Source organism: Mangrovicoccus sp. HB161399 (assembly GCF_013184745.1).
Taxonomy (GTDB): domain Bacteria; phylum Pseudomonadota; class Alphaproteobacteria; order Rhodobacterales; family Rhodobacteraceae; genus Mangrovicoccus.
In genome coordinates this window covers 1-55,395 of the sequence record NZ_JAATVU010000017.1, presented here as the reverse complement: position 1 = coordinate 55,395, position 55,395 = coordinate 1, and the positions used below count along the sequence as shown (strand labels likewise).

The window sequence follows — 55,395 nt, the reverse complement described above, 5'->3', positions numbered from 1 at the left end:
GCCGGTATCGTCGAGATAGCTCAGCGTGTCGCGGCCGATGCCGCCCTGCAGCGTGTCATCGCCCGCGCCGCCCGCGACGATGTCATTTCCGGCATTGCCGGAAATCATGTCGTTGCCGCCCTTGCCGTTGAGCGTGTCGTTGCCCTGACCGGCCAGGAAGACCTCCGCCGCGTCGGTGCCCAGCACCTGGTCGTCCTCGGTTTCCGCGGCGGTGGCCAGCGCCGCGAGGTCCAGCGCCTGCCCCGCCGCCAGATCGCCCGAGGGCCGCGCATAGCTGGCCTGGTCGATCTGCGTCAGCATGAAGCGGGCGAAATAGCCGATGGTGGGGATCGGCGGCAGCTCGTCGCCGCCGAGATGGAACACCGCGAAGACGCTGCGCCCGGAGGCCGGGCCGGCCAGGTCGGCGCCCTCGATCAGCCGCGACAGCACCGTGCTGCGCCGGGTAACGCCGTTGGCGTCCCATTCCAGCGCGAAGACCTCGTCGCTGGAGGACAGGGCATAGCCCGAGATCGACAGGTCGCCGGTGATCGCGGTTCCGGCCGCCAGCGGCGTGGACAGCGCGGCCGACAGGCTCCCCGAGGCGAGGTAGTCATAGCGCAGCGTGGGCGCGCGGCCCTCGAACCAGGTGAAGTCCATGCGGGCATCGGCGACCGACAGGACGGTGTCGGCGACGGTGTCGAAAACGGCAGCGAAACCGGACAGGCTGTAGGTCGTCATCGCATATCCCCGGAACTCGGCACCGGGGATACGCGATCCTGGTTAATGGCGCCTTGTCAGCCGGCCTGGAACTGCTGTTCCAGCCCCATCAGCGCATAGGTGATCTGGGCGGCCGTGAATTCCGAGACCCGGCTGTTTTCCTCCGGCGCCAGCTCGACCACGTCGATGCCGACGATCTGCCGCCCGGCACACAGCCGCTCCAGCAGGTGGATTGCCTGCCAGAAGCCCAGGCCGCCCGGAACCGGCGTGCCGGTGGCGGGCATGACTGCCGGGTCGAGCCCGTCGACATCGAAGCTGACATAGATCTTGCGCGGGAAATCCTCGGGCAGGACCGGGTCCTCGCCGCGCGCAAGCGCCTCGCCGTCGCAATGCACCACGCCCAGCCGCTTGCGCGCCTCGGCTTCCTCGGTGCAGAGCGCGCGCACGCCGTATTGCGCCAGCGCGATGCCGTCCTCCTCGGCCAGCAGCCGCATCACCGAGGCGTGGCTGTGGCGCTCGCCCTGGTAGTCGTGGCGCAGGTCGGCATGGGCGTCGATCTGGACGATGCCGACCGGGCCGTCGCTCGCGGAGACCACGCCGCGCACCGCGCCGTAGCTCAGCGAATGCTCGCCGCCCAGAACCACCGGCACGGCGCCCGCCTCGACGGCGGCGCGGGTGCGCTCGGCAATGCGCTGCATCACCAGGTGCAAGGGCCCGTCGCACGGCACCGGACCCTCGGTCGCGATCCCGGCCATGCAGGGCTCCGCGCCGCGCCAGAGCCGCTCCAGCTCCACCGAGGCATCCAGAATCGCCTGCGGTCCGCCGGCCGTGCCCGAGCCGTAGGACACCGTGCGCTCCAGCGGCACCGGGATCACCCGGAAGCGCGCGGTCGCGGGGTTGAGTTCGTCTGCAGAGAGTTCGCCGTCGAGAAAGGTCATAGCCGCCCCAGGAAGTCCTGATATCCGAAGTCGCGCACCATGGTCAGTGCATCCGTGTCCGAGTTCCACAGCGCGATCGCGGGCAGCGGAACCCCGTTGAAGGTGTTGGTCTTCACCATCGAATAGATCGCCTGGTCGAGGAAGGCGAAGCGGTCGCCGACCTGCCAGGGCGTGCCGGGGCGGTAGTCGCCGATCACGTCGCCCGCAAGGCAGGAAGGACCGCCCAGCCGCACCGGCGCGCCGGTCTCGGCCTCGCCCAGCAGCTTCGGCCGGTAGGGCGCCTCGATCACGTCGGGCATGTGGCAGGTCGCCGAGATGTCGGTGATCGCCAGCGGCATGGAATTTTCGGTGAGGTCGAGGATCTCGCCCACCAGGATGCCGGCATGCAGCGCCACCGCCTCGCCCGGCTCCAGATAGACCTCGATGCCGTATTTCGCGCGGATGCCCTTCACGAATTCGATCAGGCCCGCACGGTCGTAGTCCGGCATGGTGATGTGGTGGCCGCCGCCCAGGTTCAGCCATTTGAGCTGGGGCAGCCAGCCTGCGATCTTCGGCTCCACCGCCGCCCAGGTGCGCTCCAGCGGCTCGAAGCCCTGTTCGCACAGCGTGTGCATGTGCAGGCCCTCGAGCCCCTCCATGTCGGCATCGGTTAGCTGCGACACCGGCGCGCCGAGGCGCGAGCAGGGCGCCGCCGGGTCGTACTTGTCGGTCCAGCCCTCGGAATGCTCGGGGTTGATCCGCAGGCCCGGGCTCGCCGTGCCCTCCGCCACGATGTCCCGGAAGCGGCGGAACTGGCCCGGAGAGTTGAAGATCACGTGGTCCGAGATCTTGGCGATCGCCTTCAGGTCCTCGGCCTTGTAGCCCGCGTTGAATGTCGCGACATGGCCGCCGAAGACCTCGCGGCCGAGCCGCGCCTCGAAGATGCCGCTGGCGGCGGTGCCGGAAAGGTACTTCATCACGACCGGCGCGACGGCGGGCATCGAGAAGGCCTTCAGCGCGGCGAAAATCTGCGCGCCGGAGGCCTCGGCCACCTCGGCGAGGATGCGGCAGTTCCGGGCGATGGCGGCCTCGTCCACCACGAAACAGGGCGACGGCACGCGGCCCAGGTCGAACCGGGCAAAACGCTCGGCGGCGTCGGCTTCGATATCAAGGGGCTCGGTCACGGCGGTCTCCTCAGGTCTCGGGGCACAGATGCGGCCAAGCCCGGCGCAGGGCAAGGGCAAATCCGGGGCCGCCCGAAAATTCGGCAGCCCGCCCGGAATGGCGGCAGCCGGCGGGGCGCGAGCCCGTGCGGCAGGTCGGCGCGACGGCGCGCGCGGCCCGGCTTCGCGCTATCCTGCCCCCGAACCGCCGGCTAGGCTCGCCCGGCAGGCGGCATGCGGGGGGCGATGATCAGGGTCGAGAAAAGCGATGAGCTCCGGGTGCTGGCCCGCGAGCCGGCCGGCCCCGGCCAGCGGCGCGTCCTGCTGTCCTTCACCGGAATCGGCAACCAGATGGGCGGGATGGACGTGCAGGAGCCGGAATTCTTTTCGGCCGGCAATGCCTTCGACAACATTCTGTTCATCAGCGACCTGAAGCGCAGCTGGGGCAACGCGTATGATTTCGCGGCAATGTGCGCCCGGCTCTCCCCCTATCTGGAGGGGCGCGAGATCTACGCGCTCGGCAATTCCATGGGCGGCTTCCTCGCCATCCTCGCGGCCGCGCACCTGCCGGTCGCGGCGGTTGCCGCCTTCGTGCCGCAATTCAGCGTCGCGCCGCATGTCGTCCCGGAAGAGACCCGCTGGCAGGACTATGTCCGCGGCATCGGCGAATGGCGGGTGCCCTCGCTGGAGGGCTGCTTCAACGCCACCACGCGCTACCACGTCTTCTCCGGAAATTCCGAGGAGGAGCGCATCCATTCCGGCCGCTTCCCGGTGCAGCCCAACCTGTTCCACGCCGTGCCGCGCTGGTCCGGCCACACGCTGGCGAAGAAGCTGAAGGACCGCGGCGTGCTGCGCGACGTGATCGCGGAAGCCTGGGAGGGCAGCCTCACCGGCCCGCGCCTGGCGCGGATGGCGGGCTGCCGGGTCGAGATGCTGTCGGGCGGACCTCCCGCGCCAGGCGGCAGGCAGGCGCTGGAAGGCTGAGGCCGCCGGTCAGGCGCCCGCTGTCGCGGCCAGCGCCTCGGCCTCGTTATAGGCCAGTTCCATCGTGGCGACCTGCACGGTCTCGACCAGCGCGGCCATCAGGTCGTCGCGGCTCAGACGTCCCGCCGCATGGTCGGAAATGCACTGTCCCGCGCAGTCCAGCAACGCCTCCAGGTTCATCAGGATCTCGCCGGTCATGCGCCGCTCGCGGATCAGGTGCTCCAGCAGCATGGCCGGGCGCGCCGATGCGCCGAAACCGGCAAATGGAGCCTCCGCACCGTCGAGCTCGGACAGGAGCACCTGGGACAGGGAGGTATGGGGCATGGCTGGCTCCGCAGGTCTGGCGTCGTTTAGGAAAATGATAACCTCTTTTTCCGCAACTGCCACGCCCCCGGCGCGGAAATCCTGCGGCAGGGTTAACGCGCCGCCGGGATTGGCACGCCGCCTGCTTGGACCTATCCGGGACAACCCCGGTCTCCCTGCGGGACCCTGCCAAAGGAAAGGATTCTACCCATGGCCATGGAAATCGTCGCCGATCTCTGCACCTCTTGCGGGGATTGCGAGCCCGTCTGCCCGACCGGCGCCATCATTCCGAAGAAGGGCGTGTTCTTCATCAAGGCCGAAGTCTGCACCGAATGCGAGCCGGATCACGACATGCCGCAATGCCTCAGCGTCTGCATGGAAGACGGCTGCATCATTCCGGCCGAATGAGCCGCGAGGATTGCGGCGGCCCGCGGCTGCGCCAGACCCTCGGCGTGGTCGCGGTCGGCGAGGGCTATGCCGTGCTCGCCGCGGACCGCGCCTCCGGCTGCGCCGCCTGCAGCGCCCGTTCGGGCTGCGGGGCGGGCGCGCTGGCGGAAATGACCGGCGGGCGGCAGATCCTGCGCCTGCCCAACGCGCTGCCTCTGGCGCCCGGCGACCAGGTGGTGGTGTCGATGGAAAGCGGCGCCTTCCTCGGCGCAGCGCTGCGCGCCTACCTGCTGCCGCCGCTCGCGCTCGCGGCCACGGCCGCGGTTTCGGCGGCGGCCGGGCTGCCGGATCTGGCCACGGCCGCGCTCTGCCTGCCCGCCCTGGGGCTGGCGCTGCTGCCGCTCTGGGCGGCCGAGCGCCGCGGCCGTCTCGGCGGCAGCCTGCGGATCGAGGAACGCGTGGCGGACGGGGCGGCATGATCCGCCGCCTCCTCCTTCCGGCGGGGCTGGCGCTCTGCCTGTGCCTCGGCCTGTGGGCCCGGCAGGCGCTAGTGCCGCGGATCCAGAGCGAAACGCTCTATGTCTTCGGCACGCTTGTCGAAGTCGAGATCGAGGGCGTGTCCGACCGCCGGGCCTCGGAAGCCATGGCCGCGCTCGGGCAGCTTTTCCGCCGCCTCCACCGCGACTGGCATGCCTGGCGGCCCGGCGAACTCGGCCGGCTGAACCAGGCCATCGCCCGCGGAGACAGCTTCGAGTCCAGTCCGGGCCTGGCCGCCCTGCTGGCGGAGGGCCAAGAGCTTTCCTCGGAAAGCGGCGGGCTGTTCGATCCCGGCATCGGCGCGATGATCGGGCTCTGGGGTTTCCATGCCGACCTGCCGCCCGAGGGCCCGCCCCCGCCCGACGCCGAGATCGAGGCGCTGGCCGCGCGCCATCCCTCGATCGCCGTCCTGCAGATCGACGGCACCCGGATCAGTTCGCCGAACCCGGCGGTGCAGCTCGATCTCGGCGGGTTCGCCAAGGGCGCGGCGCTCGATCTGGCCGCGGAGGAACTGCGCCGCCGCGGCATCTCCAACGCCGTGCTGAATGCCGGCGGCGACGTCAACGTGCTGGGCCGCAAGGGCGCGCGCCCCTGGCGCGTCGCGATCCGCAGCCCCTTCGACTGGGGCGCGGTCGCCGCGCTCGACGTGCAGCCCGGCGAGATGGTCTATACTTCCGGCAATTACGAGCGCTTCCTCGACCAGGACGGCATCCGCTTCTCGCACATCCTCGACCCGCGCAGCGGCCGTCCGGTGCAGGGCATCGTCTCGGCCACCGTTCTGGCCCGCAACGGCGCGCTGGCCGATGCCGCCGCCACCGCGCTGTCCGTCGCCGGGCCTGCGCACTGGCAGGACACCGCGCGGGCCATGGGCATCGACGCGGCGCTGCTGATCGACGACCGGGGCCGGATCTCCATGACCCCGGCCATGGCCGCCCGCGTGCAGCTGCTGGAACCGGCGCCGGTCGAGATCGCCGGGCTCGGCCCGCAATGACCGCGACAGGCCCTGTCGGATTCCCGACAATTGTCGGGCCGGCCTTGGCCCGGCCCCGCGCTGCCGGGTCTGGCACGCTGCCTGCTCGGGCCACTGCGACCCCGCTTTTCCCACCCGCCGACAAGAGGCTGCCATGACCCCAGTGACCCGCCGCCGCTTCCTGATGCAGACCGGTTCCGCCGCCGCCGCGCTGGCCGCCGGAGGCATCGCCGCCCGCCGCGCCGATGCCGCGCGCATCCTGGTGCTGGGCGCCGGGCCGGCCGGCATTGCCGCCGCTCAGGCCCTGCGCGCTGCCGATCCGCGCCTGTCGGTGACGCTGGTGGAGCGCGATCCAGCGCGCCTGGCCCGCAGTCCCCGCCCGGCAGGCCCCTTCCTGCCCCCTGCCCCCACGGTCGATGCCGCGGATCTGGCGGCGCAGGAGATCGGCCTGCTGGTCGACGACGTCGCCGGCGTGGACTGGCAGGCCGGCCGGCTGGAGCTGTTTAGCGGCCGCCGCGAGGCCTTCGACCGGCTGGTGATGGCGCCCGGCACGGCCCCGGCGGAGGAGCGGATCGAGGGCCATGGCGCCCGCGCCCGCCACGCCTGGCCCGCTGCCTGGGGCAGCGCCGCAGAGGCCCGCCGCCTCGCCGCGCAGATCGCGGCCATGCCCGACGGCGGCCGGCTGGTGCTGCGCCTTCCCGCGGTGCTGGCCCATGACCCCGCGCTGGTCGCGGCGCGCGCGGCCTCACTCGCCGCAATGCTCGCCCGCCAGCACCCCGCGGCCAACCTGACCGTGCTCGACGCGACCCTGGACGGGACCGTCCGGCAGAGCTTTGCAGTCCGTGCGGGCGACGCGCTGGCCGGGCGCACCGACTGGCGCGGCAGCGGCGAAGGCGGCACCGTGCTCTGGACGGATGCGGATGCGGGCGAGATCGGGACCTCCGCCGGGACGCTGCATGCCGATGTGGTGAACTTCCTGCCCGCGCTCGGCGCGGGAACCGCCGCCCGCCTCGCGGGCCTTGCCGATGCCAGCCTCTGGTGTCCGGTGGACGCGGCCGGCCGCTCCGCCCTGCGGGAAGGCGCGGTGGTGATCGGCGATGCCCGCAAGGGCGTCCTGCGCGGGACGGCGTCAGCGGCCGAAGCCGGGCGCAGCGCGGCTGCTGCCATCGCCGCCTGATCTGACCCTTGGACAAGGGCCCGCGCGTCCCCCGGGACGCGCCCGGCCGCTGCGGGCTCGATGCCCGCGGCGGCCGGTCTTTCTCCGGGCAGTCAGAACGCTGCCGGGGCGTCCAGCTCCACCACCTGCCAGGGCAGGCCGTGCTTGTTCAGCATGTCCATGTAGTGGTCGGGATCGAGCTGCTCCATGTTCCACACGCCGGGCTCCTTCCAGTTGCCCAGCAGCACCTGCGCCGCGCCGATCATCGCCGGAACGCCGGTCGTGTAGGCCACGGCCTGGCTGCCGACCTCGGCATAGCATTCCTCGTGGTCGCAGATGTTGTAGATGTAGAAGGTCTTCTCGCCCGACCCGTCCTTCGCCGGACCGGTGGCGATGTCGCCGATGCAGGTCTTGCCGACGGTCTTCGCGCCCAGGTCGCCCGGGTTCGGCAGAACGGTCTTCAGGAACTGCAGCGGGATGATCTCGACGCCGTTGTGCATCACCGGCTCGATCGAGGTCATGCCCACGTTCTCCAGAACGGTGACGTGGTTGATATAGGCGTCGCCGAAGGTCATCCAGAACCGCGCCCGCTCGATCTCGGGGTTGTGGGTCGACAGCGACTCCAGCTCCTCATGATACATCAGGTACATGTTCTTCATCCCCACGCCGGGGAAGTCGAAGGCCACCTTGGTGGTCATCGCCGGGCTCTCGATCCATTCGCCGCCTTCCCAGTGGCGCGCGGGCGCGGTCACTTCGCGGATGTTGATCTCCGGGTTGAAGTTCGTCGCGAAGGGAAGGCCGTTGTCGCCGCCGTTGCAGTCGAGGATGTCGAGCACGCGGATGGCGTCGAGCTTGTGCTTCTTCAGCCAGGTCGCATAGACCGAGGTCACGCCCGGATCGAAGCCCGAACCGAGGATCGCCGTCAGACCCGCGGCCTTGAACTTGTCCTGATAGGCCCATTGCCAGCTGTATTCGAACTTGGCCTCGTCCTCGGGCTCGTAATTCGCCGTATCAAGATAGTTCACCCCGGCCTCGAGGCAGGCATCCATCAGCGCCAGGTCCTGGTAGGGCAGCGCGAGATTCACCACCAGCTCCGCGCCGGTCTGGCGGATCAGCGCGGCGGTCGCCGCCACGTCCATCGCGTCGATGCCGTAGGTCGCGATCTCCGCGCCGGTGCGCGTCTTCACTTCGGCGGCGATGTCGTCGCATTTGGATTTCGTGCGGCTGGCCAGATGGATCTCGGTGAAGATCTCCGGATTCATCGCCATCTTGTGCACGGCGACCGAGCTGACGCCGCCGGCACCGACGACCAGAACCTTGCCCATGTCTTTGTCCTTTCCAGTGAAGTGGATCGTTCCGTCATCGCGCGTTGCCGCGCGAGTTTCAACTTTGCGGTGATGGCACGGCGGCGATGACAGTCCGGTGACAGCGGCCCCCGGACCGCCGCCGCGGGCCCTCACTCGAAATAGGTATAGCCGCCCAGGCTGTCCTTGTAGGCCGCGATCAGCGCCTTGCGCTCGGCCGAGTTCACCGTGCCGCGGGCCACCGCGCGCTCCACCGTCTTGCGGAAGGCGGCGAGGATGTCGCCCGGATCGTATTCGACATAGCTCAGCACCTCGGCGATCGTGTCGCCCTCGGTCTCGTGCTCGATGTTGAACCCGCCGTCGCCGGTCAGGCTGATCGTCACGACATTGGCGTCGCCGAACAGGTTGTGCAGGTCGCCCAGGGTCTCCTGGTAGGCGCCGACGAAGAACACGCCGATATGGTAGGGCTTGTCCTCTTCGAGGTCATGCACCGGCAGGGACTTGTGGATGCCGTCGCCGAGGATGAAGCTGTCGATCTTGCCGTCGCTGTCGCAGGTGATGTCGGTCAGCACCGCGCGGCGCGTCGGCGTCTCGTCGAGCCGCTGCAGCGGCATCACCGGATGCAGCTGGTCGATCGCCCAGACATCGGGCAGCGACTGGAACAGCGAGAAGTTGCAGTGGTAGTAGTCGACGAAGCCTTCCAGCGCCTCCGACAGGGCTTCGCCCGCGCCGTTCTCCTGGATCACGGTATGGATGCGCTTGAGGATGTAGAGGAAGCAGCGCTCGGCGGTGGCGAGCTGGCCGATATCCATCTGGCCGCGGCGGAACAGCGCCCGGATCTCGTCGCGGTAGTAGACCGCGTCGTTGAAGCATTCCTGCAGCCGGCCCGGCTTCACATAGTCCTCGATCGCCACCATGTCATGCAGGAAATGGTGCTCGTTCTCGGTCAGGTCGGGGCGCTGCGGCACGCCGTAGAGCGTCGCGTCGAGCACGTCGAAGATCAGCATGGAGCTCAGCGCCACCACGTAGCGGCCGGATTCCGTCACCAGCGTCGGATGCGGGTGCCCCGCCTCGTCCATCGCGTAGCCGACGGTTTCCACGATCGCGGCGGCGTATTCGTCCACCGTGTAGTTGACCGAGTTCTCGCTGGCGCGCTTCTCCCCGGTATAGTCGACGCCGAGCCCGCCGCCCATGTCGAGGAAGGCCAGCGGCGCGCCGAGCCGGCGCAGCTCCGCGTAGAAGCGGCAGGCCTCGGTCACGGTGCGGCGCACGTCGATCACGTTCGGCACCTGGCTGCCCAGGTGGTTGTGCTGCAGCACAAGGCAGTCGAGGAAGCCGGTCGCCTTCATCCGCTCGACCAGCGTCACGATCTGGTCGGCGCCGATGCCGAAAGACGACCGGTCGCCCGAGGAGGACGCCCATTTGCCGGTGACGACCTGGGTCAGCTTGACCCGCACGCCCAGCATCGGGCGGATGCCCAGGTCTTCCGAGACGCGCTTGACGATCTCGAATTCCTTCAGGCTCTCCAGCACGATCACGGTGCGGAAGCCCAGCCGCAGGCTGAGGATCGCCAGCCGGATGAATTCGTCATCCTTGATGCCGTTGCAGATGATCAGGCTGTCCTGCGCAAGCGGCTGGGCCAGCGCCACGATCAGCTCCGGCTTCGAGCCGGCCTCCAGGCCGTAATTATACTGCCGCCCGCTTTCGACCAGGCGCCCGACCACCTCGGCCTGCTGGTTGACCTTGATCGGGAAGACGCCGCGGTAGTCGCCGCGGTACTCGTTGGCCGCGATCGCGCCCTGGAAGGCCTCGTTCAGGCGGCGCAGGCCGATTTCCAGGAAGGACTCGATCCTCAGCAGGATCGGCGTGGCGATGCCGCGCTCGTTCAGCCCCTCGATGATCGACGGCAGCGAGACCGGAACCGACTGGCCCTCAGGCGCCGGATCGGCCACCGCGAGGTCGCCATTGGGCAGGACATGGACCAGCCCCTGGCCCCAGGCGCTGACGCCGTAGAGGTCGGTTGCGGTCGAAGCTGTCTGCTGGTCTTCCATTGGAGACTCCCCGATGCCTGTGAACTTGGCGCACGCCATACTTCATTCTCCTGACAACACAAGGGAAGGTTAAGAGTTTCCGGCAAATCGCCGCCCCGCCGGACCGGCGGATGCGGGCGGGCCAATTGTCCGAATGCCTGGCCGATTTCGTCCCTTCCCGGGGCGGCGTGCAGAAATCGGAGCGGCACGCCCGTCCCCGCGGTCAGCTGCCCCGCTGCAGCACCCGGAGCTGGCATTCGGGCAGCAGCCGCGCCGTGTCCTCCGCCGTGCACAGCCGCGTCGCCGGGGTCATCACCGCCGCGCAGGCCGCCGCGGTGCCGTGATGCAGCGCCTCGGCCAGCGTGCCGCCGCGCGCAAGTTCCAGCACGGCCGCCGCGACGAAGCTGTCTCCCGCGCCGATCTTCGAGACCACCGGCACCCGCGCCGCCTTGCAATAGATGACCTCGCCCGGCGTCGCCAGGACCGAGCCGTCGGCGCCGCAGGCGATGATCACCGCCCCGGCCACGCCGCGCGCCACCAGATCCGCGGCGAAGCTGCCCGCCCCCTGCACGCCGTTGAGCCTTGCCCCCGCGAGCTCGGAGGCCTCCTGGTTGTCGAAGCGAAGGAGCGCGGGAACCGGCCCGCCGTCCGCTGCCCCGGCGATTTCGCGCAGGGCCGGCCCGGACGTGTCGACCACCAGCTTCGCGCCGCCCGGCGCCAGCGCCGCGGCCAGATCAAGGGGAAAGCGGTCGGGAACCCCGGGCGGCTGCGAGCCCGACAGCACCAGCCAGGACCCCGGCCCGGCCAGCGCCGCGCATGCCGCCAGCGCCGCGCCGGTCTCCGCCTCGCCCCAGTCGGGTCCGGGCAGGACGAAGCGGAACTGCAGCCCGGTCTTGCGGTCGGTGACGGCCAGGCTCTGCCGCGTCTCGCCCGGCGCCGCCAGCACCTCGGGTGCGATGCCCTCGGCCCGCAGCAGCTGGGCCAGGGTCTCGCCGGTGGCGCCGCCGAGCGCGACCAGCGGCGTGCTGGTGCCGCCGAGCGTGCGGATCGCGCGGCTGACATTGATGCCGCCGCCGCCCGGATCCTGGCGAGGCGCGGTGCAGCGCAGCTTCGGACCGGGCCGGATGTCGCTGGCCGAAGTCGCAAGATCCAGTGCCGGATTCAGGGTGACGGTGACGATGTCGCTCTGCGCCAAGGCGCGGTCCTCCGATTCAGTCCGATGGGCACGGTCTCCCCAGCGGCTTACCGCGTCGCGCCCGCTCTGGCCAGTGGGCCATCCGGCGCGACGTGCCGCGGACGGAGCAGCAAGGCTGCCATTCCGCCGGTGCCGGCGCGCGGCCGGGTGCCCGGTCCCGCGGGCAAATTCCGCCATTCCGCGTTCCCGGCCGCGGCCGGGACAGTTTGGCCCTTGCCATGCCGCGCCCGGCCCTCTTTCCTGCCGCCAGACCGAAGGAGCACCCGATGTCCGCCCCCCTGCGCATGGCCCTTGCCGCCCTGCTTCTCGCCGCCCCCGCCGCGGCCGACACCGTCACGGTCTTCGCCGCGGCGAGCCTGAAGGACGCGATGGACCGGCTCGCGCCGGCCTTCCGCGCGGCATCGGGGCACGAGCTGTCGGTCTCGCTGGCGGGCTCCTCTGCGCTGGCGCGGCAGATCGAGGCCGGGGCGCCTGCCGACGTCTTCATCTCCGCGAACCTGTCCTGGATGGACCGGCTGGCCGGCAAGGGGATGGTCGATGCGGCGACGCGCTTCGACCTGGCGGGCAACGCGCTGGTGCTGGCCGGTCCCGCGGGCGCGGCGCCGGTCCCTCTGGATGCCTCGCTTGCCGGCAGGCTCGGCGGCGGCAAGCTCGCCATGGCGCTGGTGGAGGCCGTGCCCGCGGGCATCTACGGCAAGGAGGCGCTGACGTCGCTCGGGCTCTGGGACAGCGTGGCGCCCAAGGTCGCGGAGACCGACAACGTGCGCGCCGCGCTGGCGCTGGTTGCCGTGGGGGCCGCGCCGATGGGCATCGTCTATGCGACCGATGCCGCGGCCGAGCCGCGCGTCGGCGTCCTGGCCACCTTCCCCGAAGACAGCCACGCGCCGATCCGCTACCCGGCGGCGCTGGTGGCGGACCGCCCCGGCACGGCCGCGGCCGAATTCCTCGAATTCCTGAAGACGGACGAAGCCGGCAGCGTGCTGGCGGGGCTCGGCTTCGCCCTGCCGGACTGAGCGGCGGATGGGCTGGCTCGGGCCGGAGGAATGGGCAGCGGTCGCGCTGTCGCTGAAGGTCGCCTTCTGGGCGGTGGCGGCAAGCCTGCCGCTGGGCATCGTAACGGCCTATGCGCTGGCGCGCTGGAGCTTTCCCGGCAAGCAGATCCTCAACGGGCTGGTGCATCTGCCGCTGATCCTGCCGCCGGTGGTGACCGGCTATCTCCTGCTGCTGACGCTCGGCCCGCAGGCGCCGCTGGGCGGCGCGCTCGAGTCGATGGGCATCGTCTTCGCCTTCCGCTGGACCGGCGCGGCGCTGGCGGCAGGCGTCATGGCCTTCCCGCTGATGGTCCGCGCGATCCGGCTGTCGGTCGAGGCCGTCGATCCCAAGCTGGAGGAGGCCTCGGCCACGCTCGGCGCGCCGCCTCTGGCGGTCTTCGCCACGGTCACGCTGCCGCTGATCCTGCCGGGCATACTCGCCGGCGCGATCCTCGCCTTCGCCAAAGCGATGGGCGAATTCGGCGCGACCATCACCTTCGTGTCGAACATCCCCGGACAGACCCGCACCCTGCCCTCGGCGATCTACGCCTTCCTGCAGGTGCCGGGCGGCGAGGCCGCGGCGCTGCGGCTGGTCGCGGTCTCGGTCGGGGTCGCGATGGGGGCGCTCCTGCTGTCGGAACTGCTGGGCCGCTGGATCGCCCGGCGGGTGGCGGGCGCATGAGCCTCTCGGTCCGCCTCTCCCACGCCTTCCCGGGCTTCGGTCTCGACATCGCCTTCGATGCCCCGCCCGGGGTCACGGTGCTGTTCGGCCGCTCGGGCTCCGGCAAGTCGACGGTGGTGCGCGCCGTCGCCGGCCTGATGCGCCCCGCGGCCGGGCGGATCGCGCTGGAGGACCGGGTACTCTTCGACAGCGGCGCGCGGATCATGCTGCCGCCGCACCGGCGGCGGCTCGGCGTCGTCTTCCAGGACGCGCGGCTGTTCCCGCATCTGAGCGTGGCGCAGAACCTGCGCTACGGCGCGCGCTTTGCCCCGCAGGGCGGCAGGGACGACACGGCGCGGGTGGTGGAGATGCTGGGGATCGGACCGCTCCTCTCCCGCCGCCCCGGCGCGCTTTCGGGCGGGGAACGGTCCCGCGTCGCGATCGGCCGGGCGCTCCTGTCGCGCCCCGAGATGATTCTGGCCGACGAGCCGCTGGCCGCGCTCGATGCCGCCCGGAAGGCGGAGATCCTGCCCTATTTCGAGCGGCTGCGCGACGAGGCCGGGGTGCCGATCCTCTATGTCAGCCATGCCGCCGAAGAGGTCGCGCGGCTGGCCACCACCGTGGTCGTGCTGGAGGCCGGGCGCACCGTCCGGCAGGGGCCGGCGCTCGAGGTGCTGGGCGATCCCGGCGTGGCGCCGACGGGCGTGCGCGCGGTCGGCGCCGTGCTGGAGGCGGTGGTCCGCGCGCATCACCCCGACGGGCTGAGCGAGCTCGATGCGGGCGGCGTCGCGCTGCACCTGCCGCGCGTGGCGCAGAAGCCGGGCCAGCGGCTGCGGCTGCGCATCGCCGCGCAGGAGGTGATGCTCGCGACCGCCGAACCGCGGGACATCTCGGCGCTGAACGTGCTGCCCGGCCGGGTGGAAGCGGTGCTGCCGGGCCAGGGGCCGGGCGCCATCGTCACGGTGGAAACCCCGGCCGGCAAGCTGCTGGCGCGGGTGACGCGGCGCTCGGCCGGGGCGCTGGGGCTGGCGCCGGGACGTCCGGTCTGGGCGGTGGTCAAGTCGGTCTCGATCGCGCCCGAGGATGTCGGCGCGCCGTCGTGACCTCCCGTCACGGAAGTTTCGCCGGGCCGACATTTTCCCGCCACGCAGGATGGCCAGTCTCCGCCGGACCGAAGGAGAAGCCATGCCGGGACTGAGCGCGAAAAACCTGCATCTGAAGCGCGCCACCGCGACGCTCCGCGGCCTGTCCCTGGAGGTGCCGCCGGGCGGGATCCTCGGGCTGATCGGGCCGGACCCGGCGGAGGCGGCGCTGCTGTTCCGCGTGCTCTGCGGACGGCTGCGCCCCGATGGCGGGCGCATCTTCGCCGGCGGGCGCGACGTGACGGAGCTGCCGCCGCGGCGTCGCGGCATCCGCGTCCTTCCGGGGCGCGCGGCGGAGGCGCGGCGGATGCTGGCGGACCCGCCCGCCGTGCTGCTGCTGGCCGATCCGGCCTGGCCGGGACAGGCCGCGGCGCGCGCCGCCTGCCGGTCGGAGGCGCGCCGGGCAGTGCGCGCGGTTGGCCATGCGCTGGTCTTCGCGACCGACGATCCCGCCGCGGCGCTGGCGCTCGCCGACCGGATCTGCGTGCTGGCCGACGGAAGTATCGTGCAGGAGGGCACGCCCGAGGAGGTCTACCGCACGCCCGCGTCGCGGCTGGTGGCGGAGCTGACCGGGGCGGCGAACCTGATCCCCGGCGAGGTCCTGGGCGAGACCGAACCCGGGCAGTGGATGGTGCGCACGCCGCTGGGCGATCTGGCGGTCGCGGGCAAGGATCCGCAGGCGCGGCACGTCACGCTGCTGTGGCGGCCGGAACAGGGGCTGGAGGGCGAGGGAATCGCCAACACGCTGACGGGCACATTGGCGGGGCGGGTCTTCCACGGGCCGCTGACCGAGCTGGAGCTCGATCTCGGCGGGCTGGCGCAGCGGCTGATGCTGCCGCGCGCCTGCATTGCCGATGGCGCGCCGGTGACCTTCCACGTGCCGCCGGAGGATCTGTGCTTCCTCGATCCGGCGGCCCGAGCGGATCAGTCCTTCCTGGAGTCCTTGCGGTCAAGAAGCTCGGCCTCGGGATGGATCGGGCGGTAGATCTCCACCCGGTCGCCGTCCTTCACCGGCTTGTCGAGCTTGGCGACGGCGCCGAAGATGCCGACCTTGTTGACGTCCAGGTCGATCTCCGGGAACTGCGCCAGCAGTCCCGAACGCTCGATCACGTCGCGCACGGTCGATCCGTCCGGCACCTCGATCTTCATCCAGACCTGCGCCGACTGCTTGGCAAAGGCGACACCGACATTCATGCGTTCTCTCCTTCGGGTTCGGGCTTCAGGACGCCCGCGGCGGTGAAGACCTTCTCGATGCGCGCGTCGAGCGGATCGCCGGCGCGGTCCTTGGCGCGCTTGTCGACGATGCCCTTCAGCGCCAGCAGGAAGCCCAGCATGATGAAGCCGCCGGGCGGCAGGATCAGGATCAGGAAGCCGCCGTAATCCGGGATCAGGGTCTGTTCGAGGAAGCCGAAGGCCGGTCCCAGCAGCACGTCCGCATTGGCGAAGATCGTGCCGGAGCCCAGGATCTCGCGGGCGGCGCCGAGCACGACCAGCGCGACGGTGAAGCCCAGCCCCATCATCAGCCCGTCATAGGCCGATTGCAGCGGCGACTGGCGCGAGGCGAAGGCCTCGGCGCGGCCGAGGATGGCGCAGTTCGTCACGATCAGCGGGATGAAGAGGCCCAGCACCTTGTGCAGGTCGTGCAGCCAGGCATTCAGCGCCATGTCCACCACCGTCACGATGCAGGCGATGATCAGCACGAAGGCCGGGATGCGGATCTCGGGCGTGATCGCGCCCCTGAGCAGCGACACGGCCAGTCCCGACATCGCCAGAACCGCGAGCGTGGCCAGCCCCATGCCGAGCCCGTTCGTCGCCGTCCCCGTCACGGCGAGCAGCGGGCAGAGCGCCAGCAGCTGGCCGAAGACGATGTTGTTGTCCCAGAGCCCGTTCCGGGCGATCTGTCCGTAGACCGACATCAGTTGCCCTCCTTCGGGGTGAGGATTTCGTCCCTGTGGGCGGCGAAGAAATCGAGCCCGCCCTTGACCGCCGCCACCACGGCGCGCGGGGTGATCGTGGCGCCGGAGAACTGGTCGAATTCGCCGCCGTCGCGCTTGACCTTCCAGCGTTCCGGCGAGGGATCGTCCAGCGACTTGCCCTCGAAGCCGTGGATCCAGTCGGATTTCGCGGTCTCGATCTTGTCGCCCAGGCCGGGCGTCTCGGCATGGGCCAGCACGCGCACGCCCAGAAGCTCGCCCGAGGGGTCGAGCCCGATCAGCACCTTGATCGCCCCGCCATAGCCGTAGCCGACCCGCTCGAAGGCGGCGCCGGTGACGGTGCCGGACCGGGTCGCCTGGTAGACGGCGACCGGGACGCCGCCGTCCATCACCTCGATCCTGTCCGAGGCCAGGTCGTTGTCATGGATGCCGTCCGGGATCACCTGCACCAGCGAGGCATTCAGGTCCTCGGTGGCGCGGTCGGCGATCGGTCCGCGGGTCAGCTCGTCGGAAATGGCCAGCACCAGCGCGGTGAAGAGCGCGAAGAGCGCCAGCAGCACGCCATGGGCGGCCGGGGCCTCGCGGAAGGCCGACAGCCTTGCGGTCAGCGCGTTCATGCCTTGTCTCCCTTGATCCCGAGCGGCTTGCCCTTGCGGTCGCGGCCGAAGATGCGCGGACGGATGTAGTGATCGAGCAGCGGCGTGCAGGCGTTCATCAGCAGCACCGCGAAGGCCGCGCCCTCGGGAAAGCTGCCGAAGGTCCGGATCAGCACGATCAGCACGCCGATCGCCGCGCCGTAGATCAGCTGGCCGGTCAGGGTCAGCGGCGAGGTGACGTAATCGGTGGCGATGAAGAAGGCGCAGAGCATCATCGCGCCCGAGCTGAGGTGCCAGGCCGGCGAAGGGAAATGCGACGGGTCCGCCAGCCAGAGCGCGCCGGCCAGCGCCGCCGCCCCGCCCAGCACCGAGACCGGGATGTGCCAGGTGATGACCCGCGTCAGGATCAGCAGGATGCCGCCCGCCAGCAGCAGCAGCGCCGAGGTCTCGCCCATCGAGCCCGCGACGCGCCCGATGAAGAGGTCGTGCAGGCTGAAGGTCTGCGGCATGATCGCGTCGAGCGTCGCGCCGCCGTCGAGCTGCGCGGTGACGAAGCCCAGCGTCGAGGCGCCGGTAAAGGCGTCGATCTGCGGCGCGGCCCCGAAGGTGATGGCCAGCGCCTCGTGGAAGGCGGGTGCACCGGCGGTGCCGGTCGGCTCGGGCAGGACCCAGGTGGTCATCTGGACGGGCAGCGCGATCAGCAGCATGGCGCGGGCGACCATGGCCGGGTTGAACAGGTTCTGTCCCAGCCCGCCGAAGACCTGCTTGGCGATGACGATGGCGATGAAGCTGCCGGCCGCGCCGACCCACCAGGGCGCCCAGGGCGGCAGGGTCATGGCCAGCAGCCAGCCCGAGAGCACCGCCGAGCCGTCGAACAGGAACCGCTCGAGCGGGCGGCGCGCCAGCAGGAGGCAGAGCGCCTCAAAGCCGACCGCGCTGCCGACGGTGACCGCGAAAAGCAGCACCGCGGGCCAGCCGAACTGGTAGAAGCCCATGCCGGTCGCGGGCAGCAGGCAGATCATCACCATGACCATCGTGTTGGTCACTGTCAGGCGCGAATGGGCGTGGGGGCCCGAAACGATGGCGTGTCCGACGGTCATTCCGCAGCCTCCGTGGGTGCATCGGGCGCGGCGGCGGCCGCAGCCTCGGCCTCCCTGCGCTTCTTTTCCTCCGCGGCCTTCTTCTTGGCGGCCTGCGCCGCCTTGTGCTTCTCCATCGCCAGGCGCTTGGCCTCGGCGACGGCCTCCTCGCGGGCCTTGCGGGCCTCGGCGAGGCGCTTGGTCTCTTCCTGCTGGTGCTTCTGGCTCTGCAGCGCCGCCAGCTTGCCCTTGGCGTAGTTGAAGCTCTGCACCAGCGGGATGTTCGACGGGCAGACATAGGAGCAGGAGCCGCAGGCCACGCAATCCATCAGCCCGATATCGACTGCGCCGTCGAGATCTTCGGCGCCGATCCGCGCCTGCAGCTCCAGCGGCGTCAGCCCGCAGGGACAGACCGTGACGCAGCCGGCGCAGCGGATGCAGGGCATCGACTGTTCGGGGCGGGTCTCGGAGCGGTCGAGCGCCAGCACGCCGTTGGTGCCCTTGATCACCGGCACGCGCACCGACTGGATCGGCATGCCCATCATCGGCCCGCCGAGCAGCAGCCGGTCCGGCTCGCCCTTCAGCCCGCCGCAGAAATCGAGGATCTCGCTGACCGGCGTGCCGATCATCACTTCGAGGTTCTTCGGCGCGGTCACGCCGCGGCCCGACACGGTCAGGAAGCGGCTGATCAGCGGCTCGCCATAGCGCACGGCCTTGTGCACGGCATGGGCGGTGGCGGCGTTATGGACGATGACGCCGAGCTCGGCGGTCAGCGCGCGGGCGGGCGTTTCCAGCCCCAGAACGGTGCGTACCAGATGCTTTTCCGACCCCATCGGATAGAGCGTCGGCACCGGCATGACGCTGGCTTCGGGGGCGGCGGCGAAGATGTGGCGGCGCATCTCGGCGATCGCCTTGGGCTTGTTCGACTCGATGGCGACGATGACCTTCGAGACGCCGAGCGCCTTGACCATCATCGCGATGCCGTCGACGACCTCCTCGGGACGCTCGCGCAGCAGCCGGTCGTCGCAGGTCAGGTAGGGTTCGCATTCGGCAGCGTTGATCACCAGCGTGTGCAGGTCGTATTTCCTGCCGAGCCCCAGCTTGACCGCCGCCGGGAAGGTGGCGCCGCCCATGCCGACGATCCCGGCTTCCAGCACGCGGTCGGCGATCTGGTCCGGCGTCGCCTCCTCGGGGCGCAGGCGCGGCAGGCGCGGTCCCCATTCGTCCTTGCCGTCCGGGCGGATGGTGACGGTCATCACCGGCAATCCGCTGGGATGCGGCGCGGCGAACATGCCGACGGCCAGCACCCTGCCGGAGGTCGGCGCATGGACATTGGCGGAGACCGGACCGCGCGCCTTGCCGATCAGCTGGCCCTTCAGCACATGGTCGTCGCGCTTCACCAGCGGCTCGGCCTGGGCGCCGATATGCTGCTGCAGCGGCACGCGCAGGATCGATGGCACCGGCATCTTCTCCACCGCGCTCTCGGCGGTCAGGTACTTGCGGGTCTCGGGATGGATGCCGCCCTTGATGGCGAAGACGCCGGTGGAGCGCTTGAGGGCGTCGAGGGAGAAAAGCTTCATGTCCTTGTCCTCACGCTGCCGGATCGTAGGCGTCGGGTTTCGGCCAGTACCAGTTGCGCAGGCTGCGGGGCTTGCCGCGCAGGATGATCGCCTCGGTCGGGCAGACCTCCACGCAGGCCTCGCAGCCGATGCAGGCATCGTTGACCACGGTGTGGATCTGCTTGGCCGCGCCGATGATGGCGTCGGTCGGGCAGCGCTTGTAGCACTTGGTGCAGCCGGTGCAGTGATCCTCGAAGATGAAGGCGACCAGCGGCTCGCTTTCGGCAAATCCGGCGGCATCCGCTCCGCCGCCGCAGCTGACGCCCATGATGTCGGCCAGCTTCATCGCGGTCTCGCGCCCGCCCGGCGGGCAGAGCGTCACCGGCGCCGATCCGTCGGCCACGGCCTCGGCCGCGCCGCGGCACCCGGGGAAGGAACACTGGCCGCAATTGGTTCCGGGCAGAGCCTGCTCGATCTCGTCGACGATGGGCGGCGTCTCGACATGGAATTTCCGCGCGGCGACGCCGAGCACGACGCCGAGGCCGAGGCCGAGAGCGGACATGGAGGCGATGGCTGCGATCATGGGGGACTCCCTCAGTTGGCGACGAGGCCGGCGAAGCCCATGAAGGCCATGGACAGGAGGCCGGCGGTGACGAAGGCGATGGGCGGCCCCTGGAACGGGCCCGGGATGGCGGTGCGGGCCATGCGCTCGCGCATGCCGGCGAAAATCACCATGACGATGGTGAAGCCCGCCGCCGAGCCGAAGCCGTAGAGCAGCGACTCGGCGAAATCGTGCCGTTCCTGGATGTTCAGCAGCGCCACGCCCAGCACGGCGCAGTTCGTCGTGATCAGCGGCAGGTAGATGCCGAGCGCGCGGTAGAGCGACGGGCTGACCTTGCGGATCACGATCTCGGTGAACTGCACGATGGCGGCGATCACCAGGATGAAGGACAGGATGCGCAGGAATTCCAGACCCAGCGGCTGCAGGAGCGCGGTCTCCACCACCCAGGAGGCAGCGGCGGCCAGCGTCAGCACGAAGGTCGTGGCCAGCCCCATGCCGATCGCGGCATCGAGCTTGCGCGAGACGCCCATGAATGGGCAGAGCCCGAGGAATTTCACCAGGACGACATTGTTCACGAGGGCGGTGCCCAGGAGGATCATCAGATAGGCTTCCATCGGCTCTCCATCGGTGGCGGGGCGAGGTCTGGGGAGGGTAGAGCACGCGCCGTGCCAAGACCGGGCGGAACGCCTGCCGCGCGCGGACTCCCTCTCCCCCGCGGGGGAGAGGGCCGGGGTGAGGGGCATGCGGGCCTCCCGCCTGTAGGATTCCCGACAATTTGTCGGCCCCGGGGACCTCCGGCCCCCACACCCCACCACAGCAAGGCCGCCGCAAGGGCTGGCACGCTGCGTGCTTTGACATCGGGAAGCCCGCAATGCCGCCAGGGAGCCGCCCCGTTGAACACCGTCCAGCCTATCCCGCGTCCCGGTCCCGTCCCGGTCGAGCTGGCCCCGGGCGTGCACTGGGTCGGCGCGCTGGATCCGGGGCTGCGTGTCTTCGACGTGATCCTGCGCACCGCGAACGGCACCAGCTACAATTCCTACGCCGTGCGCGGCAGCGGCGGCGTGGCGGTGATCGACACGGTGAAGGCGGAATTCTCCGATGCCTTCTTCGCCCAGCTCGAGCAGGTCGCGCGCTATGACGAGATCACCGCGCTGGTGCTGAACCACCTGGAGCCCGACCATACCGGCGCGGTGGCCGAACTGCTGCGCCGCGCGCCGCAGGCGAGGATCCATGTCGCCCCGCGCGGGCTCGACATGCTGCGGGCGCTGCTGAAGGACGATTTCGCGGACTACCAGGTGGTCAAGGTCCGCACCGGCGACACGGCCGATCTGGGCGACCGCACCCTGCGCTTCCTGACGACTCCCTATGTCCACTGGCCCGAAACGCAATGCACCTATCTGGAGGAGCAGGAGATCCTGTTCACTTGCGACCTGATGGGCTGCCATTTCTGCGACGAGCGGCTGTTCAACGACGCGGTCGGCGACTTCCGCTTCTCCTTCGAATACTATTTCGACCACATCATGCGGCCCTTCCGGCGCCATGTGTCCGAGGCGCTCGACCTGATCGAGCCGCTCGCCATTTCGGCCATCGCCCCCGCCCATGGCCCGGTGCTGCGCAGCCATCCGCGCGAATACATCACCCATTACCGCCGCCTGCTGACCAAGCGGCTGGCCTCGGAAGTGGCGCAGAAAACCCTGCTGATCTTCTATGTCAGCGCCTATGGCGCCACCTCGCAGATGGCCGCCGCGGTGGCCGAGGGCGCGTCGGAAAACCCGGATGTCCGCGTCTCGCTCTTCGACCTGGCGGTCGGCGAGGTCGCGCCCTTCGTCGACCTGATCGAGGAGGCGGACGGCATCGTGCTGGGCACGCCCACGATCAACGGCGATGCGGTCAAGACCGTCTGGGACCTGCTGGCCTCGCTGGTGGACATCGAGACCAAGGGCAAGCTCGGCGGCGCCTTCGGCAGCTACGGCTGGACCGGCGAGGCCGTCGCCATGGTCGAAAGCCGCCTGCAGGGGCTGAAGATGCGCGTGCCGGTCAAGGGCATCCGCATCAAGCTCCACCCCACCCTGCCCGAACTGGAGGACTGCCGGGACTATGGCCGCCAGCTCTCGGCGCATCTGACCGGAACTGCCGAACCGCGCGAGATCGACTTCGCCTCCCTCTGACCCTGAAAGGAGCCCGCCATGGCCACTGCCAAGCTGACCTTCTCCGATGTCTCGCTCACCGTGAACGTGCCCTCGGGAACCCGCATCATCGAGATCTCGGAAAAGGTGGGCGCCGGCATCACCTATGGCTGCCGCGAGGGAGAATGCGGCACCTGCCTGACCAAGGTGGAATCCGGGGCCGAGAACCTGACCGAGCCCTCCGTGCTGGAACAGCGCGTGCTAAAGGAAAACATGGCCGCCCGCGACGAGCGCCTCGCCTGCCAGTGCCAGGTGCTCGGCGGCGAGATCAAGGTCCGTCCTGCCTGACACCCTCTTCCCCCAAGGAGTTGCGTCCCTTGCCCCGCGTCCTCCCCGGGCGCGGGGCCTTTTCCTGCCGCCCCTCCGCACCGCCGTTGCCGGATCCGCCTCCGCGGTATATCCTTGCGGTATGCCCAGGGAGGATTGCCGCATGGGGGCCGCACCGAAACGCAAGACGTCGCTGACGCTCGACGGCGAGATGCTGGACCGCGCGAAGGCGCTGGGGATCAACGTGTCGGCGGTGGCCGAGGCGGCGCTGGCCCGGGCCGTGGCCGAGGCGCGTCAGGCGCGATGGCTGGAAGAGAACGCCGCCGCTTTCGGCGCACAGTCCGACTGGCATGCGCGCAACGGCCATCCGCTGGCGGAGATCATGGCCGCTCCCGGCCGCGCCTCATGGGAGAGCTGACCCGCTTCGACGTCGCCGAGTGGAACGGCATGTCCATGGTGGTCGTCGAAAGCGACCTGCTGCCGCCCGACCCGGCCATCGTCGTCATTCCGCTGCTGGAGGACTACCCCGCGGTGAAGCACCTGAACCCGGTCCTCAGCCATGGCGGCCGCGATCTGGTCCTCGCCACGCGGCTGATCGCGGCCGTGCGCCGCTCTGCCCTTCGACGCAGCGGCAGCGTCGCCGATCAGGGCGACCTGGTCACGCGCGCCGTCGACATCCTGATGGCCGGCATATAGCCGGGGCGGCCGCCCTGCCCGTCCGGACCGGGTCCGGCGCCCGGCGAATCCGCTCCGGAGGCCCCCGTTTCGGCTCCCGCCGGCAGTTTTGCATTTACATTAATCTTTAAGCGCGATTTTTCCGCACATGCCTGTCCATTGACCAGGGTTTGCGGCGCAATCGACGCATTCCGCCAGCCATGCGCCAATTGTCATGGACAAGACGGAAGCAGACAGGAATACATGAATAATCACGTTAATCAGGGAGCAGCCCAGCCATGACCCCGCCCCGCATCGCCATCATCGGCGCAGGTGCCATCGGATCGGTGCTGGCCGCGCGGCTGTGCGGCGCCGGACTGGACGTCACCCTTGCCGCCCGCGGCGACCGGCTCGCTGCCGTTGCCCGCGACGGCATCCGCCTGACCGACCTGGACGGCGCGCACCATGCAAGCCCCGCCGTCACCGAAAAGCTGGAGGCGCCGGTCAGCGTCGTCTTCCTCTGCGTGAAGGCCGCAGCGCTGGAAGCCGCCATCCGCCAGAACCTCGCCGGCATCGGCCCGCAGACGCGCGTCGTCCCGCTGGTCAACGGCATCCCGTGGTGGTTCTTCGACGATCTCGGCCATGCAGTGGAGGCGGTCGATCCCGGCGGCAAGCTGCTGAACATGGTGCCGTTCGAGCAGATCGTCGGCGCCGTCACGCTGATGACCGCCAGCTTCGAGGGCGATCGGCTGGTCTCGACCATCCCGCATCACCTTGCCCTCGGCCCGACCGTTCCGGACGGTCCGCGCCCCGTGGATTTGGCCGATGCGCTGGACGCGGCCGGGATCGCCATCGACCGCGCCGACTATGTCCGCCCCATCGTCTGGCACAAGCTGGGGCTGAACCTCGCCACCAACCCGCTTTCCGCGCTGACCGGCGAGACGCTGGCCCAGATCGCCGCAAATCCCGCCAGCCTTGCCCGCGCCACCGCCATCGCGCGGGAACTGGAGGCGCTGGCCGCCGCCTGGGGCGCGCGCGTCTCGGTGTCCGAAGGCCTGGGCGCCAAGCTCGCCAAGGCCGGCGATTTCCGCACCTCGATGCTGCAGGACGCCGAGGCTGGCCGTCCGCTGGAGCTGGCCCCGATCGTCCACGCGCCGCTGGAACTGGCAGAGGCGCGCAACATCCCGATGCCCGAAACCCGGCGCCTGCTGGCGGATCTGACCGCCCGCCGCGCCGCCTGACCCGGAGACCCCCATGACCGTCCAGCCGCCCGAGCTGATCAAGGAAAAGACCGAGGCAGAGCTGCGCGCCCAGCTGGCCGATTTCTACCACCTCGTCAGCTATCTCGGCTGGACCGAGCTGATCTTCAACCACATCTCGGTGCGCGTGCCCGGGGAGGGCCATGCCTATCTGGTGAACCCGTTCGGGCTGCATTACGACGAGGTGACGCCCGACAACCTGATCAAGGTCGGCGTCGACGGCCGCAAGATCGAGGACAGCCCCCATGACGCGAACCCGGCGGGCTTCGCGCTGCACGGCGTGATCCACGAGCACCGTGCCGATGTCGGCTGCGTCGCCCATACCCACACCACCCCGATCAGCGCGATCACGCTGAAGGAGGGCGGCTTCGAGCATGACAGCTTCTACGGCGCGCAACTGACCGGACGCGTCGGCTACCACACCTTCGAGGGCATCACGCTCTATGACGAGGAACGCGCGCGGATGCTGGCAAGCCTGGGCGACAAGCACGTGCTGGTCCTGCGGAACCACGGCATTGCCGTCTGCGAGGCGGATATCCCGCGGACCTTCATGCTGCTCTGGACCGTGCAGCGCGCCGCCGAGATCCAGTGCGCGGCGAATGCGCTGCCCGGCGCCAACACGCCGCTGCCGATCGAGACGCAGATGAAATGCGCCAACGACGCCAAGCGGCTGATCGACGGCGCGCGCTTTGCCGAGCTGCTGTTCGACGCGATGGTCCGCAAGATGAAGCGCGACCAGGGCCGCGGCTGATCTGATCGGGCGGGCTTCGCGGCCCGCCTTTTTTGCGGGCGAGCTGCCTCCCAAGCGGCAGGCAGGGCCCGATCCCGAGCGGTCCGGAACGAAGGCCGCCGGGGAAACGGTGCGGCGCGGTTGGAAAAGGCGGAAAGCTCTGCCGTCGGCGCCAGACGACAGTTTTGACGAATGAACAGGGAAACCCGATGATGATCACCCGCCTGGCCGGCACGGCCTTCGCCCTTGCCCTTGCGATCCCCGCGCATGCGGAAACCAAGCTGACCGTCGCGAACTGGCTGCCGCCGTCGCATCCGCTGGTCTCCGAGGTCATCGTGCCGATGACCGAGCAGATTGCCGAAGCAACCGGCGGCAATGTCGCGCCGATGATCCTGCCCGCGCCGCTCGGCCCGCCGCCCGCGCATTTCGACTTCGCGGTCAACGGCGTCGCCGACATCACCTTCGGCGTGCAGGGCTATTCCCCGGGCCGCTTCAAGACCACGAACCTGGCCGAGCTGCCCTTCCTCGGCGACAGCGCAGAGGCCATGTCGGTCGCCTATTGGCGCACCTTCGACGCGATGCTGAGGGACGCGGGCGAATACGACCAGGTCAAGGTTCTGGCGGTCTTCACCCATGGTCCGGGCGAGATCTTCATCCGCGACGGCGACGTCTCCTCGGCGGACGTGCTGACCGGCACCAAGCTGCGCGTCGGCGGCGGCATCGTCCACGAGGTCGCGACCACTTTGGGCGCAGTGCCGGTGGAAGGTCCGTCCTCGAAGGCCTACGAGCTGCTGAGCCAGGGCGTCGCCGACGGCATCCTCTTCCCCTACGAATCCGTCAACTTCTTCGGCCTCATCCCGCAGCTGAAGAAAGGCATCTCGGTGCCCGGCGGCCTCTACAACACGTCCTTCTACATCGTCATGAACAAGGCGAAATGGGACAGCCTTTCCTCTGAAGACCAGGCCGCGATCGACAGCGTGACCGGCGAGGCGCTGGCGCGCATGGCCGGGCAGATGTGGGACCGCGCCGATGCCAAGGGCATCGAGGCGATGAAGGGCAAGCTGGCCGTGACCCCCGCAACCGACGCGCAGATCGACGCCTGGCAGGCGGCACTCCAGCCGGTGATCGACGCCAAGCTGGCCGAGGTTTCCGAGACCGGCGTCGATGCCCAGGCCGCACTCGCCATGTTCCGCGACGAGATCGCCAAGGTCGAAGCGGAATGACCCACAGCCCCGCCGATCCGATGGCGCGGGGGCCCGAGGCGGCGATGTCGCCCGGGCCGGGCCACGCGCTCTGGCCCCGCCGCATCCTGGCGGGGCTCTGCGGCTCCATCCTGCTGGTCATGATGGGACTCACCGTGGTCGACGTGCTCGGCCGCTACCTGTTCAACCATCCGCTGAACGGCGCCACGGAACTGACCGAGCTGCTGCTGGTCTCGGTCATCTTCCTCGGCCTGCCGGCGGTCTGCCTCGATGACGAGCAGGTCACCGTCGACCTGCTGGTTTCCAACCTGCCCGCGCGCGTCCAGCCGTGGCGCAAGGCGGCGCTGGCGCTGGTCTCGGCGGCGGTCCTGTCGGTCGTGGCCTGGCGGCTGTGGCTGCATGGCGACCAGATCGCCGGCTACAACTCGGTGACCAACTCGCTGCGCATCCCGGTCGCGCCCTTCGCCTGGGGCACCGCGATCTGCACGGCGGCCTCGGTGCCCGTCACGCTCTATGTCGCCTTCCGCGACCTCGTCCGCAGCCTCGGGACCTGATCCATGGACTTGCTTGCCTCCTGGCCCGCCGGCATGGGCGTCTTCTTCGTGCTCGTGCTGCTGGGCATGCCCATCGCCTTCGCCCTGACCGCCATCGGCGTCATGGGAACGGCCGCGATCATCGGCTGGACGCCGGCCCTGTCGCTGCTGTCGACCACCTTCTTCGAGCAGGGCCGCGCCTACAACCTGTCGGTGCTGCCGCTCTTCCTGATGATGGGGAATTTCGTCGTCCAGTCGGGCATCGCCCGCGACCTCTATGACGCCGCCCATGCCTGGCTGCGCCACCGCAAGGGCGGGCTGGCCATGGCGACCGTGATCGCCTGCGGCGGCTTCTCCTCGGTCTGCGGCTCGTCGATGGCGACCGCGGCCACCATGTCGAAGATCGCCCTGCCCTCGATGCGCCGCTTCGGCTATCCCGACGACCTCTCCACCGCGTCGATCGCGGCGGGCGGCACCCTCGGCATCCTGATCCCGCCCTCGGTGATCCTCGTCTTCTACGGGATCATGACCCAGCAGGATATCGGCAAGCTGTTCCTCGCGGGCATCATCCCCGGCATCATCGGCGTTCTGGGCTACGCAGCCGCGGTCGCCATCTCGGTGAAGCTCCGCGGCATCGACCTGGCCACCGAGCCGAAGCTGCCGCTGGGCGAGCGGATGCGCGCGCTGAAAGGCACGGCCGGGGCGCTGGTGCTGTTCGTCTTCGTGATGGGCGGCATCTACCTTGGTATCTTCACCCCGACCGAAAGCGCGGGCATGGGCGCGGCGGGCGCGCTGCTGCTGACGCTGCTTTCCGGCAAGTTCACGGTCCGCGGCGCCTTTGCAACGCTGTTCGACACGGCGAAGACGACCGCGATGATGTTCCTCATCCTCTTCGGCGCGCTGACCTTCACCAACTACGTCAACCTCTCGGGGATGACCGCCGACATGCAGGCGCTGGTGACAGTATTCGGCGACGGGCCGCTGGCCGTGATCCTGACGATCCTGGCGATCTATCTGGTGCTCGGCTGCGTGCTGGAGGGCCTGTCGATGATCATGCTGACCGTGCCGATCTTCTACCCGGTGGTGGCTGCGCAGGGCTTCGACCTGATCTGGTTCGGCGTCTTCGTCGTGGTGATCACCGAAATCAGCTACATCACCCCTCCGGTGGGCATGAACGCCTTCGTGCTGCGGTCCGTCGTGAAGGACGTGGAACTGCGCACCATCTTCCGCGGGCTCGGACCATTCGTGGCGATGGACGTGCTGCGCGTTGCGCTGCTGGTCGCCGTCCCCGGGATCGTGCTGCTGCTGCCATCGCAGATGTAGCCTCGCCGCTGCCATCCCTCCGGGGTGGCAGCCCTGTTTACATTGCATGGCCAAAACGCGCCATTTCCGGCAGCCGGAACGTCTTCGTCCTAGCTTCGGCATGCGGGGGTGCAGAAAAAAAGAAGCGCGGTGACCCAGGGAGGAGGAGGGGCCACCGCGCAATTCCAAGACTCAGGGAGGAGGAGGAGCCTTTGGAAACTGGATCGGACGTTGCCGTCCGATGACCCTGATATGCGGGTGCAGGCGCAGAATCGCAAGACATCGTTCGGCACATCCGCCTTGCATTCAGCGCATAGCTGCGGAACCGGTCAGATGCGGCCCAGCTCTTCGCGTTCGCGGTCGAGCATGAGGTTGATCGCCTCGGGGCTGAACGGCTTCATCAGGCTGGGCCCGACCGACAGGTCGCGGGCACGGGCCATCAGGCTGGCGGCCACGACATGGGCGCCATTGACCCCCGTGGCAAAGCGCAGCCGCATCGGCCGGTCGAGCGCGGCAATCGCGGCAAGCGCGCCGTCGCAATGCATGTGGATCAGATCGGCATCGATCAGCAGCAGGATCGGCTCCGGCCCGTCGCAGAGCGCTTCGGTCAGCGCGGCATCGTCGGAATAGACCCAGCAGGACCAGCCGTGGGACTCGCCGAATGCGACAAGGACTTCGGCGATCCCTGCATCGGGCTCGATGATCACCAGATAGGGGCGATCCGCCTTGCAGAGCGTGCCGGACGCCCCCGCGAAATCCTGATCTGGTTTCAGCATGCCCAACGTTTCAGCATTCCCTGCTCCGGGTGCCAATCTTTTGAATTGGTGGCCTCGTGAATATCGAAATTACCACCACTGCCGCCGTAGCGTCAACTTTGTTCGCAACAGGTGCGTTTCAGAAACGTTTCGGAAACTTTCGTGAACGCGACTCGCAACCCCGGGGGCGCGGCCGGCCGGGTCAGCAGAGCCGGTCGAGGGCGGCAGTCAGCGCCTTTTCGTGGATCGGCTTCGACAGGATGGTGTTGCCGCGGAATTCCGGCGGCAGCTGCGCCGCGCCGTAGCCGCTTGCGAAGACCACGATGCCGCCGGCCTCCTGGACGCGGCGGGCGATCTCGAAGCTGGTCTCGCCATGGCCCAGGTTCACGTCGAGTATGGCCAGGCCGATCTCCTTCTTCGACAGGAGCTCCACCGCCGAGCGCAGCGTGAAGGCCGTGGAGACGTCGGCATAGCCGTTCTCCGACAGCATGTCGGCCATGTCGATGGCGACCAGCACCTCGTCGTCGAGGCACAGGACCGGCAGGGTTTTCAGGTCAGACTGGGCTTGGTGCAATCCGTGTGGCATTTTCGTAGGGCATCTCGATAGTGCAGGTAAGTCCTTTGGCATGCCAGTCGAACGCGATCTTCCCCTCCAAAGTTCCCTCGATCATGGCATGAATCAGCGTGGTCCCGAAACCCCGGCCCTCGGGGGGCGTCACCTCGTCCCGGGTGGTCTCGGTCCAGATCAGGCGCAGCATGTCCCCCTCACCCTCGTCGACCCGCATCCAGCGGATGTCGAGATGCTCGCCCTCGGGCGAGAGCGCCCCGTATTTGGCGGCATTGGTGGCCAGCTCGTGCACCGTCAGCCCGATGGCAAGGCTGGCCCGCGCGTTCAGCCGCAGCTCGGGCCCGTGGGTGGAAATCAGCTCGGGCCCGTAGACGTCGTGCAGCTCCGGGCGCAGCAGGTCGGTGATCTTCGTCGACTGCCAGTTCTCCGCCGTCAGCAGCCCGTGGGTGCGCGCCATGGAGTCGATCCGCTCCGACAGGGTGCGCAGCACGAGCTGCGGCTCGCGGGTGTCGCGCTTGGCACGGTTCACCAGCGCCTTGACGTTGGCGAGCATGTTCTTCACCCGGTGCTGCAGCTCCAGCATGATCCGGCGCAGCTGTTCCTCGGTGGCGCGCTGCTCGGTGATGTCGCGCACGTTGCAGCCGATCGCGGTCACCGAGCCGTTGGCCCCGAGCGGATAGAAATCGACGATCCAGGACCGCTCCTCTTCCGGGAAGGCCGGGGTGGAGGCGGAAACCTCGAGCCCGACCACCTGTTCGCCGGTGGCCGCGACATGGTCGAGCGAGTCCAGCACCTCCTCCGGCGCGGAGGGGAAAAGCGCCTGGACGCGGCGGCCGACATGGGCCTCGATCGGCATGCCGTTCAGTTCCGCCAGCTTGGAATTCACCCGCAGGAAGCGGTGGTCGAGATCGAACAGCGCCATGCCGATCGGGCTGGCGCTGTAGAGCTCCTCGACCTCGCGCAGCCGCCTCTGCGCCTCCTCGCGCGAGGCTTCGGCCTCGGAGGCGTAGCGGCGCAGGTCGGTGACATCGACCAAGGTGAAGACCACGCCCCAGGGGTTGCCTGTCTCGTGGCGGCTGGGCGCGATCCGCGCGATCAGGCTGGCGCCGTCCTGGGAGGGCAGCTCCATCTCGTCGAGCTGCCCAGACAGCAGCGCGGCCCGGCAGCCTTCCAGCAGGTCGTCGACCGGGATCAGCGCGGCGATGTCCTCCAGCGGGCGGCCGATATCGGTCTCGGCAAAGCGGAAATAGTCGAGCGCGCGCGGCGTGAAGCGGCGCAGGTTCAGCGCGTCGTCGAGGAAGACGGTGGCCAGCCCGGTGGATTCGACGAAGCCCGAGAGGTCCCCGTTCACCGCGTTGAGCTGGGCGATGTTGGTCTGCAGCTCCTCGTTGATGGTCGACAGCTCCTCGTTCGAGGACTGCAGCTCCTCGTTCATCGACATCATTTCCTCGTTGGAGCTCTTCAGCTCCTCGTTCGAGGTTTCCAGCTCCTCCACCGTCGACCGGATCGTCTGCCGGGCATCGTCGAGCTCGCTTTCAAGCTCCCGCACATAGGCGTCGTCGCGCGCAGCGCTGGCGGTGAGGATCAGCGCCTCGGGATCGCCTGCGCCAAGATTCTCGAAGAGCACGTATTTCTCGCCCGAGGCCAGCCGCTGCGAAGTGAGGCGCAGCCTGCGCACCGAACCGAGGATATCGGCGGTCACCTCGGCCGAAACCGGGCCCGCGCCCTCGTTCTCCTGGTGGTTCAGGATGCGCCGGACCGGGCTGACCAGCGGGTCGATGGCCAGCGAGACGAGGTCGTAGCGCTGGTCGCCCGAGGGCACGCGCAGGTAGTCCTGGGCGCCGGGCGACGCGTAGCTGACCGCATTCGACGGCGTCAGCACGACATAGGGCGGGACATGGCGTTCGAGGATCGCGCGCTCGACCTGCGCCCGCGGCGAGCTTCCGGTCAGCGGCGGGGTCATCTCGCTGCCCATACGCGGCAGCCCGTGCGACAGGCGCCCGAGCGGCAGGTCGAGCGGGCGCGACAGCGCATTGTCGCGCCGGAAGATCCGCACCGAATTGTCGAATTCCTCGAAGCGCTCGGAAACGCCGGTCGGGTTCTCGGACAGCCCGAGCATCAGGAAGCCGCCGGGGCTCAGCGCATAGTGGAACACGCTGGCCGCCACCTTCTGCAGCTTCGGCTCGAAATAGATCGTCAGGTTGCGGCAGGAAATCAGGTCGAGCTTGGAGAAGGGCGGGTCCTTGATCAGGCTCTGGTAGGAGAAGCGCACCATGTTGCGCAGCGTCTTGCCGACCTCGTAGCCGTCCGGCGTCGGCACGAAATATTCCTGCAGGTAGTTCGGGGGAATCTCGTCCATCGCCGACTGCGGATAGACGCCCCGCCGCGCCTGGGCCAGCGCCTCCTCGTCGATGTCGGTGCCGAAGATGACGACCTGCGGATGGGCGTTGACGCGCGACAGCTCCTCGCTCATCAGCATGGCCATAGTGTAGGCCTCCTGCCCCGAAGAGCAGCCCGGCACCCAGATCCGCACCTCCTCGTCGCGGCCGCGGCCCTTGAGGATCTCGGGCAGCACCGCGGTGCGCAGCCGGTCCCAGGCCTCGGGATCGCGGAAGAAGCCGGTGACGTTGATCAGCACGTCATGGATCAGCTTCCGCGCCTCTTCGCGGTCCTGCATCAGCTTCTTGACGTATTCGGCGGGCGATGTGACGCCGAGCACCGACATCCGCAGGCTCAGCCGCCGCATCAGGGTCGAGTGCTTGTAGTGGGTGAAGTCATGCCCGGTGTGGTAGCGGACATGCTTGAAGACCTTGTCGATGAAGTCGCGGTCGCTCTCGATCGCCGGTTCCAGCCCGGACTTGCGGTCGAAGAAATCGGCCAGCGCGTCGACCATTTCCTCGGTGCGCAGGATCAGGTCCACCGCGCCGGTGGCAATGGCGCTCTTCGGCATGCCGTCATAGCGCGACTGCGTGGGGTCCTGCGCGAAGACCAGCCCGCCTGCCGCCTTCACCGCCTTGATGCCCTCCGCGCCGTCGCTGCCGGTGCCGGACAGCACGATCCCCACCGCACGGTCGCCGCGGTCGCGCGCGAGGCTCTCGAAGAAGACGTCGATCGGGCGGCGCTGGCCGCGCGGGCTTTCGAAGCTGGCGAGCTTCAGCACGCCGTCCTCGATGGTCAGCGCCCGGCCCGGCGGGATCAGGTAGATGTTGCCCGGCTGGACCTCCATGTCCTGTGTGATGGTGTGGACCGGCGTCTCGGTGCGCTTGCGCAGCAGGTCCTGCAGCAGGCTCTCGTGGTCCGGGTCGAGATGCTGGACCAGCACCATGGCGATCCGGTGGTTGACCTGCAGCCGCGAGAACAGGTCCTGGAACGCTTCCAGCCCGCCGGCCGAGGCCCCGACCCCGACGATCACGCTGTCGCCCTTCCGGCCCTTTGCTTGCCCTGCCGCGCTGCCGTCCATATCTTCCATCCGAGCCCGTCCGTCTGTCCGCTAGAGGCCTATCTAAACCAATGTCGATCCCCAGCAAGACACGCCAGTTCATTCTGGCCGCCCGCGTTCCGCTGACCCTGGCCGACATGGGGCAGGAAGACACCCCCCTGGTGCTGGCCAACCGCGCCTTCGAGGAGCTGACCGGCTATGTGCTGGAGGAGGTAGAGGGCCGCAACTGCCGCTTCCTGCAGGGCGGCATCCAGCAGGACGAGGCCCGCGCCGAGATCCGCTCGGCGCTGGAAGACGGCCGCGAGCTGCAGATCATGCTGAAGAACCGGCGCAAGGACGGGCAGGCCTTCGACAACCTGCTGTTCATGTACCCGGTGGGCCAGGGGCTGTTCCTCGGCTCGCAGTTCGAGATGCCGCCGGTGGCGCGGATCGACAGTTCCGTCGCGCGCCACAGGGAAATCGTCGCCGCCGCCAACACGATCGCCCAGGACATGGCCGGGCAGCGGCTGAAGCTCAACCGCAACTCGTCGGACGCGGTGGCCCAGACCGTCCGCACTTGGATGCGCTTCGGCGGCTGAGGCCGCAGGGAACCTGTCCCCGCCCCTTCCGCGTTGGCCCGGCGATGTGTCCCGCGTGAAAGGTGTCCCGATGATCCCGACCTGGCTGACTGTCCTCGCTCTCCTGTCGCTCGCGACCGGGCTGGTCTCCGCCATCCTGATGGTCCGGCGCGTCCGGGCGCATCCGCCGCACATGAAGATCATGGCGGCGGTCTGGCCGCTCTGCTGCCTCTTCGCCGGCCCGCTGATCCTGTGGTTCCATTCCCGCCACGGGCACGGCCACGCGGACGATGCGACGCCCTTCCCGGCGGTGGTCGCCAAGGGCACGCTGCATTGCGGGGCCGGCTGCACGCTGGGCGACATCATCGCCGAGACGCTCGCCCTGCTGGCGCCGGCCGTGCTGCTTCCCTTCGGCTGGCCGGGACTCTTCGACAACCGCATCTTCGCCGTCTGGGGGCTGGATTTCGTCTTCGCCTTCGGGCTGGGGCTGGTCTTCCAGTACTACGCCATCGCGCCGATGCGCGGGCTGGGGCTGAAGGACGGGCTGTGGGCCGCACTGAAGGCCGACGCCGCCTCGCTGGCCGCCTGGCAGGTCGGCATGTACGGCGCCATGGCGATCGCGCATTTCGCGGTGTTCCCGGCGATCGCGCCGGGGGCGGAGGTCGGCGCCGCCGACCCCCTGTTCTGGTTCGCCATGCAGATCGCGATGGCAGCGGGCTTCTGCACCGCATACCCGGTCAATGCCTGGCTGATCTCGGCGGGCGTCAAGGAGCGGATGTAGCCAGCCGCATCGCCTGCCGCCGCGCGACCCGGGCGCGGATCGCCTCGATATCCGTGACCGGCGTCGCGGCGAAGAGCTGCCTGGTGTAGGGGTGCTGCGGATCGGCGAACAGCGCCTCGCGGCTGCCCTGCTCCACCACGTCGCCCTTGTTCATCACCATCACTTCGTCGGCGAGGAAGCGCACCACGCTGAGGTCGTGCGAGATGAACACGTAGGTCAGCCCGAACTCTTCCTGCAGCTCGCCCAGCAGGTTCAGCACCTGCGCCTGGACCGACAGGTCGAGCGCCGAGACCGGCTCGTCCAGCACCAGCAGCCTGGGGTTCAGCATGATCGCGCGCGCGATGGCGATCCGCTGCCGCTGGCCGCCCGAGAACATGTGCGGATAGCGGTTGAAATGCTCCGGGCCCAGCCCGACCCGCTTCAGCATCGCTTCCGCCCGGTCATGCCGCTCGGAGGCGGGCATGTCGGTGTTCAGCATCAGCGGTTCCATCAGCACGTCGCCGATCTTCTGGCGCGGGTTGAGGCTGCCATAGGGGTTCTGGAACACCATCTGCACCTTCGAGCGCAGCTCGCGCGGCACCCGGCCCCTGCCGATGGCGACCGGCTGGCCGTCGATCTTCAGCGTGCCGCCCGTCGCCGGGTCGATCAGCGCGATGATCCGGGCGAGCGTCGACTTGCCGGAACCGGATTCCCCGACGATGGCCAGGGTCTTGCCCTGCTCCACCGCGAAGTTCGCGCCCTTCACGGCGCGCAGCAGCTTCGGCTTGCCGAACATGCCCGCGGAGATGACGTAATCCTGGGTGAGGGCCTGGCCCTCGACGACATGTGTCATTGGGGCAACTCCTCGATCAGGAAGTCCGACACGGTGGGCAGCTTGCCGTCGACCGCGTTCTCGGGCAGCGCCGACAGCAGCGCCTTGGTGTAGGGGTGCTTCGGCGCCTCGAACAGGGACAGCACGTCGGCCTCCTCCATGCGCTTGCCCTTGTACTGCACCACGACGCGGTCGGCGGTCTCGGCGACCACGCCCATGTCATGGGTGATCAGGATCAGCGCCATGCCATGTTCCTCCTGCAGCGTCATCAAGAGGTCGAGGATCTGCTTCTGGATCGTCACGTCGAGCGCGGTCGTGGGCTCGTCGGCGATCAGCAGCCGCGGGTTTGTGGCGATTGCCATGGCGATCATGACGCGCTGGCACTGGCCGCCCGACATCTGGTGCGGATAGCTGGCGAGCCGCCGCTCGGGCTCGGGAATGCCGACGGCCTGGAACAGTTCCAGCGCGCGCTTCTTCGCCTCGCGCGAGGACAGCCCCGCGTTCAGCCGCAGCACCTCCTCAATCTGGAACCCCGCCGTGTAGGAGGGGTTCAGCGAGGCGATCGGCTCCTGGAAGATCATGGTGATCTCGCGGCCGATCAGGCGGCGGCGCTCGGAGGCAGACATCGCCAGCATGTCGCGCCCGTCGAAGGTCATCTCGTCGGCCGTGACGGTGGCGGTGTCGGGCAGCAGCCCCATGACGGCGAGCATCGACACGGACTTGCCCGAGCCGGACTCGCCGACGATGGCGAGCACCTCGCGGGCATCGACATGGACATCGATCCCGTCGACGGCGGTGAAGCTGCCGGTGGAGGTGGCGAAGCGGACGGTGAGGTTGCGGATGGTCAGCAGGGACATGTTCTAACCCTCAACAAAGATGCATTTTTGGGGTACACTGTTTTTCGCAACAAACAGAGTTTTTCGAATGTTACGAGTATATTGCGCATCACATGCGGCACCCGGCTCCGATCGGGACGAGAAAGAGGAAGAGGAACAAACCGGCCCCGGAGACGAAGAGGAGGCGCCGCTTCCTCCCGTTCCCGGGGAATACGGGCCATCGCGGTTCTATCACTGCCGACAGATGCCGGGCTAGGCAAAGGCGCGGGCCGCATCGAGCGCCTCCCGGAACTGGAATGACGGCGGAATCCGGGCAGTGAATCCCTGCACCGGGCCTGCCTGCTCGAGCAGCTTCAAGGCGGCTCCGGCATTGAGCACAAGCCGGTTCTCGACCCTGTACATGTCGTGCAGGATCTTTTCCTTGCGGTTCAGGCTCAGCGTCCGGAAGCGGTCCGTCTGCATTTCTTCGATCATCTGGTTCAGGCTGAGGACCTGGTTGTAGAAGGACAGGACCAGCTGCAGTTCCTCGCTGTCCAGCAATTCGGCATCCCTGGAGATCCGTTCGCCCATCAGCGGAACCGCGAGCTTGGTGACGTAGGGCGTGTAGCCTTGGTCCCCCGCGCGGCGCGCGGCCGCGAATGCCTCTGCGACTGCCTTCTTCTTGACCTCGTAGGATCCCTGGGTCTGGATATTCATCCAGACCAGCCCGATCTCGCTCCAGAGCGCCGCCAGCAGGTCGCCGCGCCGCTTCGCCTCCCGGAGCTCCGCCAGTTCCGCCTCGACGCGGCGGATGCGGAGCCAGGCGAGCACGGCCACCAGGCCGGCGGAGAAAATCCCGCCGCCGGTCAGGAGGCCCGCGATCACGGCCTGCAGCACATGGGGGTCAGACGCGAAGCCCATGCGCTCAGCTCCGCTTCAGCTTGGGGTCGAGCGCGTCGCGCAGCCCGTCGCCCATCAGGTTGATCGCCAGCACCGAGACGAGGATCGCGAGGCCCGGAAGCGTCACCACCCACCAGGCGCGCAGGATGAATTCCCGTGCCTCGGCGAGCATCGTGCCCCATTCGGGTGCGGGCGGCTGCGCGCCCATGCCGAGGAAGCCGAGCGCGGCGGAGTCGAGAACGGCGGAAGAGAAGCTGAGCGTTGCCTGCACGATCAGCGGCGCCAGGCAGTTCGGCAGGATGGTCTTGAACATCAGCCGCGCGCGGCCCGCGCCCGCCACCTGCGCCGCCACCACGTATTCGCGGTTCTTCTCGGCCATCACCGCGGCGCGGGTCAGGCGCGCGAAATGCGGCTGGTAGACGATCGCGATGGCGATCATCGCGTTGGTCAGACCCGGCCCCAGCACGGCCACCAGCACGAGCGCCAGCAGCAGCGACGGGAAGGCGAGGATCACGTCCATGACGCGCATCAGCACGGCATCGATCCAGGAGCCGAAGAAGCCCGCCAGCAGCCCGATCAGGATGCCCCCGAACAGCGCTATGGAGACGACCACGATGCCGATGAAGAGCGAATAGCGCGCCCCGAAGATCAGCCGGCTGAGGATGTCGCGGCCGACCGCATCGGTGCCCAGCAGGTATTCGGCGGAGCCGTCGGCAGTCCAGGCCGGCGGCACCAGCAGCGCGTCTCGGTACTGCAGGATCGGATCATGCGGCGCCAGCAGGGGCGCGAAGACCGCGGTCAGGACCAGCAGGGCGAAGACGGCGAGCCCGGCGACGGCACCGCGGTTCTGGCTGAAATAGAACCAGAACTCGGCGGCCATCCGGCGGCGGATCGTCCAGGTGGAGAGACGTTCGGGAGTCATGTCGGTCATTTGTGCCGGATCCTCGGATTGATCAGACCGTAGGTCAGGTCGACGATCAGGTTCACGATCATCACGATGGCCGCGATCATCAGCAGGCCGGATTGCACCACCGGATAGTCGCGGCGGGAAATGCTGTCGATCATCCACTTGCCGATGCCCGGCCATGAGAAGATCGTCTCGGTCAGGATCGCGCCCGCCATCAGCACGCCGACCTGCAGGCCGATCGTGGTGATCACGGGGATCATCGCGTTGCGCAGGGCATGGACCGAGACCACGCGGCGCTGGGTCAGGCCCTTGGCGCGGGCGGTGCGGACATAGTCCTCGCCCATCACCTCCAGCATGGCCGACCGGGTCTGCCGCGCGATCACCGCCAGCGGAATGGTCGCCAGCACGATCGAGGGCAGGATCAGGTGGCTGGCCGCCGAGCGGAATGCGCCCTCCTGCCCCGAGAGCAGGCTGTCGATCAGCATGAAGCCGGTGACGTTGTCGAAATAGTAGAGCAGCGAGATCCGCCCCGAGACCGGCGTCCAGCCCAGCGTGCCCGAGAAGAAGATGATCAGCAGCAGGCCCCACCAGAAGATCGGCATCGAGAAGCCGACCAGCGCCCCGGTCATCGAGATCTGGTCGAAGAGCGAGCCGCGCTTGATCGCCGCCAGGACGCCGACCGGCACGCCCACGAGCGTGGCGATCAGGATGGCGCAGACCGCCAGTTCGACCGTGGCCGGGAACAGCGCGAGGAACTCGGTCAGCACCGGCTTCTTGGTGACCAGCGAGGTGCCGAGATCGCCGTGGAACAGCCGGCCGAGGAAGTCCAGGTACTGGATCAGGAAGGGCCGGTCATAGCCCAGCTGCGCCGACAGTTCGGCATGGCGTTCCGGCGTGATCCCGCGTTCCCCGGCCATCAGCAGGACGGGATCGCCCGGCAGCACCCGGACGAAGCCGAAGGCCACGATGGTGATGCCGATGAAGGTCGGGATCAGGTACAGCAGCTTTGCGAGGAAAAATCGGAGCATGGGCCCTCCATGAAATCGGGCGCGCCACGAGGACGCGCCCGGCAAGTGTCAGGAAACCGGATTTACTCGGCGATGTCGACGGTTTCGAAGGTGAAGTCGCCCAGCGGGCTCATCACGAAGCCTTCGACATTGGCGCGCATCGGCACGTATTGCGTCGAATGGGCAAGGGTTGCCCAGGGCGCCTGGTCCTTGAACACGACCTGCGCCTCCTCGTAGAGCTTCGCGCGCTCGGACTGGTCCGAGATCTGCTTGGCCCGGGTGATCAGGTCGGAGAACTGGTCGTCGCACCACTGCGCGCGGTTCGAGCCGCCGTCGCCGGTCGCGGCGCAGGAAAGCAGCACGGCCAGGAAGTTGTCCGGATCGCCGTTGTCGCCGGTCCAGCCGAGGATCACCGCGCCCTTGCGGGACGGATCGGTCGATTTCTTCAGGTATTCGCCCCATTCATAGGAGACGATCTGCACGTCGACGCCGATCTTGGCGAAATCCGCCTGCATCAGCTCGGCGGTGCGGCGCGCGTTGGGCATGTAGGGACGCTGCACCGGCATCGCCCAGATCTCCATGCTCAGACCCTCCACGCCTGCCTCGGCCAGCATCGCCTTGGCGGCCTCGGGATCGTAGGCATCATCCTCGATCGCGTCGTTGTAGGACCACATGGTCGGCGGGATCGGGTTCTTGGCGACCTGGCCCGCGCCCTGGAACACGGCATCGATGATCGCCTGCTTGTTCATCGCCATGTTCAGCGCCTTGCGGACCTTCGGATTGTCGAAGGGCGGCACGGTGGTGTTGTAGGCGAGATAGGCGACGTTCAGGCCCGGCTGGCTGTCGAGCTTGAGATTGCTGTCGGACTTGATGTCCGCCAGGTCCGCCGGGGAAGGGTACGGCATCAGGTGGCATTCGCCGGCCTTCAGCTTCTGCAGGCGCACCGAGGCGTCGGGCGTGATCGCGAAGACCAGGTCGTCGATCTTCGGCGCCTCGCCGTAGAAATCCGCGTTCTTCTTGTAGCGGATGACGGCGTCCTTCTGGTAGGCGACGAAGCTGAACGGGCCGGTGCCGATCGGCTTGTTGTTGAAGTCCTCGGTGGTGCCTGCCGCCATCAGCGTGTCGGCATACTCGGCCGAGGTGATCGAGGCGAAGGGCATGGCGAGGTTGGCCATGAACGGCGCCTCGGGGCGGGTCAGCACGAACTTGACGGTATAGTCGTCGATCTTCTCGATCGAGGCGATCAGGTCGCCCATCTCCATGGCGGAGAAGTATTCGTAGCTGATGCCCGGCAGGTAGCCGTGCATCGGGTTGTCGGCATTGCCCTGGCGGTCGAAGGAGAAGATCACGTCATCGGCGTTGAACTCGCGCGACGGGGCGAAGACGTCGTTGGACTGCCACTTGACGCCCTGGCGCAGGTGGAAGGTGATCTCCGTGCCGTCCTCGGACACTTCCCAGCTTTCCGCCAGGCCGGGCTCGATTTCGGTCGTGCCCTTCTTGAACTCGACGAGGCGCGAATAGATCGGGTGGGCCGAGGCGTCGAAGGTGGTGCCAGCCGTGTAGGGCGCGGGGTCGAAGCCCTCGGGGGAGGCTTCCGAGCAATAGATGAAGGTCTTGGCGGCGACCGGCGCGGCGGCACAGAGCGCCAGCGCGGAAACCGCGGCAAGACGGCGGACAAAGCGGGTCATGGAGTATCCTTTCACTCGCTGTTGGATGCGGGAAACAGTTCCGGTCTCGCGTCATGGACCGGCTCCTCATATTCCCCCTGCCCGCTATGTCCTGAATCTTGACCGTTTGGTCAATCTCTGTCGCGGCGTCACGGCAGGAAAACCGGACTTCGGCCGCAAAATGCGCGTTTCAGGGCAGAGCCCGAACGGCAGGCGCCGCGGCGGCTTTCCGCCCGCCGGGGCGGGGCCGGCGCGTAAGCCGCAGGCCGCAGGCCCTGCCGGGGGAGGGCTTTTCCCGGCGGCCCCTATATATTGGCTCCGGCGCCTGCCGCGCTGCAACCGAAACTTTGCCTCGAACGGACCCCACGACGCGCATGGAGATCGTCGCCCTTACCGCCATCACTGCCGGACTGTTTCTCGTCGTGGGCATCTGCGAGCCCCTGGCGGAGCGGCTGCGGCTTCCCTTCAGCGTGATCCTCGCCATCGTCGGCATACTGATCGGCACCGGATCGGCGCTTTTCCTGCGCCTGGATTTCGCCAACGAACTCAACTTCATCGCCGAGAACCTCACCAACCTGCCGATCAGGGCGAACTCGTTCCTCTACATCTTCCTGCCGACGCTGCTGTTCCAGGTGACGCTGGGAATCGACATCCGCCGGATCCTCGACGACTGGGTGCCGATCCTGCTGCTCGCGGTGATCGCCGTGGTGCTGTCGACGCTGTTCATCGGCGGCGCGCTCTACGGGCTGGGGATCACCACGCTCTTCGTCGGGCTGCTGGTCGGCTCGGTGGTCTCGACCACCGACCCCTCGGCCGTGGCCAGCATCTTCCGCTCGCTTTCCGCGCCGAAGCGGCTGGGCCGGATCATCGAGGGCGAGAGCCTGCTGAACGACGCTGCGGCAATCGCGCTCTTCGGGCTGTTCATCACCTTCGTGATGGTCGGCATGCCGAATCCGACGATCTCCGACGCGCTGCGGCAGTTCCCTTATCTCGTCGCGGGCGGCGCCGCGGTCGGATGGGTGATGGCGCGGATCGGCATCTGGCTGATGGCGATGCTCAACCGCTTCGAGCTGGCGCAGGTCAGCGTCTCTGTCGCCCTGCCCTACCTGTCCTACGTGATCACGGAACAGTTCGTCTCGGCCTCGGGGGTGATTGCGGTGGTGGTCTGCGGCCTGACGCTGAACTTCGCCGGTCCCGGCCGGATCGATCCGGCACGCTGGCAGAAGCTGACCGAGACCTGGGACATCCTTGCCCACTGGGCCGGGGCGCTGATCTTCATCCTCGCCGCCATCCTGATCCCCGAGTTGATGGCGACCGCGACCTGGACCGATGCGGGCTATGTCGCCGTCGTGGCGCTGGCGGCCTTCGCCGCGCGTGCCGTGGTGCTGTTCCTGCTTCTGCCCGCGCTGACGCTGCTGCGGCTCTCGCCGCGGGTGGAGACGCCCTACAAGGCGGCGATCCTCTGGGGCGGGCTGCGCGGCGCGGTCACGCTGGCGCTGGCGCTGGCCGTGACCGAGAACGCCCGCGTTCCGGATTCGACCCAGCGCATGGTCGGCATCCTCGCCACCGGCTACACGCTGTTCACGCTGATCGTGCAGGGGACGACTCTGCGCATGGTGATCGGCTGGCTGAAGCTCGACCGGCTCTCGCCGATCGACACCGCGCTGTCCAAGCAGATCGTCGCCGTGGCCCTGCAATCCGTGCGCGAGCGGGTGTCGCAGGCCACCGAGAACTACGACCTGACCCGCGAGATCGCCCGCACCGAGGCCAAGGAATTCGGCGAGCGGCTGGACAAGGCGGTGGAAGCGGCGGAATCCGAGAAGGGCATCCTCGACCGCGACCGCATCACGCTGGGCCTCATCGCGCTGGCCGGGCACGAGCGCGACCTCGTCGACCGCGGCTTCGAGGCCGGGCTGATGTCGGCGCGGCTCTACGAACAGGCGCGCGGACTTGCCGCCCGGGTGATGGAGGCCACGCGGACCGGCGGGCGCTCGGGCTACCGCGCGGCCTACCGCAAAGGGCTTGGCTTCAGCACTTGGTTCCGGTTGGCGGTCGTGCTCGACAACCGCACGCGCATCTCGCGGCCGCTGGCGAACATGACGGCGAACCGCTTCGAATTCCTGCTCAGCCAGAGGCTGGTTCTGAAGGGGCTGCACGATTTCATCGACACGCGCATCCGGCGCATCCACCGCCGCCGCGTCGCCGACCTGCTGCACGAGCTGGTCGACCGGCGCATCGACACGGTGGAACAGGCGCTGGAGGGGCTCAAGCTGCAATATCCCGGCTATGCCGAGGAGCTGGAGCGCAAGTTCATCCGGCGCATCTCGCTCCGGCTGGAGCGGCAGGAGATGGACGACCTGCTGGAAGAGGGACTGATCGGGCCGGAGCTGCACCAGACGCTGGCGGCTCAGATCGACCGGCTGATGGCGAAGGAGCGCGCGCGGCCGAAGCTGGACCTGACGCTGCGGCGGGCCGATCTGGCGCGGCAGCTGCCGCTTTTCGCCGATCTCGACGACAAGACGGTGAAGCGGCTGGGCCGCTCGATGCTGACCCGCTATGCCGGGCCGGGCGAACTGATCCGGCGGCGCACCGATACGCCGCGGTCGGTCTTCTTCATTGCCAGCGGTGCCGTCGAGGTGAAGACCCCGATCCAGACCTACCGGCTGGGCCGCGGCGACATGTTCGGCCAGATTGCCATGCTGACGGGGCGCAAGTTCCGCGGCGACGTTTCGGCCATCGCGCCGACGACGCTGCTTGTGCTCGACGAGACGCGGTTCATGAAGATGCTGCGCTCCAACGGGGCCGTGCGCAGCGCGATCCTGGCAAGCGCCGCCGAGCGAGAGCTGCCGGGCGAGAGCCTGGAGCGGCTCAAGTCGCTGGTCGGGGACGGCTGAGCCGCCCCCGGTCCATGTCTCAGCCGAGCACCGAGGCCACGGCCTTCGCGGTCGAGGCCGCGATGCGGTCGGCTTCCGCCTCGGTCAGGCAGAAGGGCGGCGCGAAGCCGAGGATGTCGCCCTGCGGCATCGCCCGGCCGATCACGCCCTCGGAGGCCAGCGCGGTGGCGATGGCCGGACCGACCTTGCGGGACGGGTCGAAGAAGGCGCGCTTCTCGCGGTCCTCGACGAATTCCACCGCGCACATCAGACCTTCGCCGCGGATTTCCCCGACATTGGCATGGGCCCCCAGCGCATCGCGCAGCGCCGCCTGGAAATAGGCGCCGGTCTTGCCCGCCTGCTCGACGAGATTCAGGTCGTCGATGAGCTTGAGGTTGGCAACGCCCGCCGCCGCACCGATCGGGTGGGCAGAATAGGTCCAGCCATGGCCGATCGGGCCGTTCTCGTCGGTGCCCTGCTCCAGCACGGACCACATCTTGTCGCCGACGATCGAGCCCGAAAGCGGCGCATAGGCCGAGGTCAGGCCCTTGGCGATGGTGATCAGGTCCGGCTTGAGCCCGTAATGCTCGGAACCGAACATGGAGCCCAGGCGTCCGAAGCCGGTGACGACCTCGTCCGCGACCAGCAGGATGTCGTGCTTGGCCAGCACCTCCTGGATCGCCTGCCAGTAGCCCGCGGGCGGCGGCACGATGCCCCCGGTGCCCAGAACCGGCTCGCCGATGAAGGCCGCGATCGTGTCCGCGCCCTCGCGCTCGATCAGCGCCTCCAGCTCGGCCACGCAATGCGCGACGAACCCGGCCTCGCTCTGCGCGGTGTCCGCCCGGCGGTAGTAATAGGGCGCCTCGGTGTGTATCACCTGGGCCAGCGGCAGGTCGAACTTCTTGTGGAAGAGCTCCAGCCCGGTCAGCGAACCGGTCATCAGGCCCGAGCCGTGATAGCCGCGCCAGCGCGAGATGATCTTCTTCTTCTCCGGCAGGCCGCGGATGTTGTTGTAGTACCAGATCAGCTTGACGTTGGTCTCGTTCGCATCCGAGCCCGACAGGCCGAAATAGACCTTCGACATGTGCGACGGCGCGCGGTCGAGGACCATCTGGGCAAGCGTGATGGAGGCCTCGGTGCCGTGGCCGACATAGGCGTGGTAATAGGCCAGCTCCTTCGCCTGCTCGGCGATCGCATCGGCGATCTCCGGACGGCCGTAGCCGACGTTCACGCAGTAGAGACCGGCGAAGGCGTCAAGCAGCTCGCGGCCGTCGCGGTCGACGATCGTGCAGTCCTTCGCCGTCTTGATGATCCGGCTCGGGGTCTCGCCGCGGGCATGCTGGGCGAGATGGGTGGAGGGGTGGAAGAAGCTGTCGCGGTCCCACTTGGCGAGCTGGTCATTGGTCAGCATGTCATGTCCTCTTTTCGGATCCGGTTGCGTTGCGTCATGCCCAGTCGCGGCAGACGTACTTGATTTCCATGAAGTCCTGCATGCCCGCGCGGGCGCCTTCGCGGCCCAGGCCGGACTGCTTGACGCCGCCGAACGGGATCGGCGCGCCGGTGACCTTGGTGCGGTTCACCGCCACCATGCCGTATTGCAGAGCGCGGCTCAGCCGGTAGATGCGCCGCGGGTCCATCGCATGGACATAGGCGACGAGGCCGTATTCGCTGTCATTGGCCCTGGCGACAGCCTCCTCCTCGGTGTCGAAGGGAAGGACCGGCGCGACCGGGCCGAAGGTTTCCTCGCGCAGGATCGCGGCATCCGCGGGCACGTCCGTCAGGACGGTCGGCTCGAAGAACAGCGGGCCCAGCGGGCTGACCTTGCCGCCGCAGGCGATCTTGGCGCCCTTGGCAACGGCATCCTGCACGTGCTCCTGCTGCTTGGCAACGGCGCGGGCATTCATCAGCGGGCCGATATCCGGGTCGTCCATGCCCAGGCCCATGGTGAGTTCCTTCACCGCCGCGGTGAATTTCGCGCAGAAGGCGTCGTAGACCGGCCGCTGCACGTAGATGCGGTTGGCACCGAGGCAGTCCTGCCCGGAGGTCGCGAATTTCGCCTTCACCGTCTCAGCCACGGCGCGGTCGAGATCGGCCTCGGCGAAGACGATCACCGGCGCATGCCCGCCGAGTTCCAGCACCAGCTTCTTCACTGTCTCCGCCGACTGGCGGTAGAGCAGCCGGCCGACCTCGGTCGAGCCGGTGAAGCTGAGCGCGCGGACGCGGGCATCCGCCGTCCATTCGCCGACGATCTCGGGCGCATGGCCGGTGATCACGTTGAACACGCCCGCAGGCATCCCGGCGCGCTCGGACAGCTCGGCCAGCGCCAGAGCGCTGAACGGGGTCTCCGCGGAAGGATGCGCCACCACGGTGCAGCCCGCGGCCAGCGCGGCGGCCGCCTTGCGGGTCAGCATCGCCGAGGGGAAGTTCCAGGGCGTGATCAGCGCAGCGACTCCGACCGGCTCCATCCACAGCTCCATCTCGGCATCGGGCAGATGCGAGGTGACGCTCTCGATGTTCGGCCGCTTGGCCTCCTCGGCATAGTATTCGACGAAGGAGGAGGCGTAGTCGATCTCGCCGCGCGCCTCGGAAAGCGGCTTGCCCTGCTCGAGCACCATGATCCGCGCGAGGTCTTCCTTGGCGTCCGTGATCAGCCCGTGCCAGCGGCGCAGGATGGCGCCCCGCTCGTGCGGCAGCAGCGCCGACCAGGCCGGAAAGGCGCCGGAAGCGGCATCGACCGCGGCGCGGGACTGGTCCGCGCCGAGCGCGGCGACATCGCCGAGATGGGCGCCGCTGGCCGGGTCGGTGACGGCGAAGGTCGCGCCGGTTTCCGCGGCGACCCATTTGCCGCCGAGATAGGCGAAGCTGCGGAGGAGACGCTTGTCTCCGATGTCGGGGCGGGCCGAAAGCACTGTGTCGAGCATGGCAAGTCTCCTTTCCTCTGCAGGGAAGATGCCCTGTCAAAGGCAGGGGAAGAGACCGGATGCAGGCTTTCTGCAGGCGGGACGGACTGGCTCGGGCGGCTTCCGCAGGCCGCATGGACCGCCGGCCGCCCCGCGGCCCGCCGGGGGGCAGGAAGGCCCGACCCGGCTGCCGCCGGGCCCTTCTTCCCGAGGGCAGCCGAGTCGGGCCAGCGCCGGCCTCCGGATGGCGCGTGCCCTGGCTGGCGGCGGACGGGCGCCCCGCTCAGTCCCCGGCGAGGATCTCCAGCGGCGGCGGCCCGCCCCCCTTGACCTGCTTGGTCACCACATAGGTGAAGTAGCGCGCGATGCCGATCCGCTGGTCGAGCAGCGCATCCATCAGCCGCTGATAGGCATCGACGTCCCGGGTCACGATCTGCATCAGGTAGTCGAAGCCGCCGCCGAGCGCCCAGCAGGCGGTGATCTCGTCATGCGCCCCCAGCGCCGCCTCGAACCGGCGGAAGCTCGCCTGGGTGTGATCCCCCAGCTCCGCCGCCACGAACACCGTCACCGAAGGTCCCAGCGCGCGCAGGTTGATCTCGGCGCGGTAGCCTTCGATCAGACCGGCGCGCTCCAGCTTGCGCAGCCTTTCCCAGGCCGGGGTCGGCGACAGGCCGACCCGTTCGGCGAGGGCCGCCTTGGAAATCCGTCCCTCCCGCGCGAGCACGCGGAGGATCTCGATGTCGCGGGCGTCGAGCTTGATCACGGGCGCTGTCCTCCTGGCCGGTCCGTCCGGCCCCTCCGGCCTAGCCTGCCCGGCAGGGGGGCTGCAATGCCGGGACCGCCCGGAGCCGGCGCCGCAGCCCGGCTGCCCGCGCTTGCGGCAGCCGATGCCCGCGCGATAGGCTCCGCCCGACCCTTTCCGACGAGTGCCCCCGATGCCCGGTTCGACCAGCCTCCTGCAGACCATCTTCCTGTCCCTCGGCATCGCGCTCATGGCGGGGTGGATCCTGATCGTCGGCAAGGCGGTGATCGTGCCGGTGCTGTCGGCGGTGATCGCGGTCTACGTGCTGATCAACGGTGCCGCCTGGCTGCGCCGCTGGACGGTGCTGCGCCGCTTTCCCGGCTGGCTGCTGCACATGGCGATCCTGGCCGCCTTCGTGGTCGGGCTGTTCTCCATGGCGGCGGTCGTGGCGGTGACGCTGGAGGAGATGGCCGACAGCGCGCCGGTCTACCAGGCCAACCTGGAGGCCTTCGCCGTGCGCGCCGCCGAAGCCTTCGGCGCCGAGAGCGATCCGACCTGGGACGACATCCGCGGCCTCGCCTTCGGCCAGCTCGACCTGCCCTCCCGGATCGGCGGGCTCTTCGCCTCCCTGACCAGCCTGGCCGGCTCTGTCTTCATCATCATCATCTATGCCGGCTTCCTGATGGGCCAGTGGGCCAGCTTCCCCAAGAAGATCGCTGCCGCCTTCAGCGCCGAAGGCGAGGCCGACTGGCTGCTGGAGATCGGCGGCGAGATCAACCGCAAGATCGGCGACTACCTGACGGTCAAGACGCTGGTGAACATCGTGCTGGGGGTGCTCTGCTACGGCGTGCTCTGGGCGATGGATGTCGATTTCGCGCTGTTCTGGGCAGTCTGCATCGGGCTGCTGAACTACATCCCCTATCTCGGCTCCTGGATCGGGGTGATGCTGCCGGTGATGCTGTCCTTCGCCCAGTTCGGCGAGATCTGGCGCACGGTGGTGCTGACGCTCCTGCTGACGGCGATGCAGATCTTCGTCGGATCGGTGCTGGAGCCGCGCTGGATCGGGCGGCAGCTGAACCTCTCGCCCTTCGTGGTGATCCTGGCGCTGTCCTTCTGGTCGGCGCTCTGGGGGATTTCCGGGGCGATCCTGGCAGTGCCGCTGACCAGCGTCCTGGTGATCATCTTCAGCGAATTCCCCGGAACCCGGCCGATTGCCGTGCTGATTTCGGATGTCGGCCAGCGCGACGGCCGGCCCGGGAGCTGAGCGGCGGAGAGGAATTCTTCATCCTAAGGGCTTACCCCGGTCGGCAGCCGCCCGGAATCCGGGCCGCGCATCCGCATCCGGGAGTCCGCCATGTTCCGATCTCTGCTGGTCCTGCTCTGCCTCTGCCTGCCCGCCGCCGGGCACGCACAGAAGGTCGCCGTAACGATGAGCAACGGCGCCTGGACCTTCACCGCCTCGCTGACCGGCCATATCGAGGCGGCGTTGGCTGCGGCGGGCGCGGCCGATCCGGTGATCCACGACGCAGGCGGCGACCGCCAGGCCCAGCTCGACGCAGTTGCCGATTTCATCGGCCGGGACGTCGACGTGATGATCGTCAACCTGCTCAGCACGGATGACGGGCTGCGCGTGTCCCGGCTGGCGGAAAAGGCCCGGATCCCGATCGTCTACGTCAATGTCGAGCCGATCAACAGCGCGGTCCTGCCGGAAGGCCAGAGCTATGTCGGCTCCGACGAGACCGAGTCCGGCACGCTGGAATTCGGCCATGTCTGCGACCGGCTGGGCGGCAAGGGCACGGTTTCCTTCCTGATCGGCGACCTCGTCAGTTCCGCCGCGCGCTCCCGCACGCTGGACTATTACGCGTTGCTGGGCACGCCGCGCTGCGCCGGGATCGAGGTGCTCGACGAGGGCTTCGCGAACTGGTCGCGCGACGAGGCGTCCGCCAGGGCCGGAGAATGGATTGCCGCAGGCCGGGTCCCGGATGCCTTCGTCGCCAACAATGACGACATGGCGCTCGGCGCGATCGACGCGATCGGCAAGGCCGGCCTCGACAAGGACCGCATCATGGTGACCGGCATCGACGCCACCGCGGTCGCGCTGCAATCGATGGGCGACGGCGTGCTCGATGCAACGGTGCTCCAGAATGCGCGGGGCCAGGCCGAAAGCGCGGTCGCCACGGCGCTGGCCCTGGCCCGCGGCGACGGCGGGACCGAGCGCATCATCTATGTGCCCTTCGAACTGGTGACGCCGGAAAATCTCGGCTCCTACCTTCCGAGCAACTGACAGGCAGCAGGAAACGCCCGCAAATGACCCAATTCCTCAGCCGCTTCTTTTCCGGCCTGACATTCCGGATCACCGGTGCGATCGTCAGCCTGGCAGCCATCATGGCCCTTGCGCTCCTGCTGGCGAATGTCCTGCTCCGAGATTTCGCAGGCGAAATGGAACGGCTTTCCCGGCACGGCGTACCGAACCTGATGTCCACGTCCGAAGTCATGGCCCGCAGCAATGCACTGCCGCAGGGCTTCGCACAGCTGCTGATGGCCGGCACGCCCGAGGACCTCGCTCTTGCCACGGACGAAAGCAGCGCAGCGCTCGACGCGTTCTTCGACATTGCCAGGACGCGGCCGCCGCGCCAGGCGATCGAACTCGCGTCCAAGCTGTCCGAGCTGAAATTCAGCATGCTCAGCCTGGCCATGGCCCGCGAGGACGAGATCGCCGCAGCATCGGGCTTCGCCGCGGGGCTGGAGGCCCTCTCGGGCATCTTCGTGTCGCTCGGCGGTTCCGGCGCAGCCGCCTCCGTGGACTTCACCGGCCTGCTGAGCCTGGCCTTCCAGGTCTCCCGCGCCACCGGAGAAGACGGGCTGAACACGCTCGGCACCGAGCTGCGGTCCCAGCTCGACTCGGCAGGCTTCGCGCTGATGGCGTCCGAGCCGGAGGCGTCCCGGACCCTGCTGTCGCTCGCGGATGGCGATACCGACCTGCTGGAACTGCGCAAGACCGAACTCGCGGCGCGTCTCGAGGCGCACCGCCAGGCGACCTCCGCCCTCGCCGCCGTGGAAAAGCTCGGCTCCGGCGCGGCAACTCTGGCGCAGGAGGCGCTGCGCTCGCTGGACGGGGATGCCAGGGCGCTCACCGCCAAGTCCGACACCGCCAGCCGCAACCTGCTGCTGCTCGGCGCGCTGGCCGCCGCGGCCGTGCTGCTTGCGGTGACAGTCACCCAGAAGTCGATCGTGCGGCCGCTGCAATCGCTGATCCGCCGCACGCGCCAGCTCGCGGACGGCGACACCTCCGCCATGGACGGCATGCGCCGACGCAGCGGCGAAATCGCCGATCTTGCCGAAGCTCTGACCATCTTCCGCGACAACATCATCAGCAACCGCCAGCTGGAGGAAGAGGCCCGGAAGGCCACGGCTGCACAGGAAGCCCTGCGCCGTGAAGAGGAGCGCCGGAAACTGGAGGCAGAGCGCGCCGAAATGGAGCGCAAGGCCGAAGAGGAGCGCGCAGTTCTGGAACGCGAGCGCAGCGAACAGCAGGAACGCCAGCAGAGGGACGCCCGGGAACAGCAGGAGCGCGAAGCGCGGCTGGCCGAACAGCAGCAGGTCGTGGCGACGCTGGCCGACAGCCTCGACCGGCTTGCCGACGGAGACCTCACCGCCTCCATCGACGTAGAGTTCCCCCCCGGCTACGAAGAGCTCCGGCTGAATTTCAACCGCACGATCGACGCGCTCGCCCGCCTGGTGCTCGTCATCCGCGAAAGCTCGCAGAACATCCTGTCCTCCTCGACGGAAGTGTCCAGCGTCACCACCGACCTTGCCAAGCGGACCGAGAAGACCGCGGCCACTCTGGAAGAGACTGCCGCCGCCGTCGCGCAGCTCACGGCCAGCGCGGCGTCCTCGGCCGGCAATTCCCGCACGACCGAAAAGGCCGCCCTGCAGGTCCGCTCCGAGGCACAGGCCTCGCAGGACATTGTCCGCAGCACCATCGCGGCCATGGAGGCCATCTCCGAATCTTCGGAAAAGATCAGCCGGATCATTCATGTCATCGACGACATCGCGTTCCAGACCAACCTGCTGGCCCTCAATGCCGGGGTGGAGGCAGCACGGGCCGGAGAGACCGGCCGCGGATTTGCGGTTGTCGCCTCGGAGGTCCGCGCGCTGGCGCAGCGTGCGTCGGATGCGGCCAGGGAAATCGGAACCCTGATCGGCCAGAGCAACGAGAATGTCCGCGACGGCGTGGACCGGGTGGCGCAGACAGGCAATTCGCTCGACGGCATCGTCAAGCTGATCGACGGCATCGCGGAGAACATCTCCGCCCTCGCCACTACTGCCGACGAACAATCGCTCAGCGTCCGCGAAATCAACACGGCCACCAACCAGCTGGACTCCATGACCCAGCAGAATGCGGCCATCTTCGAGGAAACCTCGGCCTCGACCATGGACCTGACCCGCGAGGCGGAGACCCTCGCCAGCGAAGTGGCGAAATTCCGCCAGGGCGGAGATGGCCCGCGTGCCACCGGGAAAGCCGGAATTCCCGGCGGCGGCGAACGCGATGGCACTAGCGGGACAGCGTTGCACTCAACGTTCAGCAAACGGGCAGTGGGCGAGTGAGCCAAGCGTCAGCGCGCCCCCGTTCCGGTCGCAGGTTCCGCTAGTTGGCGCCATCTATGCGCACGTCGGGAGGCAGAGAGCTGCCAGAGGGCAGCCAATGATGCGCGATCATCCCGTTGCGGGCCCGACACCCGTGTCCGCACCGTATACGTCCATCCTTCGCGTCGCGATGCACTGACTTGATGAGCCCCCGAAAAAGTCCCCGCTCGGCGCGGTTGCGCAAATCAGGTGACGACCGCAGTTGCTCTTTCCCCGGGCACGCTTATCCCGCAGCCATGATGACCGGGATGTCGGGGGCCGTGAAGCGGTTGAGTGCCTCCACCCGGATCTGGACCCCGGCAACCTGTGGGTGGAAGGTGAGGCATCGCGCTGCCGTCGGTCCGAAGCCGATGCCGAACAGACATCATCCGCTGGCCAAGCGACTTCGCGCAACTCATCCAATCGCCGGGGAACATGTCGCACGGACCTTTTCCCGATCCGGCTCATATCTCGACTCTGCTGCGCCGCTGACAACCGCTCCAGTTGCGCCGGAGCGCCCGGCCAACATGCTTCGAAGCCCGCAGGATCTCGTTGCGCGCCCGGGCTACGGCACTGTCCGGCTTCCATGGCCTGACGTTGCGGCGGGGCGGGAACGAGGGCCTGACTGCCGTCGCCCATCGGGCGCGAACCGATGGCGCATCCGCTGGCAACTCGGCCGTCACCGTGGCAATCTCCTCGTTCGCGGGGAGCCAGCCGAGCGTCCCGGGCAGCATCCCTCGCCAGGTCGCCCGGACTGGTGGCGTTCACCGGCTCGGCATCGTCGGCCTTGCCGGAGGTGACCTCGACCGCCCGGAGCTCCATGTTCGCTGTGCCGGGCTCCGCCCGTCCACCCCTCAAATCCGGCCCCGGAGGATTTGCCGCTTCCGCGGACCGGACCGAACTCTCCCGGACGGCTTCCCGATCCTCCCTGCTCCCCGTCGATCCCGAGGTAGATCTTGCGCCGCGAGCAAACCGCGCCCTTGGAGCCGCGATACGGGATGGCGACCTCCGTTGTGCGACGGGCCTTCGCGGCGCCAATTGCGCCACGGTCCCGTCTCGCCCTGACGGCGTGACAGGGTGCTGAACTGACGAGGACAGGAAATCCACCTCGGGGACGGATTGCCCGGCGAAGGGCACGGACCAGCTTGGTTCCGCAAGCTCCGGTAGGTTCGCCTTCCCCCCTCCTCGCCGCCGCCCATCGGCCCCGGACCGACAGCGCCGCGATGGCTCACCCTGGCCGACGGCAGCCCCAGAAGGACCTTGAGGGTCAGGCAGGCCCGGATTGTTGGCGTCGGGCAACGCTCCACCTGTCCGGCCTCCAATCCTCTCCCGGAGGATTTGCCACTGGCACAGACCGGTCCGGACTCCCCCGGACCATCTGCCGATCCTCCTCATTCAGGGGAGACGGGCGAGCGCCCCGGGCGGCCTTCCTTTGGCACGAGCCAGACCGGAGCGAGCCGCGCCGCTTCGGCGCGGCATTGCGGGATGTCCGCTTGGCTGTGCCGTCGCGGGCAGGCCCAGGCTTTGTCATGGCGGGGTCTCGACGCAAGGGGTTCACGACGTGACTCCAGACCCTCGGTGAGTCCTGCAACAAGCCCGTGCGGCCCCCTCTTTCAGCGCGTCGATCAAGGCCCGCGCTTCCGCGCTGCGCGAAGGCCGCTGGTTGCGTGCCTTCCTCCAGCGCTCCTGCCGCCATGGAGTTCTCCCGCTAGGAGGCCGCGCCGCGCTTTTCATGGGCGGCCAGCGCCAGCCCGTCGACTACCGCGGTGAAGGCATCTGCCTGCAGGACCGCAGCCTCCGGGCACAGGCCCCGCATTTCCCCGGCGACGAAGCCCATCAAGCTCGACCCGCCAACCAGCAGGACCTTGCCGATCCGTTCCGGCAGCAGCCCGGCCCGCTGCGCCGTTTCGGCCGCTGCCTCGCGCAACGCATGGCGATGGCCCTCGACGGCGGCAGCGAAGCTCGCGGGCCCGACCGGCGCGGACAACCCCGGTTCCAGGAAATCCATGGCGATGCGGCCCTGGCCGCCACTGAGGTTGGCCTCGATCTTGCCGCGCTCGACCGCAAAGGCCAGTTCGTGGCCGAGTTCCGTCTCCAGGAGCTCGCAGAGCCGGCCGAGCTTTTCCGGCTCGACCGCCAGCCGCGCGAGACCGGCAGCCATGCGGCGGGTTTCGGGCGTGTACAGAAACGGAATCGCGTCGCGCGTGGCCAGGTCGCGGTAGGGAGCGACCGGAACCGGCACGCGGCCGTCGCCCATCTCGCGGCGCAATTCCCCGCCGAGACCGAGGAGCGGCATGGCATGGCGCATCGAGACCGAATGGTCGAAGTCCGTGCCGCCCAGCCGGATGCCGTGGCTGGCGAGGACATCGATCCCGCCGCCTTCCTCGCGGAACAGCGTGAAATCCGAGGTGCCGCCGCCGATATCGACGACCAGTCCGACACCCCCGTCCGGTCCCTTGCCGCGGCAGGCCAGCGCCGCCGCCTCCGGCTCGGCGAGGAAGGCGACCTCTTCGAACCCCGCCGCGAGATAGCAGGCGCGCAGGTCCGTTTCCGCCTGCACGTCGATCTCGGGCGCGCGGGTGTGGAAATGCACCGGACGGCCGGAAAGCGCGCGGGAAAACCGCATGCCGGTCGCCGCCTCGGCACGCTCCTTCAGCTCGGCCAGGAAGGCGGTGACGATATCCGCGAGCGAACGGCGGCGGTCGCCGATCCAGCGCGTCTCGCCGAAGAGCGGCAGGCCGAGGACGCGTTTCATCGCGGCCATGTAGCGCCCCTCCTCGCCGGCGATCAGCGCCTCCGCAGCGGAGGCGCCGATGCGCATCGCCGCGCCCGAGGCCGGGAAGAATACGGCCGTGGGCAGCGTCTCGGCGCCGCGCTCTATCGGGATGCGGTAGATGCCGCCCTCCCAGGCGAGCGCCGCGGCGGTGTTGGAGGTTCCGAAATCGATGGCGAGGGTCTGGGTCTGCATGGCGGTCCCCGGTATGGCGGAGCCCGGCGGCGTAGCGCGGATCGCCGCGGGTGGCAAGCGCCGCAGCGACAGGCGGGACATTCGCCGCGGCGGCTGCTAGCAGGGACGGATGATGACCGAGCAGAGGCAGGCAGGACCCGGATGAGCCGCGCGAGAAGCACCCGCAAACTGACCCGCATCCAGCGGGAAAAGCGCCGGGCGATCTTCGAGGCGGCGCTGGACGTGTTCTCCGAACAGGGGCTGCGCGGCGCCACGCTGGAACAGATCGCCACCGCCTCCGGGCTCTCGAAGCAGAACATCATCTACTATTTCGACGGCAAGGAGGCGATCTACAGCGAGCTGCTGGGCGGCCTGCTGGAAACCTGGATCGCGCCGCTGCGCGAGCTGTCTGCCGAGGGCGAGCCGCTGGAGGAGATCCTGACCTACATGCGGCGGAAGCTGGAGATGTCGCGCAGCATGCCGCGGGAAAGCCGCCTATTCGCCACCGAGATCCTGCGCGGCGCGCCGCTGCTGGACGAGATCCTGCATGACGGGCTGCGCAAGCTGGTGGACGAGAAGGCGCAGGTGATCGCCGCCTGGGCCGCTGCCGGGCGGATCGCGCCGATCGACCCGCACCACCTGATCTTCTCGGTCTGGTCGATGACCCAGCACTATGCCGATTTCGACCTGCAGGTCTGCGCCGTGCTGGGCGAGGCGCGCAGTGCCGGGCGCTTCGGCGAGGCGGAGGCCTTCCTGACCAC

The 55,395-nt window shown here is 68.8% G+C and carries 52 protein-coding genes (1 of these 52 only partly in view); 25 read left to right on the top strand and 27 right to left on the bottom strand.

The window, feature by feature from the left end:
* The 3 genes in view from HCC78_RS11950 to HCC78_RS11940 are tightly spaced (at most 56 nt apart) and all read right to left on the bottom strand, a layout consistent with a single transcriptional unit that may run on beyond the window.
* Positions 1-717 carry the 5' end (the start) of a calcium-binding protein gene (locus tag HCC78_RS11950; protein WP_172329007.1) on the bottom strand. The gene continues 1,785 nt to the left of window position 1, outside the view, so only the first 717 of its 2,502 coding nucleotides appear in the window; it begins with the start codon at positions 715-717; its stop codon lies off the left edge, out of view.
* A 56-nt stretch (positions 718-773) separates the two neighbouring features.
* Positions 774-1,634, bottom strand: coding sequence for an agmatinase (speB, locus tag HCC78_RS11945; RefSeq protein ID WP_172329006.1), 861 nt, complete (start codon positions 1,632-1,634; stop codon positions 774-776).
* A complete protein-coding gene (locus HCC78_RS11940; RefSeq protein ID WP_172329005.1) occupies positions 1,631-2,797 on the bottom strand; it encodes a carboxynorspermidine decarboxylase in 1,167 nt (388 codons plus the stop codon). The genes speB and HCC78_RS11940 overlap by 4 nt, the downstream gene beginning before the upstream one ends.
* 225 nt (positions 2,798-3,022) lie before the next feature.
* Between HCC78_RS11940 and HCC78_RS11935 the strand changes: the two genes are divergently transcribed.
* Complete coding sequence (locus HCC78_RS11935; RefSeq protein WP_172329004.1) at positions 3,023-3,760, top strand: hypothetical protein; 738 nt, start codon at positions 3,023-3,025, stop codon at positions 3,758-3,760.
* A gap of 9 nt (positions 3,761-3,769) precedes the next feature.
* Here HCC78_RS11935 and HCC78_RS11930 read toward each other — a convergent pair whose 3' ends face one another.
* On the bottom strand, positions 3,770-4,084 hold the full coding sequence (locus tag HCC78_RS11930; protein WP_172329003.1) for a hypothetical protein: 315 nt from the start codon (positions 4,082-4,084) through the stop codon (positions 3,770-3,772).
* A gap of 189 nt (positions 4,085-4,273) precedes the next feature.
* Here HCC78_RS11930 and HCC78_RS11925 point away from each other — a divergent pair, with 189 nt between their 5' ends.
* The 4 genes from HCC78_RS11925 to HCC78_RS11910 all read left to right on the top strand — a co-directional run bounded on the left by HCC78_RS11925 (position 4,274) and on the right by HCC78_RS11910 (position 7,134).
* Positions 4,274-4,471, top strand: a complete 198-nt coding sequence (locus HCC78_RS11925) for a 4Fe-4S binding protein (RefSeq protein ID WP_172329002.1) — start codon at positions 4,274-4,276, stop codon at positions 4,469-4,471.
* Positions 4,468-4,929, top strand: coding sequence for a SoxR reducing system RseC family protein (locus HCC78_RS11920; protein WP_172329001.1), 462 nt, complete (start codon positions 4,468-4,470; stop codon positions 4,927-4,929). Before HCC78_RS11925 ends, HCC78_RS11920 begins: the two co-directional genes overlap by 4 nt.
* Complete coding sequence (locus HCC78_RS11915) at positions 4,926-5,978, top strand: FAD:protein FMN transferase (RefSeq protein WP_172329000.1); 1,053 nt, start codon at positions 4,926-4,928, stop codon at positions 5,976-5,978. Before HCC78_RS11920 ends, HCC78_RS11915 begins: the two co-directional genes overlap by 4 nt.
* 133 nt (positions 5,979-6,111) lie before the next feature.
* Positions 6,112-7,134 (top strand): FAD-dependent oxidoreductase, encoded by a 1,023-nt coding sequence (locus tag HCC78_RS11910; RefSeq protein WP_172328999.1) that lies wholly within the window; start codon positions 6,112-6,114, stop codon positions 7,132-7,134.
* A 92-nt stretch (positions 7,135-7,226) separates the two neighbouring features.
* On the opposite strand, the gene HCC78_RS11905 is transcribed toward HCC78_RS11910, so the two are convergent.
* From HCC78_RS11905 to HCC78_RS11895, 3 genes are all read right to left on the bottom strand, one after another.
* The gene (locus tag HCC78_RS11905) at positions 7,227-8,438 is read right to left on the bottom strand and encodes a saccharopine dehydrogenase family protein (protein WP_172328998.1); all 1,212 of its coding nucleotides are present in this window, start codon (positions 8,436-8,438) and stop codon (positions 7,227-7,229) included.
* Between the two features lie 131 nt (positions 8,439-8,569).
* Positions 8,570-10,468 (bottom strand): biosynthetic arginine decarboxylase, encoded by a 1,899-nt coding sequence (gene speA / locus HCC78_RS11900; RefSeq protein ID WP_172328997.1) that lies wholly within the window; start codon positions 10,466-10,468, stop codon positions 8,570-8,572.
* A 202-nt stretch (positions 10,469-10,670) separates the two neighbouring features.
* Complete coding sequence (locus tag HCC78_RS11895) at positions 10,671-11,642, bottom strand: 1-phosphofructokinase family hexose kinase (protein WP_253949142.1); 972 nt, start codon at positions 11,640-11,642, stop codon at positions 10,671-10,673.
* Between the two features lie 266 nt (positions 11,643-11,908).
* On the opposite strand from HCC78_RS11895, the gene modA reads away from it, so the two are divergent.
* The 4 genes from modA to HCC78_RS11875 all read left to right on the top strand — a co-directional run bounded on the left by modA (position 11,909) and on the right by HCC78_RS11875 (position 15,461).
* Complete coding sequence (modA, locus tag HCC78_RS11890) at positions 11,909-12,655, top strand: molybdate ABC transporter substrate-binding protein (protein WP_172328995.1); 747 nt, start codon at positions 11,909-11,911, stop codon at positions 12,653-12,655.
* Between the two features lie 7 nt (positions 12,656-12,662).
* Positions 12,663-13,355, top strand: a complete 693-nt coding sequence (modB, locus tag HCC78_RS11885; RefSeq protein ID WP_172328994.1) for a molybdate ABC transporter permease subunit — start codon at positions 12,663-12,665, stop codon at positions 13,353-13,355.
* On the top strand, positions 13,352-14,437 hold the full coding sequence (modC, locus tag HCC78_RS11880) for a molybdenum ABC transporter ATP-binding protein (RefSeq protein WP_172328993.1): 1,086 nt from the start codon (positions 13,352-13,354) through the stop codon (positions 14,435-14,437). The genes modB and modC overlap by 4 nt, the downstream gene beginning before the upstream one ends.
* An 82-nt stretch (positions 14,438-14,519) precedes the next feature.
* A complete protein-coding gene (locus tag HCC78_RS11875; protein ID WP_172328992.1) occupies positions 14,520-15,461 on the top strand; it encodes an ATP-binding cassette domain-containing protein in 942 nt (313 codons plus the stop codon).
* On the opposite strand, the gene HCC78_RS11870 is transcribed toward HCC78_RS11875, so the two are convergent.
* From HCC78_RS11870 to rsxA, 7 genes are read right to left on the bottom strand one after another with little or no spacing between them, the layout of a single operon-like run.
* On the bottom strand, positions 15,401-15,670 hold the full coding sequence (locus HCC78_RS11870) for an RnfH family protein (RefSeq protein WP_172328991.1): 270 nt from the start codon (positions 15,668-15,670) through the stop codon (positions 15,401-15,403). The two genes, HCC78_RS11875 and HCC78_RS11870, sit on opposite strands and share 61 nt — an antisense overlap.
* Positions 15,667-16,392, bottom strand: a complete 726-nt coding sequence (locus HCC78_RS11865) for an electron transport complex subunit E (RefSeq protein WP_172328990.1) — start codon at positions 16,390-16,392, stop codon at positions 15,667-15,669. Before HCC78_RS11865 ends, HCC78_RS11870 begins: the two co-directional genes overlap by 4 nt.
* Positions 16,392-17,027 (bottom strand): electron transport complex subunit RsxG, encoded by a 636-nt coding sequence (gene rsxG, locus HCC78_RS11860; protein ID WP_172328989.1) that lies wholly within the window; start codon positions 17,025-17,027, stop codon positions 16,392-16,394. The genes HCC78_RS11865 and rsxG overlap by 1 nt, the downstream gene beginning before the upstream one ends.
* On the bottom strand, positions 17,024-18,106 hold the full coding sequence (locus HCC78_RS11855; protein WP_172328988.1) for an RnfABCDGE type electron transport complex subunit D: 1,083 nt from the start codon (positions 18,104-18,106) through the stop codon (positions 17,024-17,026). The genes rsxG and HCC78_RS11855 overlap by 4 nt, the downstream gene beginning before the upstream one ends.
* Positions 18,103-19,665 carry an electron transport complex subunit RsxC gene (gene rsxC / locus HCC78_RS11850; RefSeq protein WP_172328987.1) on the bottom strand — a complete coding sequence of 521 codons (1,563 nt, stop codon included), beginning with the start codon at positions 19,663-19,665 and terminating at the stop codon, positions 18,103-18,105. The genes HCC78_RS11855 and rsxC overlap by 4 nt, the downstream gene beginning before the upstream one ends.
* 10 nt (positions 19,666-19,675) lie before the next feature.
* Positions 19,676-20,227 carry an RnfABCDGE type electron transport complex subunit B gene (locus tag HCC78_RS11845; RefSeq protein WP_172328986.1) on the bottom strand — a complete coding sequence of 184 codons (552 nt, stop codon included), beginning with the start codon at positions 20,225-20,227 and terminating at the stop codon, positions 19,676-19,678.
* Positions 20,228-20,238: 11 nt separating this feature from the next.
* Positions 20,239-20,820, bottom strand: a complete 582-nt coding sequence (gene rsxA / locus HCC78_RS11840; protein ID WP_172328985.1) for an electron transport complex subunit RsxA — start codon at positions 20,818-20,820, stop codon at positions 20,239-20,241.
* Between the two features lie 279 nt (positions 20,821-21,099).
* Here rsxA and HCC78_RS11835 point away from each other — a divergent pair, with 279 nt between their 5' ends.
* The 9 genes from HCC78_RS11835 (at position 21,100) to HCC78_RS11795 (ending at position 28,360) form a co-directional block, all read left to right on the top strand.
* On the top strand, positions 21,100-22,374 hold the full coding sequence (locus HCC78_RS11835) for an FprA family A-type flavoprotein (RefSeq protein ID WP_172328984.1): 1,275 nt from the start codon (positions 21,100-21,102) through the stop codon (positions 22,372-22,374).
* An 18-nt stretch (positions 22,375-22,392) separates the two neighbouring features.
* On the top strand, positions 22,393-22,680 hold the full coding sequence (locus tag HCC78_RS11830) for a 2Fe-2S iron-sulfur cluster-binding protein (RefSeq protein WP_172328983.1): 288 nt from the start codon (positions 22,393-22,395) through the stop codon (positions 22,678-22,680).
* 142 nt (positions 22,681-22,822) lie between these two features.
* Positions 22,823-23,077, top strand: coding sequence for a type II toxin-antitoxin system CcdA family antitoxin (locus HCC78_RS11825; protein WP_172328982.1), 255 nt, complete (start codon positions 22,823-22,825; stop codon positions 23,075-23,077).
* The gene (locus tag HCC78_RS11820; protein ID WP_172328981.1) at positions 23,065-23,355 is read left to right on the top strand and encodes a CcdB family protein; all 291 of its coding nucleotides are present in this window, start codon (positions 23,065-23,067) and stop codon (positions 23,353-23,355) included. Before HCC78_RS11825 ends, HCC78_RS11820 begins: the two co-directional genes overlap by 13 nt.
* A 257-nt stretch (positions 23,356-23,612) precedes the next feature.
* Positions 23,613-24,554 carry a ketopantoate reductase family protein gene (locus HCC78_RS11815; RefSeq protein ID WP_172328980.1) on the top strand — a complete coding sequence of 314 codons (942 nt, stop codon included), beginning with the start codon at positions 23,613-23,615 and terminating at the stop codon, positions 24,552-24,554.
* Between the two features lie 13 nt (positions 24,555-24,567).
* Positions 24,568-25,323 carry a class II aldolase/adducin family protein gene (locus HCC78_RS11810; RefSeq protein ID WP_172328979.1) on the top strand — a complete coding sequence of 252 codons (756 nt, stop codon included), beginning with the start codon at positions 24,568-24,570 and terminating at the stop codon, positions 25,321-25,323.
* 188 nt (positions 25,324-25,511) lie between these two features.
* Positions 25,512-26,525, top strand: a complete 1,014-nt coding sequence (locus tag HCC78_RS11805) for a TRAP transporter substrate-binding protein (protein ID WP_172328978.1) — start codon at positions 25,512-25,514, stop codon at positions 26,523-26,525.
* Entirely contained in the window at positions 26,522-27,058 is a 537-nt protein-coding gene (locus tag HCC78_RS11800) for a TRAP transporter small permease (protein ID WP_253949141.1), read from the top strand. The genes HCC78_RS11805 and HCC78_RS11800 overlap by 4 nt, the downstream gene beginning before the upstream one ends.
* A gap of 3 nt (positions 27,059-27,061) precedes the next feature.
* Positions 27,062-28,360, top strand: coding sequence for a TRAP transporter large permease (locus tag HCC78_RS11795; protein WP_172328977.1), 1,299 nt, complete (start codon positions 27,062-27,064; stop codon positions 28,358-28,360).
* 308 nt (positions 28,361-28,668) lie between these two features.
* Here HCC78_RS11795 and HCC78_RS11790 read toward each other — a convergent pair whose 3' ends face one another.
* The 3 genes from HCC78_RS11790 to HCC78_RS11780 form a co-directional block, all read right to left on the bottom strand.
* On the bottom strand, positions 28,669-29,115 hold the full coding sequence (locus tag HCC78_RS11790; RefSeq protein WP_172328976.1) for a hypothetical protein: 447 nt from the start codon (positions 29,113-29,115) through the stop codon (positions 28,669-28,671).
* A 181-nt stretch (positions 29,116-29,296) separates the two neighbouring features.
* A complete protein-coding gene (locus tag HCC78_RS11785; protein ID WP_172328975.1) occupies positions 29,297-29,680 on the bottom strand; it encodes a response regulator in 384 nt (127 codons plus the stop codon).
* Positions 29,649-33,131 (bottom strand): chemotaxis protein CheB, encoded by a 3,483-nt coding sequence (locus HCC78_RS11780; RefSeq protein ID WP_253949140.1) that lies wholly within the window; start codon positions 33,129-33,131, stop codon positions 29,649-29,651. Before HCC78_RS11780 ends, HCC78_RS11785 begins: the two co-directional genes overlap by 32 nt.
* Before the next feature lie 41 nt (positions 33,132-33,172).
* Here HCC78_RS11780 and HCC78_RS11775 point away from each other — a divergent pair, with 41 nt between their 5' ends.
* Both HCC78_RS11775 and HCC78_RS11770 read left to right on the top strand, forming a co-directional pair.
* Positions 33,173-33,679 carry a PAS domain-containing protein gene (locus tag HCC78_RS11775; RefSeq protein ID WP_172328974.1) on the top strand — a complete coding sequence of 169 codons (507 nt, stop codon included), beginning with the start codon at positions 33,173-33,175 and terminating at the stop codon, positions 33,677-33,679.
* A 70-nt stretch (positions 33,680-33,749) separates the two neighbouring features.
* Positions 33,750-34,439 (top strand): DUF4396 domain-containing protein, encoded by a 690-nt coding sequence (locus tag HCC78_RS11770; protein ID WP_172328973.1) that lies wholly within the window; start codon positions 33,750-33,752, stop codon positions 34,437-34,439.
* Here the strand turns inward: HCC78_RS11770 and HCC78_RS11765 are convergent.
* The 6 genes from HCC78_RS11765 to HCC78_RS11740 all read right to left on the bottom strand — a co-directional run bounded on the left by HCC78_RS11765 (position 34,423) and on the right by HCC78_RS11740 (position 40,567).
* Positions 34,423-35,271 (bottom strand): ATP-binding cassette domain-containing protein, encoded by an 849-nt coding sequence (locus HCC78_RS11765; protein WP_172328972.1) that lies wholly within the window; start codon positions 35,269-35,271, stop codon positions 34,423-34,425. The two genes, HCC78_RS11770 and HCC78_RS11765, sit on opposite strands and share 17 nt — an antisense overlap.
* The gene (locus tag HCC78_RS11760; protein WP_172328971.1) at positions 35,268-36,107 is read right to left on the bottom strand and encodes an ABC transporter ATP-binding protein; all 840 of its coding nucleotides are present in this window, start codon (positions 36,105-36,107) and stop codon (positions 35,268-35,270) included. The genes HCC78_RS11765 and HCC78_RS11760 overlap by 4 nt, the downstream gene beginning before the upstream one ends.
* 231 nt (positions 36,108-36,338) lie before the next feature.
* Complete coding sequence (locus tag HCC78_RS11755) at positions 36,339-36,986, bottom strand: hypothetical protein (protein WP_172328970.1); 648 nt, start codon at positions 36,984-36,986, stop codon at positions 36,339-36,341.
* 4 nt (positions 36,987-36,990) lie between these two features.
* Entirely contained in the window at positions 36,991-37,887 is an 897-nt protein-coding gene (locus HCC78_RS11750; protein WP_371743816.1) for an ABC transporter permease subunit, read from the bottom strand.
* A 5-nt stretch (positions 37,888-37,892) separates the two neighbouring features.
* On the bottom strand, positions 37,893-38,900 hold the full coding sequence (locus HCC78_RS11745; protein WP_172328968.1) for an ABC transporter permease subunit: 1,008 nt from the start codon (positions 38,898-38,900) through the stop codon (positions 37,893-37,895).
* Between the two features lie 62 nt (positions 38,901-38,962).
* Positions 38,963-40,567 (bottom strand): ABC transporter substrate-binding protein, encoded by a 1,605-nt coding sequence (locus HCC78_RS11740; protein ID WP_172328967.1) that lies wholly within the window; start codon positions 40,565-40,567, stop codon positions 38,963-38,965.
* Positions 40,568-40,920: 353 nt separating this feature from the next.
* Here HCC78_RS11740 and HCC78_RS11735 point away from each other — a divergent pair, with 353 nt between their 5' ends.
* Positions 40,921-43,440, top strand: coding sequence for a cation:proton antiporter (locus HCC78_RS11735; protein ID WP_172328966.1), 2,520 nt, complete (start codon positions 40,921-40,923; stop codon positions 43,438-43,440).
* A gap of 19 nt (positions 43,441-43,459) precedes the next feature.
* Here HCC78_RS11735 and HCC78_RS11730 read toward each other — a convergent pair whose 3' ends face one another.
* The 3 genes from HCC78_RS11730 to HCC78_RS11720 form a co-directional block, all read right to left on the bottom strand.
* Entirely contained in the window at positions 43,460-44,830 is a 1,371-nt protein-coding gene (locus HCC78_RS11730; protein ID WP_172328965.1) for an aspartate aminotransferase family protein, read from the bottom strand.
* A gap of 34 nt (positions 44,831-44,864) precedes the next feature.
* Positions 44,865-46,340, bottom strand: a complete 1,476-nt coding sequence (locus HCC78_RS11725) for an NAD-dependent succinate-semialdehyde dehydrogenase (protein WP_172328964.1) — start codon at positions 46,338-46,340, stop codon at positions 44,865-44,867.
* Positions 46,341-46,602: 262 nt separating this feature from the next.
* Positions 46,603-47,079: a winged helix-turn-helix transcriptional regulator gene (locus HCC78_RS11720; RefSeq protein ID WP_172329041.1), complete on the bottom strand. Its 477-nt coding sequence runs from the start codon at positions 47,077-47,079 to the stop codon at positions 46,603-46,605.
* 175 nt (positions 47,080-47,254) lie between these two features.
* Here HCC78_RS11720 and HCC78_RS11715 point away from each other — a divergent pair, with 175 nt between their 5' ends.
* The 3 genes from HCC78_RS11715 (at position 47,255) to HCC78_RS11705 (ending at position 51,669) form a co-directional block, all read left to right on the top strand.
* The gene (locus HCC78_RS11715; protein WP_172328963.1) at positions 47,255-48,325 is read left to right on the top strand and encodes an AI-2E family transporter; all 1,071 of its coding nucleotides are present in this window, start codon (positions 47,255-47,257) and stop codon (positions 48,323-48,325) included.
* Positions 48,326-48,415: 90 nt separating this feature from the next.
* Positions 48,416-49,345 (top strand): substrate-binding domain-containing protein, encoded by a 930-nt coding sequence (locus HCC78_RS11710; RefSeq protein ID WP_172328962.1) that lies wholly within the window; start codon positions 48,416-48,418, stop codon positions 49,343-49,345.
* Between the two features lie 23 nt (positions 49,346-49,368).
* Positions 49,369-51,669 (top strand): methyl-accepting chemotaxis protein, encoded by a 2,301-nt coding sequence (locus tag HCC78_RS11705; protein ID WP_172328961.1) that lies wholly within the window; start codon positions 49,369-49,371, stop codon positions 51,667-51,669.
* A gap of 1,726 nt (positions 51,670-53,395) precedes the next feature.
* Here the strand turns inward: HCC78_RS11705 and HCC78_RS11700 are convergent.
* A complete protein-coding gene (locus tag HCC78_RS11700) occupies positions 53,396-54,655 on the bottom strand; it encodes an Hsp70 family protein (protein WP_172328960.1) in 1,260 nt (419 codons plus the stop codon).
* A gap of 141 nt (positions 54,656-54,796) precedes the next feature.
* Between HCC78_RS11700 and HCC78_RS11695 the strand changes: the two genes are divergently transcribed.
* Positions 54,797-55,395 (top strand): TetR family transcriptional regulator C-terminal domain-containing protein (locus tag HCC78_RS11695; RefSeq protein WP_172328959.1); only part of this gene is annotated, 599 nt, incomplete at its 3' end.

Excerpts from the sequence above, each read along its gene's own strand:
- HCC78_RS11810 (WP_172328979.1), top strand. The coding sequence starts at position 24,568 with ATGACCGTCCAGCCGCCCGAGCTGATCAAGGAAAAGACCGAGGCAGAG.
- HCC78_RS11855 (WP_172328988.1), bottom strand. The coding sequence starts at position 18,106 with ATGACCGTCGGACACGCCATCGTTTCGGGCCCCCACGCCCATTCGCGC.
- HCC78_RS11915 (WP_172329000.1), top strand. The coding sequence starts at position 4,926 with ATGATCCGCCGCCTCCTCCTTCCGGCGGGGCTGGCGCTCTGCCTGTGC.
- HCC78_RS11735 (WP_172328966.1), top strand. The coding sequence starts at position 40,921 with ATGGAGATCGTCGCCCTTACCGCCATCACTGCCGGACTGTTTCTCGTC.
- rsxC (WP_172328987.1), bottom strand. The coding sequence starts at position 19,665 with ATGAAGCTTTTCTCCCTCGACGCCCTCAAGCGCTCCACCGGCGTCTTC.
- HCC78_RS11740 (WP_172328967.1), bottom strand. The coding sequence starts at position 40,567 with ATGACCCGCTTTGTCCGCCGTCTTGCCGCGGTTTCCGCGCTGGCGCTC.
- HCC78_RS11925 (WP_172329002.1), top strand. The coding sequence starts at position 4,274 with ATGGCCATGGAAATCGTCGCCGATCTCTGCACCTCTTGCGGGGATTGC.
- HCC78_RS11830 (WP_172328983.1), top strand. The coding sequence starts at position 22,393 with ATGGCCACTGCCAAGCTGACCTTCTCCGATGTCTCGCTCACCGTGAAC.
- HCC78_RS11715 (WP_172328963.1), top strand. The coding sequence starts at position 47,255 with ATGCCCGGTTCGACCAGCCTCCTGCAGACCATCTTCCTGTCCCTCGGC.
- HCC78_RS11785 (WP_172328975.1), bottom strand. The coding sequence starts at position 29,680 with ATGCCACACGGATTGCACCAAGCCCAGTCTGACCTGAAAACCCTGCCG.
- HCC78_RS11780 (WP_253949140.1), bottom strand. The coding sequence starts at position 33,131 with ATGGAAGATATGGACGGCAGCGCGGCAGGGCAAGCAAAGGGCCGGAAG.
- HCC78_RS11745 (WP_172328968.1), bottom strand. The coding sequence starts at position 38,900 with ATGCTCCGATTTTTCCTCGCAAAGCTGCTGTACCTGATCCCGACCTTC.
- HCC78_RS11905 (WP_172328998.1), bottom strand. The coding sequence starts at position 8,438 with ATGGGCAAGGTTCTGGTCGTCGGTGCCGGCGGCGTCAGCTCGGTCGCC.
- HCC78_RS11815 (WP_172328980.1), top strand. The coding sequence starts at position 23,613 with ATGACCCCGCCCCGCATCGCCATCATCGGCGCAGGTGCCATCGGATCG.
- HCC78_RS11935 (WP_172329004.1), top strand. The coding sequence starts at position 3,023 with ATGATCAGGGTCGAGAAAAGCGATGAGCTCCGGGTGCTGGCCCGCGAG.
- modC (WP_172328993.1), top strand. The coding sequence starts at position 13,352 with ATGAGCCTCTCGGTCCGCCTCTCCCACGCCTTCCCGGGCTTCGGTCTC.
- HCC78_RS11765 (WP_172328972.1), bottom strand. The coding sequence starts at position 35,271 with ATGACACATGTCGTCGAGGGCCAGGCCCTCACCCAGGATTACGTCATC.
- HCC78_RS11820 (WP_172328981.1), top strand. The coding sequence starts at position 23,065 with ATGGGAGAGCTGACCCGCTTCGACGTCGCCGAGTGGAACGGCATGTCC.
- HCC78_RS11760 (WP_172328971.1), bottom strand. The coding sequence starts at position 36,107 with ATGTCCCTGCTGACCATCCGCAACCTCACCGTCCGCTTCGCCACCTCC.
- HCC78_RS11700 (WP_172328960.1), bottom strand. The coding sequence starts at position 54,655 with ATGCAGACCCAGACCCTCGCCATCGATTTCGGAACCTCCAACACCGCC.
- HCC78_RS11865 (WP_172328990.1), bottom strand. The coding sequence starts at position 16,392 with ATGTCGGTCTACGGACAGATCGCCCGGAACGGGCTCTGGGACAACAAC.
- HCC78_RS11920 (WP_172329001.1), top strand. The coding sequence starts at position 4,468 with ATGAGCCGCGAGGATTGCGGCGGCCCGCGGCTGCGCCAGACCCTCGGC.
- rsxA (WP_172328985.1), bottom strand. The coding sequence starts at position 20,820 with ATGGAAGCCTATCTGATGATCCTCCTGGGCACCGCCCTCGTGAACAAT.
- HCC78_RS11775 (WP_172328974.1), top strand. The coding sequence starts at position 33,173 with ATGTCGATCCCCAGCAAGACACGCCAGTTCATTCTGGCCGCCCGCGTT.
- HCC78_RS11710 (WP_172328962.1), top strand. The coding sequence starts at position 48,416 with ATGTTCCGATCTCTGCTGGTCCTGCTCTGCCTCTGCCTGCCCGCCGCC.
- speB (WP_172329006.1), bottom strand. The coding sequence starts at position 1,634 with ATGACCTTTCTCGACGGCGAACTCTCTGCAGACGAACTCAACCCCGCG.
- HCC78_RS11800 (WP_253949141.1), top strand. The coding sequence starts at position 26,522 with ATGACCCACAGCCCCGCCGATCCGATGGCGCGGGGGCCCGAGGCGGCG.
- HCC78_RS11750 (WP_371743816.1), bottom strand. The coding sequence starts at position 37,887 with ATGACTCCCGAACGTCTCTCCACCTGGACGATCCGCCGCCGGATGGCC.
- modA (WP_172328995.1), top strand. The coding sequence starts at position 11,909 with ATGTCCGCCCCCCTGCGCATGGCCCTTGCCGCCCTGCTTCTCGCCGCC.
- HCC78_RS11725 (WP_172328964.1), bottom strand. The coding sequence starts at position 46,340 with ATGCTCGACACAGTGCTTTCGGCCCGCCCCGACATCGGAGACAAGCGT.
- HCC78_RS11705 (WP_172328961.1), top strand. The coding sequence starts at position 49,369 with ATGACCCAATTCCTCAGCCGCTTCTTTTCCGGCCTGACATTCCGGATC.
- speA (WP_172328997.1), bottom strand. The coding sequence starts at position 10,468 with ATGGAAGACCAGCAGACAGCTTCGACCGCAACCGACCTCTACGGCGTC.
- HCC78_RS11910 (WP_172328999.1), top strand. The coding sequence starts at position 6,112 with ATGACCCCAGTGACCCGCCGCCGCTTCCTGATGCAGACCGGTTCCGCC.
- HCC78_RS11805 (WP_172328978.1), top strand. The coding sequence starts at position 25,512 with ATGATGATCACCCGCCTGGCCGGCACGGCCTTCGCCCTTGCCCTTGCG.
- rsxG (WP_172328989.1), bottom strand. The coding sequence starts at position 17,027 with ATGAACGCGCTGACCGCAAGGCTGTCGGCCTTCCGCGAGGCCCCGGCC.
- HCC78_RS11845 (WP_172328986.1), bottom strand. The coding sequence starts at position 20,227 with ATGATCGCAGCCATCGCCTCCATGTCCGCTCTCGGCCTCGGCCTCGGC.
- HCC78_RS11825 (WP_172328982.1), top strand. The coding sequence starts at position 22,823 with ATGGGGGCCGCACCGAAACGCAAGACGTCGCTGACGCTCGACGGCGAG.
- HCC78_RS11870 (WP_172328991.1), bottom strand. The coding sequence starts at position 15,670 with ATGAATGTCGGTGTCGCCTTTGCCAAGCAGTCGGCGCAGGTCTGGATG.
- HCC78_RS11930 (WP_172329003.1), bottom strand. The coding sequence starts at position 4,084 with ATGCCCCATACCTCCCTGTCCCAGGTGCTCCTGTCCGAGCTCGACGGT.
- HCC78_RS11875 (WP_172328992.1), top strand. The coding sequence starts at position 14,520 with ATGCCGGGACTGAGCGCGAAAAACCTGCATCTGAAGCGCGCCACCGCG.
- HCC78_RS11730 (WP_172328965.1), bottom strand. The coding sequence starts at position 44,830 with ATGCTGACCAATGACCAGCTCGCCAAGTGGGACCGCGACAGCTTCTTC.
- modB (WP_172328994.1), top strand. The coding sequence starts at position 12,663 with ATGGGCTGGCTCGGGCCGGAGGAATGGGCAGCGGTCGCGCTGTCGCTG.
- HCC78_RS11790 (WP_172328976.1), bottom strand. The coding sequence starts at position 29,115 with ATGCTGAAACCAGATCAGGATTTCGCGGGGGCGTCCGGCACGCTCTGC.
- HCC78_RS11770 (WP_172328973.1), top strand. The coding sequence starts at position 33,750 with ATGATCCCGACCTGGCTGACTGTCCTCGCTCTCCTGTCGCTCGCGACC.
- HCC78_RS11755 (WP_172328970.1), bottom strand. The coding sequence starts at position 36,986 with ATGGGCTTCGCGTCTGACCCCCATGTGCTGCAGGCCGTGATCGCGGGC.
- HCC78_RS11795 (WP_172328977.1), top strand. The coding sequence starts at position 27,062 with ATGGACTTGCTTGCCTCCTGGCCCGCCGGCATGGGCGTCTTCTTCGTG.